Consider the following 48495-nt stretch of genomic DNA (forward strand, 5'->3'; position numbering starts at 1 on the left):
CGGTAGTATCGTTCACTTTGACAAGCCTAAACGATACTACCGAAATGCTTTTTTACTCCCTTCGGTCGGCTTGAATCCTTCACCTCTGACTGCGTCCTACGGTGAAGGATTCAAGCGGAAACGGTATGAAGTGCGGTGCGCGAGCGCGCTCCTGCAAAAATGACCACTTTTTTGACGTTTAGCTTTCGGCGTTCGACATCCAACCTTCCACGCTCGGCAAAACAAAATGCACCCCGCGCTCGGCGAAGATGCGGCTGATGACCTCGAAGCCGGGGACAGACTCTCTGGGGGGTGGCAACAGCGAATCGGTGGCGGCAACCCCGAAGTCTTTGAAGGCTTGCTCGAGGCCCCCCGGCGAGAACCGCACCATCAACCGTACCTGCCGGGTTAGGCATTCAAAATAATGAATCTGACCACGCGGTAGCAGCACGAACTCGCCAGGGTTCAGCACCCCTTCGGTATCTCTGAAGCGGTACTGGAGTTGGCCCTCGAGCAAAAACAGTTCTTCGTCTTCGTAGGTGTGCACATGCGGTGGGGGCTCGGTGCCCCGCAGGATTACGCTGTCAATCAGGGTGTAGCTGCCGCCGGTGTCGCGGGTTTCGGCCACGAACTGCAAAAACAATCCTGCGCACCAGTAGCAGCGCTCGAGGTCTTGGACGGTCGGACTCATGATGATCTTGGATCTTATGGTAAACCCGGCACTCCTTTACGAAAGGGGGGTTCGCACACTCTGTGTCTCGAGACCTCCCTAGCTTGGAGATAGGATGCGGCAAAAGGGTATCCACTTGCCAGTTCAAAAACTGTTCAAGCGAAACCCTCGAAGGTCGAGCGTTGAAGGCCAAAACAAGAACAACTTGGTGGCAACCATCTCGAGACCGGACGGGTTGCTGGGAATCTGTTGCCCTACCCCCACCACCCGCACTCGGAGGAGCCCTCGGTCTCCAAAGCACCCTGTGAACAGTTTTTGGGCTGGAAAATGAACAATGCTTGCTGGCACTCTATGGGCGAACTACCGAGGAGACCCCATATGAAAAAGATTGGTAAGCAGGCCATCGTTATCGGCGGAAGCATGGGCGGGTTGCTGGCGGCAAGGGCGCTGGCGGACTATTACGAGGGAGTGACCGTCCTCGAGCGCGACCACTTCCCGGCGCTGGGCGAACAGCGCAAGGGCGTGCCGCAGGGTCGCCACGCCCACGGTTTGTTGGCCCAAGGCTCGAGGGTGCTCGAGGGCTTTTTCCCCGGCTTGACCCAGGACTTGGTGAAGCTGGGTGTACTCAGCAGCGACATCATCAACACCGCGCAGTGGTATCAAAACGGCGGCTTTCATGCCCAGTTTGAAAGTGGTCTGTTGGGCCTGCTGGTGAGCCGCCCGCTGCTCGAGGGTTACATCCGCCAGCGCCTCTTCGCCTTGCCCAATGTAAAGGTATTGAGCGGCATTAGCGTACACGGGCTGGTCGCCGAGCAGGGCCGGGTTGTCGGGGTTCAGCTCGATGCCGATGGCATCGGGGAGCTTCGGGCGGATTTGGTGGTGGACTCCACCGGGCGTGGCTCGCAGACCCCCAAGTGGCTCGAGGCGCTCGGCTTTGAACGCCCCGCCCAAGAAGAGGTCAAGGTTGACCTGGGCTACGCCACCCGCATCTATAAGCGCCGTCCGCACGACTTGGGTGGCAACAACGCTTTTGTGATGGGTTCCAAGGTGCCTGAAACACGGGGCGGAGTGGTGCTGGCTATCGAGGGCAACCGCTGGATTGTCACCTTGGTAGGTTTTTTGGGTGACTCCCCGCCTACCGACGAACGGGGTTTTCTCGAGTTCGCCAAAAGCCTGAGCGTTCCCGATATTTACAACCTGATTAAAGATGCCGAGCCACTTTCCGAGATCACCCCTTACAAGTTCCCCGGCAGCCAACGCCGCCGCTACGAAAAACTGGCCCGCTTCCCCCAAGGGTTCTTGGTCACGGGCGATGCCATTTGCAGCTTCAACCCAGTCTTCGGGCAGGGCATGACCGTAGCGGCGACCGAGGCCAAGGCGCTGTCGGAGTGCCTCGAGGCAGGCACCGACAACCTGGCCCCGCGCTTCTTCAAACGGGCTGCGGTGTTGGTGGATAGCCCCTGGAGCATCGCAGTGGGGGCTGACCTGCGCTACCCGCAGGTGCAAGGCCCGCGCAACCCGATGGTCAACTTCATCAACTGGTACATCGCCAAGCTGCACATCGCGGCCCGCCACGACCCGGCGGTGGTGATGGCCTTCCAAAAGGTCGCCAACCTGATAGTCCCGCCGCCCAGCCTGATGGCTCCGGGCATCGCGCTGCGGGTGCTGTGGGGCAACCTGTTCCCCCGCAAAACCACGGCTACTGCCAAGCCCTTGGTCTTGCCCCAAGCAGGTGATTAAAGGGTTTGAGGTAGTGAGTGTTCACGAACACCTCGAGCCAGCTCGAGGCCCCCCGGCGAGAACCGCACCATCAACCGTACCTGCCGGGTTAGGCATTCAAAATAATGAATCTGACCACGCGGTAGCAGCACGAACTCGCCAGGGTTCAGCACCCCTTCGGTATCTCTGAAGCGGTACTGGAGTTGGCCCTCGAGCAAAAACAGTTCTTCGTCTTCGTAGGTGTGCACATGCGGTGGGGGCTCGGTGCCCCGCAGGATTACGCTGTCAATCAGGGTGTAGCTGCCGCCGGTGTCGCGGGTTTCGGCCACGAACTGCAAAAACAATCCTGCGCACCAGTAGCAGCGCTCGAGGTCTTGGAATCTGGAGGTTCATAGAAAGATAGCTGGTGCAAGGTAAACCCTGTTGATGCTAGATAGCTGCTCTGGAGGCAGGGGATCTCCTGGCCTGCCTACAGTATGGCGCAACCGGACACCCATTGAACAGTTCAAAAATGATTCACCTCCTACGCTAGCCCGACAATTCGCGCTGCCACAGCAGTTCAACGACGCGCTCAACGGCCCCCACCAGATGCCGCCGGTAGGTAGAAAAGGGCAAGTTGAGCGATTCCGCAGCAAGTTCCTGGGTAGCGGCAGGCTCGAGGTAGGTGCGCTCCAGAGCGCGGTAAAGCTTCTCGTCTTTGGGGCTGGCCTTGAGGGTTTGGGCCGCCTCCCAGAGTGCGCTGCGCAGGGCCTTGGGGGTGGGCTCGGGCAGCAACCTCGAGCGCAGCAGCGGGCTATAGGCCAGGGCATCGGGGCGCACAAAATCGCGTAGGGCGTTTTTGACCGCCTCCTCGAACTCCGGCTGGGAAAGCACCACCAAGGGAGCCGGACGGCTGACCTGAAGCTGGGCCGGGTCGAGTTCGGTGGCCAGCTCGCGCTCGCCTAGCATCTCGAGCCAAGCCGCAACCGGCTGCCTGCGCCAGTCGTGGGCAAAGACCCCAATGCGGTGCTGGCCCACGGTGTAGTCGGCCTCGCTGGCGTGATGCAAGTCCATATAGGTGAAGGCCGGGAGCCAAAACTCGGGCTGGGAGATGGGGAAGAAAGACCAGGCCAAGCGGGGACTCGAGATGTAGTGTTGGGCCGCGTTGAGAAAGGCCACGCTTTGTACCGGGGAAACGCTCTGGTAGGTGTCCTCCGCCATCCAGAAGCGGAACAGGGTGATCTCCTCGCCGGGGCGCACCGGGCCATAACGCCGGGCGTACTCGACCATGCTTTGGGCCACCGGGTCGGTATCCAGGTCGGCGGGACTGGCTTTGTGCAGACCCAGCATCAACATAAAACCCGCGGGCTCCGCGCCCACACCCCGATAGAGGGTCAGGCCCTCGGGCTGAAGCTCGAGCCAACGCGCCGCGATCTTCGCGGCCTCGGCCCCTTCGTGCCGCTCGATCATCTGCAAAACCGCTGGGTAGTCTTCGGGTTTACCCCGTTCGGCAAACACGCTACCGGTCTCGCCCCACTCCAGGAAGGGCTTGACCATGGGGTTGTGGCGGTGCAGGTACACATCATCAAACAGGATGCGCTGTTGCTCGAGTCCACGGGTTTCTTGCAGGCGACGGGTGTAGTAGCCGCGTGCGCGGCGGTGCAACTCGGCATTCCAGTCGGGGTTGCGCCAGCGTAGGTCGGCCTCGAGGGCTTCCCGCGCTAGGTCGTGGGGGACAATTCCAATTGGCCCCGACTGAATAAAAGACAGCTTGCGCAGCCACTCGAAGTATTCATGGGCATTCTCAAGGCCCAGGCATTCCGCCAACAGGCTCTCGGTGGTGACCCGCACCAAGGCGCAGGCTTCGAGGGCCTGACGGTGGGTCAGGCTGGGCACTTCCTGCACAAAGCGGTCGAGCAGGGCCTTGACCACATCCGGCTGGTTGTCAGGGTTAAAGCCCCACTCACCCGAGCGTTGCTCGAGCACATCCGCCACCAGCGAGAGGGCCAGCGGATGACCGTGGGTAAAGTCCAGCACAGCTTGGTGTTTGTCTTCGGGCACACCGCGCCGGCTCAGGTACTCGCGGCTTTCTTCCGGGCGCAGGTTTCGCAGGCTAAGGGTACGGATCAGGTCGCGCCAGCCGGGGTCGGAGCGCCAGGCAGCGCTGGGCGGGTTGCGCCCAGCAAGCACCACCAGGGTGCTCTCGGGCAACTGAGGCAAAAAAGTCTCGCGCAACCAACCGTCCAGTGGAGTCAAATTCTCATAGGTATCCAGAATGAGCAAACTGCGGCTTTGCTGCGACAAGAACTCCAACGGGGAAGTCGTTGTATCCAGAACCAGCCCCTGCCTCAAGGCAAATAGGAACCCATCCGGCGAGGGATCAATATTGCGCGCATCAAGTTGCACCACCCCGACCCCTTCTTCCCCTGCCGTGCGAGCAAACTCCACCAGCAGGGTAGTTTTTCCAACCCCACCCGGCCCATACACATGCAAGAGCGCGAAGGGCAACTCGGCTTCCTTTAGCGCAGCCCTCAACAGTTCTCGCTCGGCCTCCCGCCCCACAAAACGGCGGCGGCGTGCGTCCAGCAAGCGGCTACCCAAAGTCCGTGATTGAGAACCCCCAGGCGCATCCGGCATAAGGCTCTAAGAAGTGGTTTGATTATATCAAAGCTACGGCCTGGAACCCTCCACTCACATCTGGCGCCCAGGCTTTTATTCTGTACCACTCTAGCTTTGAAAACAGGTACACCCCCGTCTTTGCGAGCCCTGCCCTCGAGGGCGCAAGGCTCCGGCGGGTAGAAAACGAGAAGCCAATCCAGCATTTTATAGACTGCTTCAACCCTTCCAGGGCCTTTCGGTGAGGTATTTTTAGTACATACGAGAGAATGTGTTTTCAAAATTATGTTCTTGACATAACAACCTCGATAAGGTATAATATTATGCTAGATATAAAGCGCGTCTCGAGCGCTTTTTTTGTGCTGGAAACAGGAGATATTGAATGTCCCAAGTCCTTCCGATTGAAATCACCGACGAAGTCAAACAAAGCTTTATCAACTATGCCATGTCGGTCATCGTTGACCGGGCCTTGCCCGATGTGCGCGACGGCCTCAAGCCGGTGCAGCGGCGCATCCTCTACGGGGCCTACCAGGACGGTGTGCTGCCCAGCCGCAAACACGTCAAAAGCGCCAAAATCGTGGGCGAGGTAATGGGCAAGTACCACCCCCATGGCGACGCAGCCATCTACGACACCATGGTGCGCATGGCCCAGGACTGGAGCCTGCGCTATCCCCTCATTGACGGACAGGGAAATTTCGGCTCGATTGACAACGATCCCCCTGCTGCCCCGCGCTACACCGAGGCCCGCCTCTCCAACCTGGGTTACGAGATGTTGCAAGACCTGGACAAAGAGACCGTGCCGATGTTACCCAACTACGACGGCACCCAGGAACAACCGGAGGTCTTGCCCTCGGCGCTGCCCAACATGCTCGTCAACGGAGCGGCGGGCATCGCGGTGGGCATGGCAACCAGCCTGCCCCCGCATAACCTCTCCGAGACCATTGATGCGCTGGCTCTGATGATTGATAACCCCAATGTGACCCTGGACGAAATTATGAAAGTGCTGCCAGGGCCCGACTTTCCGACCGGGGCCAAGCTCTCCCGTCGGGGCATCAAGGAAGCCTACGCCACCGGGCGCGGCAGCCTCAAGGTACGGGCCCGGGTGCGCAACGAGGACAAAAATGGGCGGGCCATGCTGGTCTTTACCGAGATTCCTTATCAGGTCAACAAGGCCGACCTGATTACCCAGATTGCCGCCCTGGTACGCAACAAGGTGATTGATGAGATCTCGGCCCTGCGCGATGAGTCCGACCGCCAGGGTATGCGTATCGCCATCGAACTCAAGCGCGGCTCCAATCCCCAGGTGGTGCTCAACAAGCTATACAAGCACTCGCGCCTGCAGACCAGTTTTACCGTTAACCTGCTGGCCATCGTGAACGGCGAGCCCAAAGTGCTTTCGCTGCTGGAGATGATGCGCCACTACCTCGACCACCGAGGCGAGGTGGTACGCAAGCGCACCGAGTATGAACTGCGCAAGGCCAAAGAGCGGGCCCACGTGCTCGAGGGACTCCTGATCGCCCTCGACCACATTGACGAGGTGATTGCCCTGATCCGGGGCTCGCAGGATGCCGCCGAGGCCCGCAGCGGGCTGATGAGCCGCTACAGCCTGACCGAGATTCAGGCCCAGGCCATCCTGGATATGCGCCTACAACGCCTGGTAGGCCTGGAGCGCGACAAACTGCAAGCCGAGTACCGTGAGCTCATGGAAGAGATTGGCCGCCTCGAGGCCATCCTGGGCGACCAGAAGCGGCTTTGGCGGGTGGTCAAGAGCGAGCTGCTGGACATCAAGAAGAAGTATGGTGATCAGCGCCGCACCCAGATCACCGAGTTCGAAGAAGGCTTCAGCATCGAAGATCTCATCGAGGATGAACCAATGGTCATCACCCTCACCAGCCAGGGCTTCATGAAGCGCACCCCGCTCGAGGCCTACCGGGCCCAGGGGCGCGGCGGCTCGGGGGGCAAAGCTAACAAAACCAAGGAAGAGGACGAGGCCATCTCGGTGTTTGTGGCCTCGATGCACGACACCCTGCTGATCTTCACCAACCGGGGCCGGGTCTACGGCGAGAAAGTCCACGAGCTGCCCGAAGCCAGCCGCCAGGCCCGTGGAACCCACGTGGTGAGCTTGCTGCCGCTGGTGGAGGGCGAGGAGGTGGCGGCCCTGCTGAACGTGCGCGACCTGACCCAGGAGGGCTACTTTGTGTTTGCCACCAAGGATGGTCTGATCAAGCGCACCGAGATCAAAGAGTATCAGAACCTCAGCAGCGCAGGTTTGATTGCGATCAACCTGGTTGAAAACGATGCCCTGATCGGGGTAGCTATCGCCCATGAGGGCGACCAAGCCATGCTGGCCACCCTCAGCGGGCAGGCCATCCGTTTTGAACTCTCCGATGTCCGCGCTACCGGACGGGCCAGCCAGGGTGTGACCGGAATTCGCTTCAAAGAAGGCCGCGACGATCGGGTGGTCTCGCTGGTCATTCTGCCCAAAGGTGAAGAAGGCGAGGTGTTGGCAGTCGGTACCTACGGCTACGGCAAGCGCACCTCAGTTTCCGAATATCCCCTGCAAGGCCGGGGCGGTATGGGGGTCATCACCTTCAACACCAACGACAAAGTAGGGCAGTTAGGTGCCTTAATGCGCGTCCAGGGCAATGAAGACCTGCTGGTGCTCTCGCGCCGGGGCATCGCCATCCGTACCAAGGTTTCCAGCATCTCGCAGTACGGACGGGCCACCAGCGGCGTCAAGGTGATGAACCTGAGCGAGAAGGACGAGCTGGCCTCGGCCTTTGTGATTGCACCGCAGGACTAGTTTCCCGCCCACGCAGACCCTGCTTGGCAGCATCTTTTACCAGATTCGCTCATCTCGTCATTCGACGATAACGGACGAATAGCTCTGAGGGGATGTATCGAGGGAGCAAGCTCCATATACCAGCGGGACAATCCCCTATCGGGACGAAGTGCAAGCCGTACACCAGTGGGACGATGCCCAGGGTTCAATTTGCCTTCGTTCCCCCCTTTCCCGAACCGGCGCAGCGTAGAATTGCGAGTATGTCTGAGAGCACCGACAAGCATAAGGAGATTGCCAAGGCCAGGGGCCCGGTCAACATTGCCATCGTGACGGCCTCCGACACCCGCACCCTCGAGACCGACACCAACTACCACTACCTGAAGCCCGAGATCGAGGCACTGGGGCATAAGATCGTAGGCTATCGCATCATCAAGGACGAGCCCGATCAGGTCGCACTGGCCCTCGACGACATGGTGAATGCCGGAGCACAAATTATTTTGTTCAATGGCGGAACCGGCATTGCCCCCCGCGACACCACCTACGACGTGCTGGCCCGCAAAATCGAGAAACCCATGCCGGGATTTGGCGAACTGTTCCGGATGCTCTCCTATAGCGAGGTGGGAGCTGCCGCGATGCTCTCGCGCGCCACTGCCGGAACCTATCGCAAGAAGGTGGTGATCTCCACCCCTGGCTCGCCCAATGCTGTTCAGGTGGCCTGGGAGAAGCTGATCAAGCCCGAGTTGGAGCATCTGGCCTGGGAAGTAGCTCGGTAGTTCTTAGCCAGAACTTGTCCTATACGATACAAGCTGCCATCTTTGAACTCGGATGCTTGGGGGTATCATGTTGAGCATGACCCTCAAGGGCCAGGGCACCGGCCCCCTCCCCCCCCTGCTCGAGCAGTACGTCGAGCTGCGCGATGCGTACCCCGACTATCTCCTGCTGTTTCAGGTAGGCGACTTTTACGAGACTTTCGGCGAGGATGCCGAGCGGTTTTCGCGGGCTTTGAACCTCACTCTTACACACAAAACCGCAAAGGACTTCGTGACGCCCATGGCCGGGGTTCCCGTTCGTTCGGTGGATGTGCACCTAGAACGGCTCTTGAAGCAAGGCTTTCGGGTAGCGGTCGCCGACCAGATGGAACTGGCCGAGGAGTCGGACAAACTGGTACAGCGGGAGGTTACGCAACTGCTCACACCCGGCACGGTCATGCGCGAGAACCTGCTCAGGCCGGAAGCCAACTACCTGGCTGCGCTCAGTACCGGAGACGGCTATGGCCTGGCTTTACTGGACATTTCTACGGGGGAGTTTCGGGGCACTGTACTCTACGGCAAGAGTGCTCTTTACGATGAGCTATTTCGCTTCCGACCTGCGGAGGTGCTGCTGGCTCCGGAGCTTTATCGCAACGCGGAGTTTTTGCAGGAGTTCCAGCGGCGCTTTCCGGTGATGATGTCGGAGGAGGGTTTCGAGGGTGAGGTAGGAAAAGCAGCCTTGGAAGCACAGTTTACCCCGTTGCCCGCAGACCTGGAGCACCCCGCGCTTATGCGTTCAGCAGGAGCGGTGCTGACCTATGCCCTACGGGTGCAGGAGAACGGGCTACCGCAGGTGCGGAGCTTTGTGCGGCACGACCCCAGTGCCTTCATGCAACTCAGCGAGGCCACGCTGCGAACCCTGGAAGTCTACGAACCCAGCTCGGTGGGAGATCGCAGTGAGGAGCGCACCCTGATGGGGGTGCTGGGCCTGACCCGCACCGCACCGGGGCGGCGTCTGCTGCGGGCCTGGCTGCGGCACCCGCTGGTGGAGGAAGCGCCCTTGCAGGCTCGGCTGGACGCGGTGGAAGCGCTGGTACGCGACGGGGTACTGCGAACCGAGGTGCGCAAGGTGCTACACCGGATGCACGATTTGGAACGCCTTGCAGCCCGTCTGCTGGCTGGCAGAGCTACCGCCCGCGATCTCTCAGCCTTGCAGCGCAGCCTCTCATTGCTGCCGGAGTTGGCCGGATTGTTGCGGGGGTTTGGGCCACTCCGGGTCTTATCTGAGCGCTTGCCCAGCCTAGCCGAGGTGACCGAGGGCATCGCGGCTGCACTGGTACAAGACCCCCCACTCAAGATCACCGATGGGGGCCTGATCCGGGAAGGCTTCGACCCTGAACTCGACGCACTGCGCCATCGGGCCGAGGAGGGACGCAGTTGGATTGCCCAGTTGGAAGCCGATGAGCGTGCAAAGACCCGCATCCCCAACCTCAAGGTGGGCTACAACGCAGTATTTGGCTACTACCTCGAGGTCACCCGGCCCCACTACGCCCTGGTGCCCAAGGACTGGCGGGCTCTGCAAACCCTCAAAGACCGCATGCGCTTCAGCACGCCCGAGCTCAAGGAGCAGGAACGCAAAATCCTGCAGGCCGAGACCGAGGCCGTCAAGCGCGAGTACGCGGTCTTCCTCGAGCTGCGCGAACAAGTGGCCCAGGCCGCCGACGAGGTGCGCCAGGCCGCGCAGGTGCTGGCCGAGCTGGACGTGTACGCTGCGCTGGCCGAGGCCGCGGTGGAGTACGGCTACAGCCGCCCCCGCTTCTCCCGGGATGGAACCTTGCAGATTGTGGCCGGGCGTCACCCGGTGGTGGAGCGGAGCAGCCCGTTCATCCCCAACGACCTCTCGATGAGCCCAGCGGCCCGGCTGCTGATCCTGACCGGGCCCAACATGGCCGGCAAGTCCACCTACCTGCGGCAGACCGCCCTGATCGCCCTGCTGGCCCAGGTGGGCTCCTTTGTGCCCGCCGAGTTGGCCACCCTGCCCCTCTTCGACCGCATCTACACCCGGATTGGGGCCTCCGACGATATCGCCGGCGGGCGCAGCACCTTTATGGTGGAGATGGACGAGCTGGCCGGCATCCTGCAGGGAGCCACACCCAAGAGCCTGGTGCTGCTGGACGAGATCGGGCGCGGCACCAGCACCTACGACGGGCTGGCCCTGGCCTGGGCGGCCTGCGAGTACCTGCACGACCAGGTCAGGGCCTATACCCTGTTTGCCACCCACTACTTCGAGCTCACCGCGCTGCCCCTGCGCATGCCGGCGGCCCGCAACGCCCACGTGGCCGCCAAGGAAGAAGCAGGGGGCCTGGTGTTTTATCACCAGGTTTTGCCCGGCCCGGCCAGCCAGAGCTACGGCCTCGAGGTGGCCCGGCTGGCGGGGCTCCCACAGGCCGTCTTGCAGCGGGCCAGAAGCGTGCTAGAAAGCCTGGAAGCCAGCCAGAAAGGGCTGTCCAAAGAAATCCTGGAGGAGCTGCTACGCCTGGATCTGGCCCGCACCAGCCCCCTGGAGGCCCTGCTGTTCCTGCGCCGGCTGCAAGATCAGCTCCGGGGCCTGGCCCCCCTGGAACTGGGGGCCGACCGCGTTTCCCAGCCATGATTCGCAAGCTTCCGCCCGAACTCATCCGCGAGATTGCCGCCGGTGAGGTGGTCTCGAGCCCCGCCGATGTGGTGCGGGAGCTGCTCGAGAACGCCCTGGACGCGGGCGCCACCCGGCTTTATATCGAGCTGTGGGGCGGGGGGCTGGACAAAATTGTGGTGCGCGACAACGGCCTGGGCATCCCCAAGGAGGAGCTGGCCCTGGCCCTCGAGCACCACACCACCAGCAAGCTCACCGACCTACACGATATCCGCACCCTGGGCTTTCGGGGTGAAGGGCTATGGGCCATCCGCCAGGCCGCCCAGGTGCGGCTCACCTCGAGGCCCCCCCACCAGCTTGGCGGGGCCACCCTGACGGCTTTTCAGGACAAAACCGAGCTGCACGAACACCCCGCTCCCAGCGGAACCCAGGTCGAGGTGACGGCGCTTTTTTGTCACCTGCCCGCCCGCCGCAACGCCCTCGAGGCCCCCGCCGCCGAGGCGCGCAAGGTGGTGCACCTGGTCTCGCGCTACCTGCTGCACCGTCCCGAGACAGCTCTGCGGCTGGTGATGGACGGCGAGGAGAAGATCGCCCACGCCGGGGGTGGCTTTGCCGAGGTGGTCAAGCTGCTATGGGGCTCGGTGGTGGCCAACCGGTTGCTGCCGCTCGAGGCCGCCGAAGGGCCTTTTACCCTGCGGGGCCTGCTCTCCAGGCCGGAGCTCTCCCGCCCCCGGCGCGACCGCCTGCTGCTTGCGCTTAACCAGCGCCCGGTGGAGTGGCCCGAGCCTTTGCTGCAAGCCGTGCTGGCTGCCTACAAAGAACTCCTCCCCGCAGGCCAGTTTCCAGTGGGGGTGCTGAACCTGGACATCCCCACCGAGCACCTGCTCGTCAATACTTCGCCTGACAAGTCCAGGATCAGGCTCATCCGGCCCGAGACCATCCTGGGCTTCGTCTCCCAGGCCGTGCAGGGCCTGCTCTCGGCCCACCCCCTGGCCCGCGCCCTGCCCGAACCGGCCCCCCTCACCGGCCCAGCCCCGGTGCAGCGGGCCCGCTTTCCACGCCTGCGCTACCTGGGCAGCTTCCGCGAGCTGTACCTGCTGGCCGAAGCCGGGGACGAGCTGTATGTGGTGGATCAGCACGCCGCCCACGAGCGCATCCTCTACGAGGAGCTGTCGCGCCGCTACCACGAGGAACCCCCCCTCGAGCTGCCCGAGCCCGAGCTGCTCTCCCTGAGCCTGGGAGAGGAATTGAGCCTGGCCGAACGGCTGGAGGAACTCGAGCAGGCCGGACTGCAGATCGAACCCTTTGGCCCCGGCAAGTACCGTGTCCGCACCATTCCGGCCTTCCTGGCCGGCTACCCCTCGCTGGTGAGCGAGGTGGTGAAGGGCAGCCTGGGGGCCTCGAGCTTTGCCACCGCCTGGCGCACGGTGCTGGCCCGGCTGGCCTGCCTGCCTGCCATCAAGGCCGGACACCCGCTCTCCAGCGCCTCGGCCCAGGCCTTGCTGGACACGCTGGCCGGGTGCGAGCTGCCCTGGGTCTGCCCCCATGGGCGGCCCACCGTGCTGGTGCTGGGCGAGGGCGAGCTGGCCCGGCGCTTCGGCCGCAGGGGGGTTCGTGCCGTAGTAGAACCCGCTTCGTCCCGAAGCGAATAGCTGTTGCCGTTATGGCTTTATTTTATATACCCCTCTTGAGTATCTATGGGTAGGTGGTTATAGTTGAAGAAAATAGAAACCAGTTCTAATCAAGCTTTTTCTTTTCGTCAAGTGCCAGGGAGGCTCGTATGAAGGAAAAAAAACTGGAGCTAGAGCAACTCGAGATGGATCGGCGCACCTTCTTGAAAACAACAGCCGCAGTGGGCGCGGCGGGCCTGATGGGGCTGGGCACAGCCCAACAACAAGCCACCGCTGACCAGGTAGTGCGCGGTAAAAATGCGCGGTTGGTGGTGCTTTCCTCGAGGCCCGCCGTGATGGAGTCCACCCTGGAGCTGCTAGGCTCCGAGCGCATTACCAGTAAGGCCAACCTCTTCGTCCGCAACAACATTGACCTACCCGGCCTCAACACCACCGAGCCCAACGTGCAGCCCAGCTGGGTGGTCGAGGTTGGAGGGCTGATTGACCCCCCCTTCCGCATCACGGTGGAAGAGCTTTTACGGCTTCCCCAAACCGAGGTCACCAGCGTACTGCAGTGCTCAGGCAACGGGCGGTCTTTCTTCAACCCCCGCCCTTCGGGCAACCCCTGGACCTACGGCGGGGTGGGCCAGGTCACCTGGCGGGGCGTGCTGCTCAAAACCCTGCTCGAGGCCAAGGGGGCCAAGCTGCGCGACAACGCCCGCTTCATCACCATGAACGCCTCCACCCAGGGCGGGGCCCTACCCTACGAAAAAAGCTTCCCCATCAGCGTTCTGGACTACAACAGCGCCATGCTGGCCCTGGGCATGAACGGTGAGCCCCTGCCCGCCGTACACGGGGGCCCGGTACGACTGGTAGCAGCCGGCACCTTTGGCACCGCCAACGTTAAGTGGCTGAGCAAGCTCGATTTCACTGCTACCGAGAGCACCGGCAACGAACAAGTACCCCGCTACCGGGTGCCGATGCTCCCCGGCTGGAACACGCCCATCCTGCCCACCCAGCCTGGAAGCCGCTTCAACTACACCCTGAACAACTCTCGCTCCAACTGGGGGGCCAACATCAATTCCTTCATCCTCTCGCCGCTGCCAGGGGCCAGCGTAAAGGGCCGGCTGGTAGAGATCCGCGGTGTAGCCTGGAACGATGGCCTCGCGCCCGTCGAAACCATCGAGGTCTCGGTGAATGGCGGAACCAGTTGGCGCAAGGCCCTCATCGAACGCGACCACGGCAAGTTTGGCTGGTATCAATGGGTCTCCCCTCAGCTCCTGGCCCCCGGCGAGTACGAGGTCATGGCCCGCGCCACCGACGCAGTAGGCCGCACCCAGCCCATGAACGGCAATATCTGGTGGAACGAACGCGGCTATGAGTGGAACGGGGTCATGCGGGTCAAGTTCAAGGTAACCTGACCGCCGCGGCCAGCTCTTCCGACCGGTTGCCCAGTGTTCGGGGTGCCGGTCGAATGTTTAGGGTATTTTTAGCTTTGCCAAGAGTGGGTTAAGCGCACAAAAAACCTCTCGGTACACATGCTACCCTTTGAAGCAGGGGAGGAAAACCTTACATGAAAACAAAATATCTGGTATGGGTCGTCGTGTTATCGCTAGCCGTACTCTGGACGGGCCTAGGTCAAAACGCACTGCCCGAAGGCCCTGGACGTGAGCTGGTGCTGCAAAAATGCCAGACCTGCCACGACATCGGATTGGTAACCCGCGAACGGCAGACCCGCGAACGCTGGGATAGCCTGATCACCGAAATGCAGGGCTACGGGCTCCAGCTCACCCCGGAGGAACGTGCAACCATCCTGGAGTACCTGGCTACCCGGTTGGCCCCCGGTGCCAGCAATCCCGCACCCGCACAATCCCAGGCAGCCTTGCCAGCCGATGGTGCAACGCTCTACGACAACTGCATCGGCTGCCATCAAGCCAACGGTGCCGGCATCCCAGGGGTCTTCCCGCCGCTAGCGGGACATGTGCCGGAGATTCTAGCAGCCAGGGGCGGGCGCGAATGGCTGATCCAGGCGATACTCTACGGCCTGCAGGGCCCCATCAGCGTCAAAGGGGTCAACTACAACGGCCTGATGCCCGCTTATCCCCAGCTCAGTAATGCCGAGATTGCCGCCGTGCTCAATCATATCGCCACTCAGTGGGGCAATGCGCTGCCTGCCGGCCAGGGGCCTTTTACCGAGGCCGAGGTACAGGCCCAACGCGGCAAGAATCTGAGCGCCCAGCAGGTGCTGGCAGCTCGCGGGCAGCTCGGCTTGCGATGAACACCGTACTAGCCCTTCACGCGGGACCGGGTAGCACCCTACCCAAACCCGCAGTGGCCCAGGCCCATCTGGTCGAAGGTAAGGGCGTGGAGGGCGACCGGCATTTTGGCCGGCACCCCGACCGCGCGGTGCTCATTGCTGGGCAGGCCAGCTATGCCAAAGCACGCCAGGCTGGCATCGAGCTGCCCTGGGGCGCTTTGGGCGAGAACCTACTGGTGGACTTCGACCCCCATGCGCTGAGTCCGCAAAGCCGGTTGAAGATTGGAGGGGCAGCGCTCGAGCTCACCCAGGTTTGTACGGTCTGCGATACCCTATCAGCCTTCGATCTACGCCTGCCCAAGCTGCTCTACAACGCCCGTGGTGTCTACGCCAAGGTCTTGCAGAGCGGGCTGGTGCGGGTGGGCGACCCGGTGGAGGTGCTCACCCCCGACTCCCTGCTGCGCATGGGGTAGGCTGGGGTCATGCGCCTTCTCACCGCCGAAGAAACCGCCCAGGCCCTCCCCTACCCAGCCTTAGCCCAGGCCATTGCCGGGGTGCTCGAGGCCCGCGCCCAGGGAGCGGTTCAGGCCCCCGAGCGCCTGGTGGTGCCGCTGGCCGGCGGGGCCACCTTACTGCTGATGCCGGCCACCGACCCCCAGATCACCGTGACCAAACTGGTGACGGTACACCCCCAGCAGCGCCCCAGCGTGCGGGCCGAGGTCTGGGTGATGCGCACCGATACCGGCGAACGCCTGGCCCTGCTGGACGGCGCGGTGGTCACGGCCCGGCGCACCGCGGCCGTATCGCTGCTGGCGGCCCAGACCCTGGCCCCCCATCCCACCGGCACCCTGCTCGTCATCGGGGCGGGGGTGCAGGCCAGGAGCCACCTGGAGGCCTTCCAGGAGGGGCTGGGCACCGACAAGGTGTACGTCTACTCGCGCCACTTTGAGCACGCCGAAGCCCTGGCCTCCTATGCCCGTGCGCGCGGCCTGCTGGCCCAGGCCGTGCGCAGCCTCGAGCCTGTCCTGGACGAAGTAAGCCTGATCGTCTGCGCCACCACCAGCCAGACCCCCCTGCTGTTCAAGGCCAATCAGGGCGTTTTTATTGCTGCCGTGGGGGCCTACCGCCCCGACATGGCCGAGATCGCGCCAGAGGTTGTACGACAAGCACAGCTATACGTGGATACGCTGGAAGGGGCCAAAGCCGAGGCAGGAGACTTGTTGCAAGCAGGCGTAGATTGGAACCAGGTTTGTCCCCTTCACCTGGCCCTACACCAGCCCAGGCCCGCGGCTGGCATCGTGCTTTTCAAGAGTGTGGGCCATGCGCTATGGGATTTAGCAGCCGCCCGTTTGGCGGCACAATCTTTGTCCTAGCGGCCACGGCGCGGACGCGCTACCCGCAGCACCCAGACCAGCCCCAGGGCCAACAAGCCCATCTGAATGGCAATTCCCAAAGGTGTGCGAACATCAATTGCCAACATATTGAGCAACAGGGTACCGAAGATCAATACCAGCAGGCCCATCAACGCTGCCCACAACACCATCCAGGGATTCATGGCACTACAGTAGTGGATGGGTGGACTCGCTGGCAATTGCAGACTCTGTAAAGACTGGCCACCCATCTACAATTTGCCCCTCTTGCACCACCATCAAGTCACCTCGTTGCAGCAAGACACTTTCACCCTCATACGGGCGAATGTAGTCGTCTACGTGCAAAGCGGTGCGCCTCGAGCCGTTCAGGATGGCCTGGTTAAGGCTCTTGCCGTAGAACGGGTTCTCTCGTAGCCCAGTAGGCCAGACAGCCTTGGCAGGACAGCGCCCCCCGTAAATAAAGTAGGTGCACTGCCAGTTGGCATTGAGCTTTTGCAACAAGCCCGTTCCCGCCATCAAGCTGAACGCCCTGAGGCTTAATTTACCCAGTATCACAAAAACCGTTGTACTGGGTATTCTTGGGAACCGCTCTCCCTGGCCGCGCAGGTTAGGTTTTCAGGGATTGCAGGTCTGGGCTTCACCTTCTGCCAGCAGTCCAATAACTTGGTCAATACGTAAGCAGGGAAACCAATGCCTATTCAATCTGCGGTATTGTCATTGGCATGGAGTCGGCATGATTGGCCTGGGGCGCATGGGCGGCAACATAGCCCGGCGGCTGATGCAACAAGGTAGAGCGACTAATCTTCAGCTTTCACGGAGCAAACATGATTGACCTGGTCATTTTTGGGGCCACCGGCGACCTAGCGGCACGCAAGCTGTTCCCGGCGCTGTATCAGCTCGAGTTCTGTCGCTACATGCCCGGCGATTTACGCGTCGTGGGGGTAGGACGCAAAACCTGGAGTGAAGCCGAGTTTGCGGAACACGTCCGTAAGAGCCTCGAGGAATTTGAGGGTGACCTCGAGCCTGAACCCCTCGAGCATCTGCTGGCACGTCTGACCTATAGGGCCATTGACTTCTCGCCGGAGAGCTTTCAAGCCTTGGCTAAAGACAGTGCAGAGTCCAGCCTGTTCTATCTTTCGCTGCCGCCCGACGCTTTCCCGATGGTGGCCACTGGACTGGGACATGCCGGACTTGCCAAGGAGAGCGGAGGCTTTCGCCGCTTGGTGATCGAAAAACCTTTTGGCCACAACCTCCAGAGTGCGCTGCAGTTGCAACACAGCCTTACCCGGCACTGGGACGAGAGCCAGATTTTGCGAATTGACCACTTTCTGGGCAAGGCCACCGTGCAAAACATCTTGGTCTTTCGCTTTGCCAACAGTTGGCTCGAGCCGCTCTGGAACGCCCAGCACATTGCCCAGGTACAGATCACTGCTGCCGAGTCCATCGGCATCGAAGGACGTGGGGCCTTCTATGACAAGGTGGGGGCGACCCGCGACATGGTGCAAAACCACCTGATGCAGCTTCTCACGTTTTCGGCCTTAGAGCCACCGCCCCGCCTCGAGGCCGACCTGCTGCGCAACGAGAAAAACAAAGTGCTGCGCTCGGCACGGCCTATGAGTCCAGGTGATATTGTCCGTGGGCAGTACCAGGGCTACCTCCAAGAAGCCGGAATACCCTCTAGCAACACCGAAACCTTTGCAGCCCTCCGGCTCTACCTGGACAACTGGCGCTGGAAAGGGGTACCGTTCTATTTGCGCACCGGCAAGGCCCTCTCCAAGAAACTCACCACCATCGCGGTGCAGTTTCGCGATCCCCCCACCCAGCTTTTTACCGACACTACCTTTACTCCCGGTTCGGGCTGGGTGGTGTTGGAACTACAACCCAACGAATCCATGCATCTAGAAGTCCAGGTCAAGACCCCCGGTTTGCAATTTGCTTCTCGCCCAGTGGTGCTATCCACCCCTAGAAATGGCAACAGCACCCCTCACGAGCTCTCGGCCTATGCCACTCTTATTCTGGATGCCCTCAAAGGAGATCGCAGTTTGTTTATTCGGTTCGACGAGGTAGAGTGGGCCTGGCGGCTCTTGGAGCCTGCGCTCAACAACCAGCAGCCCACCGAACTCTACTCGGTGGGGTCGGAGGGCCCCTCGGGGCAACACTATCTGATGGAAGATCAGCAGCGTTGGCGCAGTTTGTAGGAACCCGCTACAGCCCGGCCTAACCCACCTAACCTTACCGTTATACCTGACTTATGCCACACTCGGCCCCGGCGCGCACCCATAGCGCTTTCCACATTTACCCTGCCAGAGGAGCTTTGTGGAGTGCCTCGAGTTCAAACGTACCGCAACCCAAAAGCACAAGTTTGTGCATGGATAGTTGTTTGTGGAGGATGGCTGGTTCCGCTAACAATTTACTCAAGGCTGAAGGTACGCCAAAAATACCCTGTGTGGGCCTAATAAAGTTGGTTTACTCGAGCATCTAACACCATGAACTACGTCATACGCTCTTTCTCCGACTCCGAAACCGTCGCCCAAGCCCTGGCCCAACTTCTGACCGAACGGCTCTCGGCAGGTGGGCGCGCGGTGCTGGCGGGCGGAACCAGCGCGCTGCGGGCCTACGAGCTGTTTGGCTGGGCCGATATTTTGTGGAGCCGTGTGCAGTTAATCGTTTCCGACGAGCGCTGCGTGGAACCCAGTTCGCCCGATCGCAACGAGAAGGCGATCCTACAAGCCCTTGGGCATAGCAAATTTACCTTCCATCGCTTTACCGCCGAACTGGGGCCGGAAGCGGCTGCGGCACAGATGGAAGCAGTGGTGCAGGAGCTGGTACCTTTTGATGTGGTGGTACTGGGTCTGGGGGAGGATGCCCACACCGCCAGCCTTTTCCCAGATCGAGACCTGAACTTCGAGACCCTGGTAGCCCCCGTTTTCGATGCTCCCAAACCCCCACCCAAGCGGGTCACGCTCACGCCAAAAGCTCTTTCACAAACCCAACTGCTGGTGTACATAGCTACCAGTGCAGGCAAACGCCAAGCCCTGCAAAAAGTCATGCGTGGCGAAGATGTGCCCCCCAACCACATCCCAGCCTCCGAGGTTTGGATCCTCTGCGACGAGGCCGCCTGCGGAGAACCGGCCTAGCCCTCTTCTGCAAAGGAATTGATTCCTTGTAATTTAATAACATGTATCTGACCATCCTTTGCACGGTGCCTAACACCGAGGTCGGCAGGAAAATCGCCCAAGTTCTTGTCCACGATGGCTTGGCAGCTTGCGTCAACCTGCTGCCGAATATCACCTCGGTCTATCGCTGGCAGGACGAGGTTCAGGAAAATACAGAGCTACTGCTGTTAATTAAAACCCGCCAGGAGCATTATCCGGCCCTGGAAGACCGCATCAAAGCGTTACACCCCTACGAGGTTCCCGAGATCATTGCCCATAAAATCGAAGTGGGTTCAAGGAATTACCTTGATTGGATCACAAAAAGTACCCTCTAGCCCTGTCCGACCACACATCACCCTGCTATCTAGATTGGAAGCACGAATTGAAAAAATCAGCCGTAGACCATAATGGTCATGCCGATAACCTGGACTGCCCCACATTTTTGGAGCTATCGGCTATCAGCGATAAGCTATAAGCTAATGATTCGGGCCAAACAACTCGCCGATGGTATGAGCTGCGGCCCCATGCAGGCTCAGGTCTGGGTGGATGTCGAAACCCCTACCCCCGAGGAAATAGCGCTGATTCAGCAACAATACCCCCTCAACCCCCTGGCCTTAGCCGATGCCCAAGAGATTGGCCACTGGAGCCGCTTCGAGGAGTATCCCAAGCACCTCTTCCTGATCTTTCGCACCCTCGAGACCCCCCACAATGCCCACAGCCGCACCGAGCGGGTCTCCTACTTCTACTTTCCCGAGACCCAGGTGCTGCTCACCTACCGCAACGAGCCGGTAGACTACCTCGAGCAAATCTGGAACAGTTTCCGCGGGGGCGCGTGCCTGCGGCTGTGGCAACGCTTGCTCGATCAGGGGGTACAAACCTTTTTCGAGTACACCGATGCCCTCACCGACCGGGTCGAAGACCTGGAAGAGCTGGCCCTGGACGGTGACAACACCCCCGAAACCCCCCGCCGGGTGTTTTCCGCCCGCCGCGAGGTGCTGCGCACACGCCGCCTGGTCTCGCAGGCCCGCGAGGCTTTGCTGCACTTGGAGCGCCTCCCCCTCCTGGGCAACGAGGCCTACCTCTTCCGCGACCTCACCGACCGCATGGGCCGGGTCTACGAGGGGCTGGATGCGGCCCGAGACGAACTATCCAACGTGCTGGAGGTGCACCTCTCGGCCCAGAACAACCGGCTTAACCGGGTGGTGCAGGCCCTTACGGTCATCTCGGTGCTATTCTTGCCCATGACCCTTTGGGCTGGCATCTATGGAACCAATTTCGAAGCCTTCACCGAGTACCAATGGGGGGCCGGACGGGTGTATTTCTGGGGTGGGCTGGCGCTAATTGGGGGTGGGTTGGCCCTGTGGATGAAGCGCCGGGGCTGGTGGTGAAGACAGCCCACATCCACCCTGCTTTTCCCTTACGTATAGCTAGGTGTAAAGCCCAAGCCACACATCTTTCCAAATGTGTCCTCACTCACTTCAAATAAATCAACACGAATGTTTACAAAATAAGGCAGGCCTGCTATAGTCGGATTAGAGGAGTGATGAACAAATGCAAACCAGCATCCTAGACACCCTAACCTTCGATCCTGGCGAGATCATTCTCTACCCCGGAGAGCCCAGCTCCAAGGATCAACTCTACCGGGTACGGGAGGGTCTGGTACGACTGCAGAGCGTAGACGACGAGGGCAATGCTCTAACCCTGCGTTTTGTACGTCCTGGCGAGTATTTTGGCGAAGAAGCAATTTCGGGCGCCGAGCGCACTTACTTTGCCGAGGCCGTTACCGAAACCAAGGTGGATGCCCTGGCTCCCACCCAGCTTTCCGCCCAAGAAATGGCCAGCCTTGTGCAGGGATTGGTCAAAGCCCTGACCCAGACCTACCAGACCATTCAGCGCATCTCCGGTCAGCGCCTGAAGAACCGCATCGCCGCCACCCTGCTCGATCTTTCCCGCACCCCCGTGGCCTACACCGAGAAAAACGGACGGGTAGGGGTCAAGGCCACCCACGACGAGATTGCTTCGGCAGTGGGTTCCGTGCGCGAAACCGTGACCAAAGTGATCGGTGAGCTGACCCGCGAGGGGTACATCCGCTCGGGCTACGGCAAACTGGTGCTGGAAAACCCCGGTGGTCTGGAACGTCTCTCGAAGGAAGCAGCCTAAAGCAGCTCTAGACAAAAACCCCCGCTTGTTGCGGGGGTTTTTTAGTGTTTTCCGGTTTTATCGGGTGTGGGTGTCGGTTATTTTAGTCAAAAAACGGCTCTGGGCCTATACACCCACCCGCAAGAAGCGGTCCGAGTAGAAGGGCCCTTCCCAACGCTGGCCCCTGGGCTCGTTGAGGATAGTGATGCGGTTCTCCAGGCGCGGTTCCCAGGAAGGCTGCGTACGCAGGTACTCAATCAGAACCTCGGCATGGCTAAAGCCGGTGTCGGTGCGGAAGCCCTTGGCATCGCGGAAGGCGGCAAAGCCGTCGCCGCCCCCGGCGGTAAAGCTGTTGGTCACGATGCGGTAAGTGGCATTGGGGTCGAGGGGTTGGAAGCCTGTCTGGGTCTGAACTTGGGCCTGGGTCACCCGGCTGCCTGCGGGGCGGCTCATATCGAAGGTGTAGCGGATACCCGCCACGCCCGACAAGAAGCGGCCCGCAATCTGCTCCCACTGGGATACGCCGTTTTCCAGCGCGGCGAGAACCTCGCTGCCCCTGAGCTCGAGCACCGTCAGGGTATTGCCGAAGGGCAATACTTCATTGACCTGCCCCACCGTGATGTTCCCTGCGGGGATGCTGGCGCGAATGCCCCCACCGTTTTGCAACGCGATGGTAGCCCCGGCCTGGCGGGTTTTCCACAGCATCGCATCGGCGATCAGGTTGGCCAGGTTGGTCTCGCGGCGGCGTACGTCGTTGCGCTCGCCGTTGAGGGCCACTGCAGCCCTGGAAATCACCTGAGCCCGCAGTGTAGCAATGGGCAGGCCGTAAGCGGTGATCGCGTCCACAGCAAAGCGATCTTCGGGCAGGTTGACAGCCATCGGGATGACTTGGCCCTGGTGGGCTACCAGTTCGCCTTGGGGATTGAAGGTGACCTGCAAACGGCCTACCACCTTGGCCCATTCCCAGGCCTGTACCACCAAAACGTCCTTGTTCTCGGGGTTCTTGACGATGGTGGGATAGGCCCCTCCCGGACGCAGCTCGGGGAAGGGGGTCTGGCCCAGCAGGGTGTGGCTGTGCCCCCCTACGATTACCTGAACGCCCGTGACTTTACGGGCCAGTTCCTGATCCTGCAAATAGCCCAAGTGCGAGAGTACCACGATGTTCCTAACGCCCCTGGCCAGTAGTTCCACCACAGCTTGCTGGGTAGCCGGAACCGGGTCGGTGAAACGCACGTTGGGGCCGGGGCTCGAGAGGATCGAGGTCTCGGGGGTGGTGAGGCCAATGATGCCCACCCGCTGTCCCCCCACGCTCACCACCACATAGGGCTTGATGCGGCCCGCCAGCTTGGGTTCCCTCGAGACATCGGTATTGGCCGAGACCACCGGAAAGCGCACCCCATTGAGAAAGTTGGCCAGTCCATCGGGTCCCAGGTTGTACTCGTGGTTGCCAGGGGTCATGGCGCGGATGCCCATGCGGTGCAAGAAGTAGCGGTCGGCCAGCCCCTGGTACTGGTTGAAGTACAGGGTTCCCTGGAACACGTCTCCGGCGTGTAAGAACAAGGGGTTGGTAACGGTGCCGCGCATCCGGTCAAAAAACGAAATCACCCGGGCAAAGCCTCCCAACCGTTGGTTTTGCTGCCCTCCCAGGGTCAGACCGCCGGTGGGCTCGAGCCGGGCGTGGGTGTCGTTGATGTGGACGATGGTCATGGTGAAATTGCCACCATTCTGGGCCTGGGTCCAACCGGCCAGCGTTGCTCCACCAACCAAACCTGCTTTGAGTACATCTCTGCGGTGCATGATTCCTCCTCTACTCAACTTCTATGTCATTCTATAACTGCCCTAGGTCAGCCATCTATCAGGCCACTCTGGTTCTAACTCGTTGAACGCCATTTCAGCAAGCACTCAGAAGTTCGGCTTAGGTTTAAGCTCAAGTATGCTCAATAGCTCACAACCCACCCCAACCCAGGAGAACCCATGAGACCCATTTCAATAGTTGCACTGTTCGCCCTTGGCCTAGTCAGCTGCCAGAACAACGACACGCCCTCTGGTCCCATCAGCTTTCGGGTTGAGGAAGTCAAAAGCGGGCTAGGCGGGGTACCCTGGAGCATCCACTTCGCTCCCGATGGCCGCCTGCTCTTTACCAACCGCGATTTGAGCCAGATTCGCGTGAGCGCGTTGAACCTGAGCACCGGAACCATAACCCACTACAACGGTACCTCGGCGGTACGGGACGATGGCGAGGGCGGCATTTTGGGCATGGAACTCGACCCCAACTTCGCTAGTAACAGTCGGGTCTATGTTTGCTACTCCATCTCCAGCAGCGGCTCGCGCAACCGGCTTTCGCGCTTCGAGATTTCCGGCAATTCCCTGACCAATGAACTGGTCTTGTTGGACAACATGCGCGGCGCCTCTACCCACAACGGCTGCCGGGTGGTTTGGGGGCCCGATGGAAAACTCTACTTTTCGATGGGGGATGCCCAGGATCAGCCCGCCGCGCAAGACCTATCTGCACTGGCTGGCAAAATCTTCCGCATCAACCCCGACGGCTCGATTCCCACGGACAATCCATTCCCCAACAGCCCCGTCTGGACGCTAGGCCATCGCAACCCTCAGGGACTGGCTTTCCAGCCTGGCACCGGCTTGCTCTGGTCCACCGAGCATGGGCCTGATGTGAAGGATGAACTCAACATCATCAAAAAAGGCAAAAACTATGGCTGGCCCACCTGCATGGGTACCGACCCTTGCCCCAGCATCAACAACTATGAGCCGGCCATCAAGCATTACACCGCCACCGACACCATCGCCCCCAGTGACATGATGTTCTACACGGGTAACGTTTTCACTGCCTGGCGCAACAACCTTTTCTTTGTCACCCTCCGGACAGGGCGGCTGTACCGGCTGGTTTTGAGTGGGGAGTCGGTCGCCCAGGAGGAAATCTTGATTGATACCAACAGCGGCCCCCATCCTGGCTTTGGGCGCTTACGCGATATCGCCACCGGGCCGGATGGTCTGATCTACCTTTCTACCGACTCGGGGCGGATTTTGCGCTTGGTTCCACAAAACTGATCTGGCCTGGATGGGTTCAGTTTTCACAGTGAACTGCCGCGTTACTGGGTGAATATCACGAAGTGTTAGCTGGGTTTAGGCATGGCCTTTCCTGGTCGCATCACCCCTAGAACTGGGTCATTCAGAACAATCGGGTTCCTAAGCAAGAAAAATCTCTACACGCGTTGAAGGCTTTTTCAGAAAGCCCTCAGGTGGGCTGCATAGCCTTGAAGACGTGGATCTCGAGCACCAATAAATTTCCGCTCGGTTTTCGTCAAGGAGGTTTTTTATGCGGTATCTCGTGGCCAGTTTGTTGTTGGCACTGGCAAGTTGCCAGGATTCCAACCTCAATCCCCCCAACCCACCCTCCCCTAACCAAGCCCCGCCCAATCCCGCTCAGTTCAGTGCCACCGCCACCTCACCTACCAGCGTCAACCTGAGTTGGTCGGCCTCGGATGGGGCTACCCGCTACAGCCTCGAGCGTCGCACCGGCAGCGGCAGTTTCACGGCCATAGGCGGCAATAATCTCACCGCTACTTCGTATAGCGACACTGGCCTCACCGCCAATACGGCCTACACCTACCGTGTCAGGGCCGTCAACAACTCCGGCAGCAGCAGCGGGGTCGAGCGTAGCGTTACGACTCCCTCTACCAACCCACCCCCCAGCGGCACGGAACCTCGAGTCCGCCTGGTTTCCGTGGTCTCCTCCGGCCTGACCCAGCCCCTCTACCTGACCCACGCTGGCGATGGAAGCGGGGATTTGTACGTGGTAGAAAAGGCCGGTCGCATCCGGGTCATCGAGGGTGGCACCCTGAGTGCGCAAGCCTTCCTCGATATCACCAGCAAGACCTCCAAAGGGGGCGAACAAGGTTTGTTGGGCCTGGCTTTTCACCCCGACTACCGCAACAACAGTTTCTTTTACGTCAACTACACCAACAGCGCCGGCGACACCGTAATTGCCCGCTATTCTGCCAACCGCAGCACCAAACTGGCCGACCCCAACTCTGAGCAGATTGTCCTTACTGTGGACCAGCCCTACGACAACCACAATGCCGGCTGGCTGGGCTTTGGCCCCGACGGGATGCTCTATATTCCCCTGGGGGATGGGGGCTCGGGCGGCGACCCCCAGAACTACGCCCAGCGCCTCGATATCCAGAGTGGGAACCGGCATATGCTGGGTAAGGTGCTGCGAATTGATGTAAATGGCACCGAACAGGGCCGCAACTACCGCATTCCTGCAGATAACCCCAGCCTGGGCGGGGGGGTTTCAGAACTCTGGGCGTTGGGGTTGCGCAACCCCTGGCGGACCAGCTTTGACCGGCAGACCGGCGACCTGTGGATTGGTGATGTAGGCCAGGGTAGCCAAGAGGAAATTAGTCTGGGCACGGGTGGCGGCAAGGGCCTCAACTACGGCTGGAAGATCCTAGAGGGCACCGCCTGCTACGACAACAGCATCACGCCAGGTTGCAGCAGCAACAGCCTGACCCGGCCCGTACATGCCTACGGGCGCGGCGATGGCTACTCGGTGACGGGCGGCTACATGTACCGAGGCACGCGCTTCCCTCGCATGCAGGGCCGCTACTTCTTCACCGACTTTGGCACCGGCAGCCTCTGGAGCCTGCGCCTGGTAAACGGCACCTGGACCCGCAAGACCGAGGTTTCCTCGGCAGGGAACGGCCTAGCTTCCTTTGGGGAGGACGAGCAGGGAGAGCTGTACGTCATTAGCCTGTCGGGGGGACAAATCTGGCGCCTGGAAGACCAGCCCTAATACCGCGTGTGGCCGACATCGGGACTCATGCACACCCTGCTGTCTTTCACCCTCGGCCTTGAACTTTTGGCGATTCAGCTGTGAAGCCACCCGACCATGGGCGTTCGCAAAGCCCTGCGTTAACTCAAGCCTGTGTCCGCTGGACACAGGCTTTTTCCATACGCCGTTCATGGGTAGCATCTACACTAGAGCCATGCCTTGGCTTGCCCTGTTGCTATTCTTCGGCTTTGCCTTATCACAACCCGCCCCCAGCTTCCAGCTCGAGGAGGTAGCCCGCAACCTGGGCGTACCCTGGAGCCTAAAGTTCGCCCCCGATGGACGTCTGTTCTTTACCCAACGAGACAGGGCCCGCATCGGGGTGAGTGCGCTGGACTTAAGCAGCGGCAGAATCAGCACCTACGAGGGTGAGGCCGCTGTGCGAGACGAAGGCGAAGGCGGGGTGATGGGCCTCGAGCTCGACCCCGGCTTTGCCCGAAACAACAGACTGTACATCTGCTACTCCTATTGGAAGGAGGGCGTTCAGAACGAAAACAACCGCCGCAACCGGCTCTCGAGTTTCATTCTGTCTGGCAGCCGCCTTACCGACGAGAAAATTCTGCTCGACGATATGCTGGGCTGGTGGAACCACAACGGCTGCCGGGTGGTGTGGGGGCCCGATAACAAACTGTATGTTTCGATGGGAGATGCAGGCGATGCACCCTCCAATGTCCCCGGTGAGTTCGGCTATGCAGCCAAAGCCCAGAGCTCGAGGCTCTTGGCGGGGAAAATTTTCCGCCTCAACCCAGATGGCAGCATCCCCTCCGACAATCCTTTTTTCTACCAGGCCACTGGAGCTGCCCGGGCCATCTGGACCCTGGGCCACCGCAATCCCCAGGGACTGGCTTTTCAGCCCGGAACTGGACTTCTCTGGTCTACCGAACACGGCCCCAACACCCGCGACGAACTGAACATCATCCGTAAAGGCAAAAACTACGGCTGGCCCCGCTGTACCGGAATCCAGCCTTTTGGCACAGTGCTGACGGTCAGCGCCGACAACATCACCTTCAACTGCACCGGAGGCGATCTGCGCGAGAGTTATCAGCCCGCTGTGCGCGAGTACGCCGGGGGCAACGAGCCCACCATCGCCCCCAGCAACCTGCTTTTCTATACCGGCAACGCCTTCCCACAGTGGAAAGGCAGCTTGTTCTTTGTGACCCTCAAGACCGGACGGCTCTATCGGTTGGAACTCAAGGGCGAGCAAATAGTCAAAGAAGACCTCCTGATCAACAACCAGTATGGGCGCTTGCGCGACCTTGCAGTAGGGCCGGATGGCTTTATCTACCTTTCCACCGACCAAGGACAAATCCTGCGATTGCGGCCAGGCAACCTGTAGCCCACACACATCGGACTCAGATTGGGCTTGGCTACACTTAGACCATGCGAACGATTGTCTGTTTTGCCCTTTTGTTGCTTGGCCTGGCATCCGCCCAAACCATCAACCTGGTTCCGGTAGCCAACAATCTGAGCCGTCCGTTGTTTCTCACCCCTTCGCCCGACGACACCGGGCGCCTGTTCATCGTTGAACAAGGGGGCACCATTCGCATCCTGCAAGAAGGGCGGCTCCTGCCCGAACCTTTCCTGGATGTCACCAGTCTGGTTTCTTGTTGTGGCGAACGAGGTTTGTTAGGGCTGGCCTTCCACCCCAACTTCCGCCAGAATAACCTGTTCTTCATCAACTACACCAACCGTCAGGGCAGTACGGTGGTGGCCCGCTACCGGGCTAATGGAAACCGCGCCGATGCGGCTTCAGCCCAGATTCTACTCACCATCGAACAACCCTATGCCAACCACAACGGCGGCATGATTGCCTTCGGCCCAGACAACATGCTCTACATCGGCATGGGTGACGGGGGTTCGGGCGGCGATCCCATCAACGCGGGGCAGCGGCTCGACACCTTGCTGGGAAAGATACTGCGTATAGACGTCAACCGCAGCGAAGGCAACCGGGCCTATGCGATTCCCGCCGATAACCCCACCCTGGCAGGGCGCCGTAGCGAGATCTGGTCGTATGGCTGGCGCAACCCCTGGCGCTTCAGCTTCGACCGCCAGACCGGTGATATGTGGATTGCCGATGTGGGCCAGAACGCTGTCGAGGAAGTTCACTTCCAGCCTGCCGCTAGCAAGGGGGGCGAGAACTACGGCTGGCGCATCATGGAGGGCGACCGGTGTTTCAACCCCCGTGAGAACTGCAACCGTGAAAACCTGGTGTTGCCAGTACTAACTTATACCCACGATCTGGGACGTTCCATCACCGGGGGCTACCGCTATCGGGGCAGCGCCATGCCGGCCTTTCGCGGCACCTACTTCTACGCCGATTATGTAAGCGGCCGCATCTGGGCTGCCACCCTCCAGAGCGACCGCTGGCAGAGCCGGGAAATCCTCCGAACCGATATGAACATCAGTTCCTTTGGCGAGGATGCTGCCGGTGAGCTGTACGTGATTGACCACCGAGGTACCGTCTACCGCGTGGCGCAGCGCTAGGGCGCTTCTTATACCCGTTTCCGCTTGAATCCTTGACCGCCATGCGTAGTCAAAGGTGAAGGATTCAAGCCGACCGAAGGGAGTAGAAAAGCATTTCGGCAGTATCGTTTAGACTTTCAAAAGTGAACGATATTGCCGGAATGCGTATCAAAGATTGCTTGGACATGGACCGTTCCGTCGCCTCAAGGCTTGGGTAGCCAACACCCTATGCACCCTGCCAGAGGCCGGGGGTTTGATCGGGAACTTCCACCCAGGCCGTTTCGATTTTGTAGAGTTGCATGCCTCTGGCTTGGTAGTTGACGAGAGCTGCCGGGCTATCCAGCGAGCAGGTATGTACCCAGACTCTTTGCGCCCCCAGCCGCCAGGCTTCCTCGAGGGCACAGGTGAGCAAGTGGCCCCCCAGCCCCATCCCGCTAAACTGCTCCAGCAGGCCAAAATAGGCAATTTCTATGTTGCCCTCCGGCTGAACCTCGAGCTGAAAGTAACCCGCCGGAGTGCCCTTCAGGTAGGCCACCCAGGTGTGCAGGTGGGGGTTTTGGGCGTACTCGAGCCACTGCCGGTAGGTCCAGTCGGCCTTTTCATACCAGTACCAGTTGCCGCCCACACTGCGATAAAGAAAATGCTGCAACTCAGCGCTGGGAATTTCGGCCTTCATCAGCAGTAAACCCTCCAGCGCCACGTGCTTGGGGCGTAGCTCATGGGTGGAGCGCATCTCGAGATAGTAGGTGGTCACCTCAGCGCGCATGGGCCGATTGTATCGGCTTTGTAAGCGTAGCGGTTCAGGGGGTGACCACGGTAATGGAGCCTTTCATGCCCTGAGCACTATGGGCGGTACACTCGTATTCATAGGTTCCAGCGGTGCTAAAAGTATAGCTCTGGGTTGTGGTGGCAGGGGTGGTTGGGATGGGGTTGCCTGCCCCCAGACCGCGCAAGGGGTGGGTAGGGCTGGCCGAGATGGATACGCTTTGTCCCACGCTGATTTTGCAACTGGAAGGGTTATAGGCAAGGCCTTCGATTTGAATAGTGGAAGGGCAGTTTGGTAAAACCGGGCTTGGGCCGGGGTTATTCCGGCAAGCCGCGAAGAGTCCTAGCAACCCCAAAAACCCAAAGCCCACCCGCATGAATCTGTGCATGGCTACACCTCCGATCAAATACCCTAGGATGTAGTTTATCTACCCAATCCCCCAGCAAAATGACATCATCCCAGCGGGGTCTTAACCCTTACTTGAGCTTATCCAGCAAATCTTGGCGCACCGGGTGAAAGGCGTCAAAAACCACGCTGTCCTCGAGGAAGACCACCTCGTGCTCCACGTTGGAGGGGACGTGCACCAGGTCGCCCGCGCCGAGCTCGAGCCACTCCTCCCCAACCCGCATCCGCAGCCGCCCCGAGACCACCAGCGTGATCTGCTCGTGGGGGTGGGCGTGGGCCGCCAGGGGCGCGCCGGCCTTGCCTTCGGCCCGCATGATCATCAGTTGTTCGCCGGCGAATGGCCGTAGCACCGCGCCGGGCACCTCGAGGCCCTTCAGGCTGGCGGACTGGGCATACTTGGTTTTCATACTCCGCTCCAAAAGACTAGTGCCCGCCCAGATAGGCTTCCTGGATTTCAGGTCGGGCCGCCAACTCTTTAGCCGGGCCGCTCATGGTCAGGTGGCCGGTCTGCAAGACGTAGCCTCGGTGGGCAATCTGCAAGGCTAGGCGGGCGTTTTGTTCTACCAGCAGAATGGTTTTGCCCTGCTGGTTGAGTTTCTGGATGATCTCGAAGATAAAATCTACCAGCACCGGGGCCAGGCCCATCGAGGGCTCGTCCATCAGCAGCAGCTTGGGGTCTTGCATCAGGGCGCGGCCAATGGCCAGCATTTGCTGCTCGCCGCCCGAAAGCGTGCCGCCTTTCTGATGGCGGCGCTCGGCCAGGCGGGGGAAGAGGGTAAAGGCCTGCTCCTTGCGCTCTTGCACGACTTTGGCGTCGTTGATGAGAAAGCCGCCCATCTCGAGGTTCTCCTCCACCGTCATGCGCGGGAAGATACGCCGCCCTTCGGGCACATGCCCAATGCCCAGCCCCACGATCTTGTCGGCAGGGATTTTGTGGATGGAGCTACCCTGGTACACCACCTCGCCTTTGCGGGGTTTGTTCATGCCGCTGATGGTACGCAAGGTGGTGCTCTTGCCCGCACCGTTGGCCCCGATCAGGGTGACGATCTCGCCCTCCTCGACCGTAAGCGACACGCCCTTGAGCGCATGGATATGACCGTAGTAGGTGTGGATGTCCTTGACTTCAAGCAGAGGCATGGGTACTCCCTCCGGCCTGTCCTGCGGCGCCCTTGCCTAGATAGGCTTCGATCACCTTGGGGTTGTTGCGGATTTCGGCAGGCAATCCTTCCGCGATCTTGGAGCCATACTCGAGCACCGCAATCCGATCCGAGATGCTCATCACCATGGCCATGTCGTGCTCGATCAGCACGATGGTCAGGCCCAGGTCGTCGCGCAACTTACGCACCCGCACCTTGAGGTCTTCGGTCTCCTGCTCGTTCATGCCTGCTGCCGGCTCGTCCAAAAACAGCAGTTTGGGTTCCAGGGCCATAGCGCGGGCGATCTCGAGTCTGCGTTGTTCGCCATATGAAAGCCCCGAGGCCAGCTCTTCGGCCCGCTTGTCTAGGTTCATATAGACCAGCAGTTCCATGGCCCGATCCTTGGCTTTCTTTTCCGAAGCATGAAAACGGGGGGTGTAAAACAGCGCATCGAAGTAGGTCTGGCGGGTCAGACTATGGTGTCCCACCAGTACGTTTTCCAACACCGTCATGGCCTTGAACAGGCGGATATTCTGGAAGGTGCGACCAATGCCAGTGCGGGCCACTTTGTCCGGCGAGTAGCCAGTAATGTCCTTGCCAAAAAACACCACCCGGCCGGTATCGGGTTTGTAGATGCCGGTCAACAGGTTGAAGAAAGTGGTTTTGCCAGCCCCGTTGGGGCCGATCACCGAAAAAATTTCCTTGGGTCGTACCTGCAAACTAACGTCATTTACTGCCACCAACCCGCCAAACTTCTTGGTGGCAGTTTGTACATCCAGGGCCAGTTCGCTCATTTGCCACCGCCTTCCTTGGCTTCCTGACGGGCTTCTTGTAGCTCTGCACGATGCCTCTGTTCGGGTATCAGACCCTCAGGCCTAAAAATCATCATCAAGATCAAGATCAGACCAAACACCAGGCGCTCGTACTTGGCGGGATTGAGCTGGGGTGGCAGATTGGCCATGTTATAGCCTAGAATGCTCACCCCGGTCTGCCGCCAGGTATTGAGCAAGTCGGAGAAGTCCTTGAGAATACCCAGGTTGAGCACGGTCACGGCCGCCGCCCCCACCACCGCTCCACCAATCGAGCCCATCCCGCCCAAAATCACAAAGGCCAGGATGTTAATCGAGGCTTGCAAGGTGAAGGATTCTGGGCTCACAAAGGTCTGTTTGGCAGCAAACACTGCGCCCATGATGCCGGAGAAAGCCGCACCAGTAGCAAAAGCAATTAGTTTAGTGGGCAGCAGCGGAATCCCCATGGCCTTGGCGGCAATTTCGTCTTCGCGGATGGCCACCCAGGCCCGTCCAAAGCGGGAGTTGGCCAGCCGGGCATTAACCAGTACCACGATGCCGATCACCACCAGCACCAGCAAATAGAAGAAGAAGGAATAGGCAATCGCGTCATCAATGGGCCTGCCATAGATGCGCTCAGCCCCGATGAACCGGAGAAAGTCAGCCAGAATGCCCACATCCGGGCGGTTGACTGGGGTGATGCCCTGAGGCCCGTTGGTAATGTTGAGGGGTTTGTCGAGGTTGTTGGCAAAGACCCGCACCACCTCGCCCAAACCCAGGGTCACGATAGCCAGGTAATCCCCCCGCAGCCTTAGGGCGGGTAGCCCGATTAACACCCCGGTGATGGCTGCAGTAATGATAGCTAAAGCCATGAATAAAAATAGGTAGTTGCCAGACAACCCCTGGGCAGGAAAGCCACCAATGAACTGAGCGGCCTGGGGTGAACCGAAAATACCCCAGGTATAAGCTCCAATAGCAAAGAAGGCGGCAAAGCCCAAGTCCAGCAGGCCCGCCTGACCTACGACCACGTTCAGGCCCAGGGCCAGGGCTGCAAAAATGCCAATCTGGATGCCCAGCTCAAACAAGAACGAATTTGAAAGACCGGCAATCGGCACTGCAATCAGTAGGATTGCTGCACCCAGGGCCACTCGAACCAAGCGGGTCAGATCGGGCAGCAAGAAGCAGCCGATCAAGACAGCAAGCAGCAAGTAGAACGCAATCTTGTCGTCGGTGTTGGCTCGGAGCAAGACGGTCAGGGCCAAGGCTAACCCTGCCAGCAGACCCGAGCGCCAGCCATTGGGCAGGCGTAGCGTCATCACTGAGGCGGCTGCCAGCAGCAGTAGGATGTTGAGCAATCCCCCAGTAAGAACAGATTGCCCCAGCAGGGTTAGCAATACCCCCAACCCCGAAATGGCGGTCAGGCCGATAGAGAGGGGAAGTGCAAAACGATTGAGGGCACTCATACTTTCTCACTCACATTCTGCCCAAACAAGCCTTGGGGCCGGAACAAAAGCAGCAGAACCAAGGTTAGGAACGCGAACACATCCTTGTACTCGGTGCCAAAGTTACCGTTGGTCAGGAAAGGCAGGTACGTGCCAGACAGGGTCTCGAGCTGCCCCAACACCAGTCCCCCCACCATCGCCCCAGGGATGTTGCCAATGCCCCCCAAAACCGCAGAAGTAAAGGCCTTCAACCCTGGCAGCACACCCGAATAAGGGGTCACATTGGTGTAGAGCAGGCCAAACAAGACCCCCGCCACCCCGCCCAACGAACCCCCGATCAAAAAGGTGCGCGAGATGATGACATCGGGATTGATGCCCATCAGAGAGGCGGTTTGCATATCTTGTGACACGGCCCGAATGGCCTTGCCGAGCTTGGTTCGGTTAACTAGATAGGTCAGCCCAATCAGCATTAGGAGTGAAACCACAATGATGATGATGCCCTTGACCTGGATGGTGGTCTCGAGTGGCAGCATGAGGGTGGTGTTCAACACATCGTAGGTGCGATACTGCATGTTGAACTCGTTGTGCCGGAGCGCAGCATAGATGCGGGTCAGGTCTTGCAGCAAGAAAGAGACCCCAATAGCGGTGATCATCGGCACCAGGATGCTTTTGCTACCGCGCTTTCGCAGGGGACGGTAAGCAAAGCGTTCCACCAGTATGGCCATGGTGCCCGAGCCCGCTGCGGCAAAAATCAGAGCCACCAGCAGCAGCAGGAAAGGGTTGGAGATCACCGGTGCTTCGGGGTTCCCCCAGAAGCGGAAGACCTCGAGACCTATCACCGCCCCGATCATGAAGACCTCGGAGTGTGCAAAGTTAATCAGCCCCAAGACCCCATAGACCATGGTGTAGCCCAGCGCCACCATTGCGTAGACAAAGCCAAGCAACAGACCCTCGAGGATGGTCTGGGGCAGAATTGATAGGAGATCAGCAACCGTCAAGTAAAACCTCCTGGCCTATGATTATACGGATACACGCATAAATTATCACTTGCAGCGCATCCTTGTGAACTTCAGCCTGCCAGAGTATATCGGTTGTGGGTTGGGCTGACAACGGGGGAATCGGCTGTAAAGAAAGCCAAAACCCTGACCTTGGAATCAATCGTGGATTGGGTCATATCTTTGCGTACAGAGCCAAAAAAGACCCCCGCCGCAGCGGGAGTCTGGTTTATGAAGCTTTTGCCTATTGGCGAGCAGCCGGGGGTGCGAACTGAATCACACGCAGCACTTCGCCGGGGTAGCGGGCTTCGCGCATAGAGACGATGTAGTAGTCGGAGAGCTTGCGGTCACCCTTGCTGTCAAATTCGATACGGCCGGTTAGACCATCCAGCTTGACCTCGCGCACGGCACGGGCCACCTGCTCGCGGGTGGGCTTGCGGCCATTGTTAGCCCGGATGGAGGCTTCAAGAGCGTTGAGAATCACGTTAGCAGCGTCGAAGGCATACACGGCGTAGGCTTCGGCGTCCCGCCCGAATTTGGCCTTGTAGCGCTGGGCAAAAGCAGCGGCCTTGGGTAAGGTGCTGATGGGACCGGCTGTGGTGGTGAACAGCACACCCTTGGAGGCGCTACCGGCAATCTTCACCAGATCAGAGGCATCAAGACCATCGCCGCCCATGAAAGAGGCAGTGATGCCACGCTCGCGCATTTGCTTGACCAGCACCCCGCCCTTATCGTAGATGCCGCCGTAGTAGACCAGATCGGGGCGCTGGGCGCGCATTTGGAGGATTAGCGGTTGGAAGTTGGAGGCTTCCTCGGTGCCCACGATCGACAAAACGTTGGCACCCAGTTCACGCGCACGGGCTGCAAAAGCCTCTGCCAAGCCCTGCCCGTAGGGGGTTTTGTCGTGGATTACAAACAAGCGGCTACGACGCAGTACGCGCACAGCATACTCGGCACCTACCGGACCTTGGATATCGTCACGACCACAGATGCGATTGACGTTCAAGAGACCACGGTCGGTAACGCGGGGGTTGGTGTTGGCTGGGGAGACCATGACCAGGTTGGTGTCTTTGTACACTTCCGAGGCCGCAATGGCTACGCCCGAGTTGAGGTGTCCTACAATGCCCAGCAGATCTGGATCGTTGACGATACGCCGAGCTACCGCTACACCCACGTCCGGGGTTGCCTGGTCATCTTGGGGGGCAAACTGAAGCTGGAAGCCAAGCTGCTGGAAGCGAGCCTGTGCATCTTCAATGGCGATTTGCGCTCCTTGCTGGATGGCTGTACCCAGACCCGATTGCGGCCCCGACAGCGGCGAAACCGAAGCGATCTTGATGACGTTGGACTGAGCCGAGGCCACACCCAAGGCCAACGCCCCCAACACTAGAATTGCGAGTTTTCTCATGCCGACTCCTCCTGAACTACATTAATCTTAGCCAAAAACGGCTGACCTATTCTACCCAACCCACGCCAATGTGTGTCAATGTGGGTCATCGTTTTTGTGTTCCAGCCAATATGAGGGTACACAATTTAACTCAGACTGCAACCTTTAACTAAAGATATGGTTGGGTTTTTACTGCCCAGAATGATACCGGTAAGCAAGGCTTAAGTAAGTGCCAAAGGATACCTCCACCTTTTGGTGGATTGGGGTCAGTAGAAAGTAGGGTATTGAGCGTAGGAGGTAGTACATGAAGAACTATCAATGTTCAGCCAGGTATTGATCCAGTTCCCATTGGTGAACGGCGATACGATACGAGTCCCATTCGACGCGCTTGGCGTTAAGAAAATCCTTGTAAACCTGTTCTCCCAAGGCATTGCGCACAACCCGGTTTTTTTGCAGCGCTTCCAGGGCTTCACGCAAGGTTCCGGGCATCTCACTGACCCGGTATTTGCGTTTATCTCGAACCGAAAGTTCGTGCACATCGCGTTCGATGGGCGGAGGGGGGGTTAGATTGCTCTCGATACCTTCCAACCCTGCGCCCAAAATGACCGCCAGGGCAAGATAGGGGTTGCAGGAGGGATCGGGAAAGCGAAACTCTGCACGTGTGCCTGCCCCACGTCGTTTGGGAATCCGAATCATGGCGCTGCGATGGGAGACCGACCAAGCCACACTGGTGGGGGCTTCGTAGCCAGGGGTTAAGCGCTTATACGAGTTGACCAGTGGGTTGGTGATGGCGGCCATGCCCTCGGCGTGCTCGAAGAGGCCGGCGATAAATTGCAGCGCAGTTTTGGAAAGCTGGTGGGGCCAGACCTCGAGTCTTCCTTTGGGTTCGAAAAAAGCATTTTGCCCATTCTTGAATAGCGATAGGTGAAAGTGCATCCCAGAACCATTGATTCCAGCAATAGGTTTGGGCATGAAAGTGGCGTGGAGCCCGTGATTGATGGCGATACGCTTGGCGACAAACTTGAAGGTGGTGAGATCGTCGGCGGTCTTGAGGGCATCGGTGTATTTAAAATCAATCTCGTGTTGGCCGGGGGCCCCTTCGTGGTGAGCCGCCTCTATCTGTAGACCCATGGCGACCAACATATCCACCATGTCACGGCGGGCTTCTTCGCCCTTGTCGGTAGGAGCCAGATCGAAGTAGCCAGCACGGTCGTTGGTATGGGTGCCAGGGCCGCCGTCAGGGCTGCGGTTGAACAGAAAAAACTCGGCCTCGGTACCCACAAAAAAGTTGTCGAAGCCTTTTTTCTGAGCGCGTTCGATTTGCCGCTTGAGCACTTGCCTAGGGTCGCCCTCAAAGGGCTTGCCATCGGGGTAGGCAATGTCACAGATCAAGCGGGCCACGGTTCCTTTGGTAGTGGGTTCCAAATCACTGGGATAAACCACAAAGCTGTTGTAGTCCGGCTTCAGCAGCATATCCGACTCTTCAGCATCGGTACGGCCAAAGCCCTCGATGGAAGAACCATCAAACATGATTTCGCCGTCCAGTGCTTTCTCGAATTGAGTAACGGGCAGTTCAACCACCTTGTTGATGCCCAAAATATCGGTGAACTGCAAGCGCATGAAGCGCACCTGGTTGTCTTTAAGCTCTTGCAAAATGTCTTGCTTGGTTCGTGCCATACTTACAGCATACTGGTAGCGTCAAGGCTTGTGGCAGGCGATTGCTTCTAGACAAATTACCTACTGGATTGGACTGTCTAACCAAAGAGATTATTGTGGGTTTTGCTCGAGCAAGCAGAAGCGCTATGTAAACCCGTATGTGCGTTGGAGCAATGTGTATTTGATCCAGATTAAGGAAATTTGTGGTCTATCTCAGTCTAGCGCACGACCAAGGCACTATCATTGGGCCGTTTGTGGCGTTGCCAGCAACAAATATTAAGGAGGAAGCATGAAAAAGACTTTGTTTGCAGTGTTGACTACCCTGGGAATTGGTAGTGCGGCTCTTGCGGATGGTTTTTCCATCACTGGAAACTTGCAGTTTTTGCCCGAGTTGGGTCTGGTAGGCGGGCAATTCATTACACCCTACCGCAGCTACCGTGGCACTGCAGTCAACTACACCTTCAGTCTAACCGACAACATCGTAGCCGGAGCCAGTCTGCGCCCAGGTTTTTTTGCTGGACAATTGGTGCTGGCGAGTCGTGTAGGGGTGGTAGGAGTTGCCAAGCTGAATGAATCCAATGCGGGTTATGTGGAAGGGGCCATCCGTTTTGGCTCGAATCAGGTGATTTTGCCAGGCCCGTTTGGCTTCGATTTCGATGCGGGAGGGGAAATTTTCATCACCCAGCGCATTGCCGATGCGGCGGTGCTGTATGGGGGTGCAGGCCTGGACGCAACCCTACTGCTAACCCCAGCGGTTTCGCTGAATGCTGCGGCCAATGCCTATGCGGGCCTGAAGCTGGAACTAACCCGCGAACTGAATGCCTATCTGGAAGGCGGACTGCGCTATCCTTTTGGCCTGAGCCTGGGCTATGACGTAACGGCTTCGCTCTACTACACCATCCTGCGAGGATTGCGCCTAGGCTTGTATGGGGGCTATGTGAGCCAGAGCGGCGCGGCTGGGGCCTGGAAACTGGGCATCGCAGGTGAATGGACAGAAAAACCCGAAACCTTGGGAACACCGGGCAACTACCTGCCCTGAAGCAGTCTTCACAGTAATTGTCTTCTACCAGCCTCCCGCATGGGAGGCATTTTTCTGCCCTGTTTTGGGTTGAACCAGAGGGTTTTTCGATGCTAATACGCATTTCGGTAGTATCGTTCACTTTGACAAGCCTAAACGATACTACCGAAATGCTTTTCTACTCCCTTCGGTCGGCTTGAATCCTTCACCTCTGACTGCGTCCTACGGTGAAGGATTCAAGCGGAAACGGTATAAAAGGTGCACCACCTGCTGAGGTCGGGAGGCAACGGAGCGGCGGTTTTTCCAGCCACCTGCTATGTGGCTCATTTGAATAATGCTTAATCGTGCCCCACGCCAATATTCCAAATGGTGGCCATAATAAAGCATTCCTCTGAGAAAAACCAGGCATGTGACCTCCGTGTTGCCGACTGAGCTTAACCAAAAATACCCCCCAGCAAACTGGGCACAAAAATCTGAATCCCTCAAGCGATTTTGACCCAAGAAGCATCTACTCCCTTGGTAGGCTGGATTGGGAGCTTATATGCGAACAACCTTGCTATGGACAGCCCTTTTGGCAATTGGTGGCGGGGCCATGCTGGCCTACGCCCAGAGCCCTCGCACCATCAATGTGGCCCGCAACGCCAACTTGGCCCAGGTGGTGGCCAGTGCGCCTGCTGGCTCCACGCTGCGGCTGGCTGTGGGCGAGTATCGTCTGAGCGCAGGCCTGAACATTGGCAAGAGCCTAAACTTGGTGGGGGCCGGACGTGACCGAACCCGCATCTTCTCAGAAGCTGGCGGTTTTGTGCTCAAATTTGCTCCACAAAACGCCGCCAAACTCAGCATCAATGGTCTATCGGTCGAACACCGGGGCAACCGGGTGGCCGATGTTATGCAGATTGAAGGGGGCGAGGTAGTGATTGAAAACGCCCGCTTTACCGGTGCTGTTTTTAGTGAAGACGACAGCGAAGGTGGCGACGGGCTCTATGTGATTGACAAGGCACGCGACCTCACAATTCGCAAGAGCGAGTTTGTCCGCAATCAACTCAACGGTCTCAACCACACTGCTGGCAAACTGACCGTTCAGGACAGCGTTTTTAGCAACAATCAGAACCACGGTCTGGTGGCGAGCGAAGATATTCAGGCCCTGCTTGAACGCAATACTGCTCGAGGCAACCGCCAAAGTGGAATCGTGATTGGCGGTGGAAACGCAACCTTGCGTAACAACGTCAGCGAGAATAACCAGCGCAACGGCATTGTGATTTCGGAGGAAGCCAGCGCCGTACTCGAGCGCAACACAGCTCGAGGCAACCTGGGCTGGGGCATTTTTGTGGAGGACGGCGCTAAGGCCCGCCTAGGGCAAAATAGTGTATTGGGCAACCGCGAAGGGCAAATCCGCACCGAACCACCCTTCAACCCCAATCTAAAGCCCGGCGATAACCTGAACCAAGCCCTCCGCCGCGCACCGGCGGGTGCAACCGTCAATCTGGCCGCAGGCACCTATGTACTTGAAGGAAGTATCAGCCTCGAAAAACCCCTTACCCTCATCGGAGCCGGACGTGACCAGACCCGCCTGGTTTCCAACGCGGGCGGTGTGCTGAGCTTCGAGAACCAGGGCAAGCTGGTCATTCGCGGGATAAGCCTGGAAGCTGCAGGCAACGACCCTGAAGTGGACATTTTGACCATCTCCAAGGGAGAGTTTGAATTGAGCGACTGCCGAATTCGCGGGTTGGGGGGACAAAGCAATTCCGAATCTGGCGATGGGATCTACATCACCGAGGCCCGCGGTAGCATTCAGAACTGTGATATCTCCGAACATAGCCGCCACGGCATCTACCTCAGCAAAGGCCAGTTGCGTCTGAGCGACTCGAGCGTGAGCAGCAATGGGCGCATCGGCATCCTGGCCGAAGGCAACCTGACCGCTCGCAACATCCAGGTCAGCAGCAATCAGGAAGACGGTCTAGTGGTCTTGGGCGAGTTGCAGGTCGAACTGAGTAGCCTCACCCTCAAGGGCAACGGCGGACTAGGGATGCGGCTTTCAGGGCCGCTACAGGGCAGCGTAGTAAGCAGCAACCTCGAGGATAACCTGTTGGGCGGCCTGCAAGTAGAAGGTCTGGTACAGGCCAACCTTGAAAATAACACCGTACAGAACAACCAGGGCAACGGGGTTATTCTACGCGGCGGTAGTCGTCCCACGTTACGCAACAACACCATCCAGAACAATGCCCTGCACGGTATCGCTCTGCTGGGCAATGGGCAGGCACGGCTCGAGAACAACACCATTGCCAACAACCAGGGCTATGGCATCTTGCGCCTCGCCAGCAGCCAAGCTCTCCTGGGAACCAACACCCTACAAAACAACCGCCTGGGCGATACCTTTCAGCGCTAGAACAGTTGGCATAATCAAGCGGCCCCCAAACATGGGGCCGTTTGATTTGGAGCCGATCGCGCACTTCACAGACGTTGCCGCCCCTCCGGGCGGCAACGGTCTTGTCTGGAAAGAGAATTCTTGACTCTGCATGGCTCAGTCTTTGTGAAGTGCGCTCTATCCAAGCCAATCTAGGGGACATATCCATCCGAAAGTGTTTTTAGGAAGGCTACAATGGCATTTTCCTCCGCATCGGTCAAGCCCAGGTTGCCCAGTTCGGTGTCGTTTACATTGGCCTGAACTTCGGCTACCGGCCAGCATCCCTGGGCCAGCGCATCGGCTTCACGGGTGAAGGGGTTGGCGCACACAGGCTTGATATCGCGGGTGTTATAGAAATGCACAATGCCTTTCAGGCTTTTGAAATAGCCATTGTGCCCAAAGGCTTTGACAAAGCCTGGGTAGGGCCGTTTATCCACATTGCGCAAGGTGGGCACCTTTTACTTACCCATGTTCTCGAGGGCCAGCGCTTGGTAGTCGGGCCTCGAGGCCAGGAAACCACCCTGGCGTTGGTCAACCCAGTTGAGTCCAAGGGGATTGAAAGTTGAGTTATAGAAGGGGTTGTCTGGGTTGCGCGGGATCCCCAGGTTATCGTAGGTGAAGTCGGTGAACAGTGGAGCGCTGCCCCCCTTGCCTGGGTTGAGGGTAGGGCAGCTTGCACATTTAGCTTTGGTTCTAAATAGTATCAGGCCCTGTCTCTCCTCCTTAGTTAAATCCTCTGCTATACAGATCGAATTTGGAGGTGTAGGCATTCGATTCGCTCGAAGCCTCATAGGCTGCAATCGAGAACGCAATGGCATCGAAAGATCAGCTTGCCCAACTGCTCTTGGGGGCTCAAGGCCACTGCTTGTACATTCAGACCTTAACTTGTCGAAGCTGGATGGGGTGTGGAGTTACACTCTACCAACAAAACCAAAATCAGGACATAGCCAAAGAATACATATGGTCGCATACAGTCCTCCTCGAGGAAAAAGGCTTTAGGCACAGCCAAAGACCACACGCAAATCATCCAAGAGGATCACCTCCTCTAGTGGGAATTTTCTTCTGATAGCAAGTTACCATTCCAACCGCAGGGCAGGTGTCCTTCTTATCCGATACTAGGTTACGAAAACCAGTTTTAGGGATCAGATGGCCACAATTACAACCCTCTTTGCAGCTTTTGCTTTGGAGAGGGTTGATCTAGTGGTTTGGTAAGTTAAAGATTGATGTGCAGTGAAGTTCCCAAAATGAAGCGCTCAAAGCAACTTCCAGATATTAAAGGAGCCAGATTCATCCCAGGAATTAAGTTACCGGAGCACTAGGATTCTTGGTAACAATTATCGCGGTTTTGCCATGACTCCACCGGAGGAGGGGTCACTCAAGCGGCCTGGATTACTTTTTTCAAGACAAGCTTGTTCGTGAAAATGGCGCTAATCTACACCGGTGAAGTAAAGGGTTCTACCTCGCCAAACCATTCGTTGGCCTTCAGACGCGCTTGCTCCTTAACGGTAGGGGTAATATAGGCCGCCACCGTGCTTACCGCGACCAGCAAAACGCTCAGATCATCGGTAAAACCCACCAGGGGCGCGAGATCGGCCACCAGATCGAAGGGCAGTAAAAAGTAAACCAGGGCCCCGATGATCGTGCGCTTGGCCCAGGCGGGGGTTTCCGGACGCTGCATGGCATAGTAGAGCCACAGCGCTTTTTCTACAACTTCGCGGCCCGCCTTGCGAGCGAACCGGCTTAGCTTGCGCCAGAAATCAGCATCGCTGTAGCGCTCGGTCGCTTTTATTTCAATCACTTCTACTTTTTGAATTTCGTTGGCCACAGTTGGCCCTCCCGATTCGCCAACGCCTGGCTGGGCGAACAAAAGAGCATGGGTTCCACCCCAAACCAATGGGTGTAAGGTCTATGGTAGCAGATTGCTTTCGCCAAACATGAATCGGCATTTCCCCACCCTCTTCACGACCCCGTAGAGAGGTGTATACTTCGCTTTGTAGTCTATGCTACCGAGTCCCATCCACTTCAGCCAACGCTGAAAACGTCTCTTTATCAACTATTTTTTGACGCTGTGGGTGGGCCACTCGAGGTTAGGAGGAACCATATGAAACATCGGCTGTTAGGTATCTTGGCGTTGGGGTTATTGGGCAGCCTGGGATTGGCCCAAAAAATCCTGGTATTTGGCTCCAACGGGGAGCCCGCAAGCCTCGAGTCGGGCAATATCACCGATGGAATTTCCATCTACGCCCAGCGACAAATCTACGACACCCTGGTAGATTTCAAGCCCGGCTCCACCGATCCTCAAGCCGGTCTGGCAGTCAGTTGGTTTGCCTCTCCCGACGGCAAAACCTGGACGTTCCGTCTGCGCCAGGGGGTTAAGTTCCACGATGGCACCGATTTCGATGCCAGTGCAGTGGTGTTTAATGTCAACCGCTGGTGGGATGCCAAAGACCCCAGCCGCATCAGCGGCGGCTCCAACTATGAAATTTGGGGTGAACTTTTCGGTGGTTACAAGGGTGAAAAGGGCAGCTTCCTGGCCAGCGTAAGCGCGGTAGACAAATACACTGTACGCTTCACCTTCAATAGCCCCGTGCCTTACTTTCCAGTGGCCATCGGTTCGGGCTATTTTGGCATTGCCAGCCCCGCAGCTATCAAAGCAGCGGGAGCCCGATATGGCACGGCTGCCGGAGGCGCGGTGGGCACGGGCCCCTTCAAGGTCAAAGAGTGGCGTCCGGGCGATCGCTTGATCCTGGACAAGAACACCAGCTTCTGGAAAAAAGGCTTCCCCAAAAGTGATGGCGTGGTGTTCCGCTTCATCAAAGACCCCGCTGCACGTCTGGCCGAACTTAAGGCTGGCTCGATTGACTTCACCACCGATATTCCCCCAGCCAACATCAAAGACCTACAAAACGACCGCAACCTCCGCGCGGTCTTCCGCCCCAGCTTCAACGTGGGCTATCTGGCTTTGAACCCTAGCTACAAGCCGCTTTCTGATGTGCGGGTACGCCAGGCCATCGCTATGGCCATCAATAAAAAGGAAATCGTCAGTGCTTTCTGGGGTGACCTAGGCGTAACCAACGGCCACTTCATGCCCAGCAGCTTCAAAACCTACTACTCGCCCAAAGTTACCGATTACGAATACAACCCCACTAAGGCCAAACAAATGCTGGCCGAGGCTGGCTATCCCAATGGCTTCGACCTCGAGTTCTGGTACATGCCGGTTTCGCGCCCCTACTTCCCCACCCCCAAAGAAATTGCTGAGGCCATGGGGGCCGACCTCTCGGCTATTGGCATACGGGTGAAATTCCAGACCAAGGACTGGGCCACCTACCTCAACGACCGCCGCAACCCGCCCGGCTTCCAGGCTTATATGCTGGGCTGGACCGGTGACTATGGCGACCCCTCCAACTTCTTCGACCCCCACTTCGCCTCTCCCATCACCGACCTCTTTGATAGCGCTGGCAATAAGCTAGATATCAAGGAACTCAACGATGTGCTGGCTAAAGGTGCTGCCAGCTCTAACCAGGCCGAGCGCGTCAAGCTCTACCAGCAAGCCGACGAAATCACCTTCAACCTAGCCCTACGCATCCCCATCGTGCACAGCCAACCCCTCATCGCCCAGCGCACCACCATTAGCGGTTGGGTTCCTAGCCCGCTGGGCAGCGAGTCCTTCGAAGACATCGTCAAGCGCTAAACCCACAGACTTTTTGGGGGCGTAGTTCACTACGCCCCTTTTTCTTTGACTTTTGATACACTACTCGAGCTCCTGATACGCACTCCTACTCCCTTCGGTCGGCTTGAACCTTCACCTTTGATTACACCCAAAGGTGAAGGGTTCAAGCGGAACCGGTATGACATCATATAGAAATAGTTGGCTAAGCTTGTCGAAGCCAACCCGGCTCAGTGATGCCATCACCCTGGCGTTCCCTTCAATGGTAAGCAGCGCCGCGCCGGCTCAGGGAACGCCTTATCCGGGATACTTTTGGAGCGCTGTAGGTGCCATCAATTACCAGTTTTACATAGATCATCGGATGGCCAAAGGGAACAAAAGCGAATTGATACAAAACCCACCCGACTTCACAACTGTAGTCCAGGCATATATCATTTGGGGGTTAGGTATCTACCGCATGTGGGCTTATACAGGAAGACGTTTATTAAGCATCATCCCTGTGCTGTTTGGGATCTCGCTGCTAGTTTTTTTATTCCTGCATCTGATCCCCGGCGATCCGGCGGTGGTGCTACTCGGCGAGCGGGCTCGCCCCGAACAGATCGAGGCTCTACGCGAGAAGCTGGGGCTCAACCAGCCACTCTATACGCAGTATTTCCTTTTCCTGCGTGATTTGGTACAAGGCAACCTGGGCAACAGCATCTTCAACCTGCTGCCGGTGCGCGACCAGCTCGCTGGCCGCTGGCCCGCCACCTTCGAGCTGGCCCTAGCGGCCATGCTTGTGGCGGTGGCGCTGGGAATTCCACTGGGTATTCTTGCAGCGGTGCGCAAAAACAGCCTAGTGGATAACAGTTCCACCATCTTCTCGCTGATAGGGGTCTCGATGCCGGTATTCTGGCTGGGGCTAATCCTCATCTACCTTTTTGCCGTCAACCTACAATGGCTACCCCCCAGCGGGCGCATCGGCATTGATGCAGGCAACAATTTCAAAACCATCTCGGGCTTTTTCATACTCGACTCGATCCTCCAGGGCCGCAGTTTTGGCGAGGTAGTTGCACACCTGATTCTCCCGGCCCTCACACTGGGCACCATCCCACTGGCTATCCTGACCCGCATCACCCGCAGCGCCATGCTGGAAGTGCTCTCGCAGGACTACGTGCGTACCGCACGGGCCAAGGGACTGAACGAACGGGTGGTGATCTGGCGGCACGCTCTCAAAAACGCCCTGCTCCCGGTGGTGACCATCATCGGCTTGCAGTTTGGGACGCTGTTGGGCGGGGCCATCCTGACCGAGACCATCTTTAGCTGGCCCGGCATCGGCTCATGGATTTATGAGGGCATCCTCAACCGCGACTACCCGGTGGTGCAGGGCGGGGTGATCTTTGTGGCACTGGTGTTCGTGCTGGTCAATCTGATCGTAGATCTCTCATACGCCCTACTTGATCCCAGGATTCAGTATCGATGAGCCGGGCTGAAGGCACAACACCAAAAACTGAACGCCTCCCTTCTGGCTTTGCGTCCAGCCTTCAGTACTCAGCGTTTAGTGAGGAACTATGGCAAGCGTAGCAACCACCACCCCCCAGCATCGCTCCAACGAGACCCCGACCCGTCTGGCGATTCGGCGGTTTAGTAAGTCCACTTCAGGCAAGATTGGGCTAACCTTGGCGATTTTGCTCATCCTGGTGGCGCTGCTGGCCCCAGTATTCAGACCCTACAACCCCGCCACCGATCGCAGCCTAACCAGCCGCCTCAAACCGCCCTCTACCGAGTACGTCTTCGGCACCGACAACCTGGGGCGCGATGTGTTCACCCGGGTGATCCACGGAAGCCGCATCAGCTTACAGGTGGGGCTTTTGGCAGTCGCAATCAGCCTACTGGTGGGAACCACACTGGGGCTGGTGGCAGGCTACTTTCGGGGCAACCTCGAGGTCGTGATCGGCTGGATGACGGATATCCTGCTGGCCTTCCCCAGCACTTTGCTTGCGATTGCAATTGTGGCAGTGGTGGGGCCGAGCCTGACCAACGCCATGATTGCCGTGAGCGTCACCCAGATTCCCGTCTATATCCGGCTGGCCCGCAGCGTAGTACTTTCGGCCCGCGAACTCGACTATGTACAGGCCGCCAATGCACTGGGTGCATCCAATCAGCGAATTCTGTTGCGCCACCTGTTGCCCAACGCCTTACCCCCCATCATCGTACAGGCCACCCTCTCCATCGGCACCGCTACCCTCGAGACCGCCGCGCTGGGCTTCCTGGGTTTGGGGGCACAGCCACCGGCGCCCGAGTGGGGCACGATGTTATCCGATGCCTTCCGGGGTGGCTATGCCCTCAACTCCCCCTGGACCATGATCTTCCCCGGCCTATTCATCATGTTTACCGTGCTGGCCTTCAATCTTCTCGGGGACGGCCTGCGCGATGCCCTCGACCCCAGGGCTTTGCGATAAGCCATCTTTATGAGCTTCTCATAGCCACCCAACCCAGCCTCTACCCTTTTGAGCAAAGATTCACCCAAGGCTATCTGTTCACCAAGAGCCGCTAATATGAAGGCATGAAACCATGGTTGGGTTTGACGACGCTGATCCTGGTCAGTTGTGTACCACAGCCAGGACAACAACCTTATCAGCTCAGTGAGATTCAGGTGCTGTTCGCCGAGAACACCGAGCGCTGGACTTACTTTTATGGTGAACCCCAAGTCATCCGGCTGGGTGAGCGCAGCCTAGCCCTCACCAAAGGCCCTACTGCCAGCCCGCTGGCCGTGCCAGAGGCCCTGCTGGTCGAGGGCGAGGCGCTATACCGTGAGATGAGCCCCGCCCTACCCCGCATAGCCCAAACCACCCGTACCTTCCCCGGTTTGCAGTTTGTGGTACGCACCAGCCGCAACGTACAAAGTGCCTGGCTGTTCGACGGAGGCTGGTCGCGGCTGGGCAATGTCTTTGCCAGCAATGCCGCGCAAGTGGTGGAAAACAGCCCCGGCTCACCCCGGCTAGCCTCCCTCTCGCAGGCCGAGAACGAAGCGGTACTACGGGAGATCCTGGGTCGCCGGGGGGGTCGCCCAGTCGTGCTGTACGAGCTCGAGCCCCCTCTGGTACCCAACCGCTATGAGCCTAGCCCCAGCCAGAGCCGGGTGGCGGCCTTGGCCGTGCAGTACGGCCTCGAGACGGAGGTTGCTTTGACCCAGCCCAACCCCCAACCCCAGAACCCCCGTGTGATGCAGCAAGGCAGCCAGTCAGCTCACACGTCCTCGAGCCCCGCCGCTTACCTGGCCAGCAGTTCCGACCAGCTCCTCACCATCTGGCGCTTGGCTACCGGCAACCAAATTCCCCAGCCCGCGACCCCCTCGGTAGATTTCAACCTTAACCGGGTCGTGGCTTTCTTCTGGGGCCAGAAGCCCACCGGCGGTTACGGCGTACAGTACGTTGGCAGCCAGCTTTCGGGCAGTACCCTGCGGGTCACCCTGCGCCTGGTGAGCCCCGCACCGGGCGCGATCCTGACCCAGGCCCTAACCAGCCCCTTTGTGATGCTCGAGGTGCCCGGACGGTTCACCAGGGTTGAGTTCGTAGACGCGGGCGGACGGCTCCTGGCCAGCGCGGGGAACTGAGCGCCACCCCTGCCTGCTCTTTTGACCCCCCTTCAACAAGCTCTGGGGACGCCTCTAGGTGGGAATTGCTGCACGGCCCTTGCCCACATAATTTGGCTGAGCGATCCTCCACAAACGTACGGGGCTTCACGTTATACGCATTTCGGCAGTATCGTTCACTTCGGCAAGCCTAAACGATACTACCGAAATGCTTTTCTACTCCCTTCGGTCGGCTTGAATCCTTCACCTCTGACTGCGGCGGGCGGTGAAGGATTCAAGCGGAAACGGTAT

General features: G+C 58.9%; 41 protein-coding genes. 24 read left to right on the forward strand and 17 right to left on the reverse strand.

Features of this window, described 5'->3' with window-relative positions; translation table 11 throughout:
• Nucleotides 1-178: 178 nt before the first annotated feature.
• Nucleotides 179-670 carry a cupin domain-containing protein gene (locus WKI89_RS13860; RefSeq protein ID WP_337870585.1) on the reverse strand — a complete coding sequence of 164 codons (492 nt, stop codon included), beginning with the start codon at nt 668-670 and terminating at the stop codon, nt 179-181.
• A gap of 357 nt (nt 671-1027) precedes the next feature.
• On the opposite strand from WKI89_RS13860, the gene WKI89_RS13865 reads away from it, so the two are divergent.
• Complete coding sequence (locus WKI89_RS13865; protein WP_337870587.1) at nt 1028-2389, forward strand: hypothetical protein; 1362 nt, start codon at nt 1028-1030, stop codon at nt 2387-2389.
• Here WKI89_RS13865 and WKI89_RS13870 read toward each other — a convergent pair.
• A complete protein-coding gene (locus WKI89_RS13870; RefSeq protein WP_337870653.1) occupies nt 2386-2697 on the reverse strand; it encodes a cupin domain-containing protein in 312 nt (103 codons plus the stop codon). The two genes, WKI89_RS13865 and WKI89_RS13870, sit on opposite strands and share 4 nt — an antisense overlap.
• A 199-nt stretch (nt 2698-2896) precedes the next feature.
• Complete coding sequence (locus tag WKI89_RS13875; RefSeq protein ID WP_337870588.1) at nt 2897-4948, reverse strand: AAA family ATPase; 2052 nt, start codon at nt 4946-4948, stop codon at nt 2897-2899.
• Between the two features lie 397 nt (nt 4949-5345).
• Between WKI89_RS13875 and gyrA the strand changes: the two genes are divergently transcribed.
• The 8 genes from gyrA (at nt 5346) to WKI89_RS13915 (ending at nt 16366) form a co-directional block, all read left to right on the forward strand.
• Complete coding sequence (gene gyrA / locus WKI89_RS13880) at nt 5346-7766, forward strand: DNA gyrase subunit A (protein ID WP_337870590.1); 2421 nt, start codon at nt 5346-5348, stop codon at nt 7764-7766.
• 239 nt (nt 7767-8005) lie between these two features.
• Nucleotides 8006-8518 (forward strand): molybdenum cofactor biosynthesis protein B, encoded by a 513-nt coding sequence (locus tag WKI89_RS13885; RefSeq protein WP_337870592.1) that lies wholly within the window; start codon nt 8006-8008, stop codon nt 8516-8518.
• Nucleotides 8519-8594: 76 nt separating this feature from the next.
• The gene (gene mutS / locus WKI89_RS13890; RefSeq protein ID WP_337870655.1) at nt 8595-11147 is read left to right on the forward strand and encodes a DNA mismatch repair protein MutS; all 2553 of its coding nucleotides are present in this window, start codon (nt 8595-8597) and stop codon (nt 11145-11147) included.
• Nucleotides 11144-12778 carry a DNA mismatch repair endonuclease MutL gene (mutL, locus tag WKI89_RS13895; RefSeq protein ID WP_337870594.1) on the forward strand — a complete coding sequence of 545 codons (1635 nt, stop codon included), beginning with the start codon at nt 11144-11146 and terminating at the stop codon, nt 12776-12778. Before mutS ends, mutL begins: the two co-directional genes overlap by 4 nt.
• A gap of 128 nt (nt 12779-12906) precedes the next feature.
• A complete protein-coding gene (locus WKI89_RS13900; RefSeq protein WP_337870596.1) occupies nt 12907-14157 on the forward strand; it encodes a molybdopterin-dependent oxidoreductase in 1251 nt (416 codons plus the stop codon).
• A gap of 152 nt (nt 14158-14309) precedes the next feature.
• On the forward strand, nt 14310-15014 hold the full coding sequence (locus WKI89_RS13905) for a c-type cytochrome (protein WP_337870598.1): 705 nt from the start codon (nt 14310-14312) through the stop codon (nt 15012-15014).
• Nucleotides 15011-15466: an MOSC domain-containing protein gene (locus WKI89_RS13910; protein ID WP_337870600.1), complete on the forward strand. Its 456-nt coding sequence runs from the start codon at nt 15011-15013 to the stop codon at nt 15464-15466. Before WKI89_RS13905 ends, WKI89_RS13910 begins: the two co-directional genes overlap by 4 nt.
• A gap of 9 nt (nt 15467-15475) precedes the next feature.
• On the forward strand, nt 15476-16366 hold the full coding sequence (locus tag WKI89_RS13915) for a delta(1)-pyrroline-2-carboxylate reductase family protein (protein WP_337870602.1): 891 nt from the start codon (nt 15476-15478) through the stop codon (nt 16364-16366).
• Here WKI89_RS13915 and WKI89_RS13920 read toward each other — a convergent pair.
• Together WKI89_RS13920 and WKI89_RS13925 are read right to left on the reverse strand one after the other, a co-directional pair.
• Nucleotides 16363-16548 carry a hypothetical protein gene (locus WKI89_RS13920; RefSeq protein WP_337870604.1) on the reverse strand — a complete coding sequence of 62 codons (186 nt, stop codon included), beginning with the start codon at nt 16546-16548 and terminating at the stop codon, nt 16363-16365. The genes WKI89_RS13915 and WKI89_RS13920 overlap by 4 nt on opposite strands.
• 4 nt (nt 16549-16552) lie before the next feature.
• Nucleotides 16553-16918 (reverse strand): hypothetical protein, encoded by a 366-nt coding sequence (locus tag WKI89_RS13925; RefSeq protein ID WP_337870606.1) that lies wholly within the window; start codon nt 16916-16918, stop codon nt 16553-16555.
• Nucleotides 16919-17187: 269 nt separating this feature from the next.
• Between WKI89_RS13925 and zwf the strand changes: the two genes are divergently transcribed.
• The 5 genes from zwf (at nt 17188) to WKI89_RS13950 (ending at nt 21678) form a co-directional block, all read left to right on the forward strand.
• On the forward strand, nt 17188-18561 hold the full coding sequence (gene zwf, locus WKI89_RS13930; RefSeq protein WP_337870607.1) for a glucose-6-phosphate dehydrogenase: 1374 nt from the start codon (nt 17188-17190) through the stop codon (nt 18559-18561).
• A gap of 288 nt (nt 18562-18849) precedes the next feature.
• Nucleotides 18850-19500 carry a 6-phosphogluconolactonase gene (locus WKI89_RS13935; RefSeq protein ID WP_337870609.1) on the forward strand — a complete coding sequence of 217 codons (651 nt, stop codon included), beginning with the start codon at nt 18850-18852 and terminating at the stop codon, nt 19498-19500.
• A 41-nt stretch (nt 19501-19541) separates the two neighbouring features.
• On the forward strand, nt 19542-19853 hold the full coding sequence (gene cutA / locus WKI89_RS13940; protein ID WP_337870611.1) for a divalent-cation tolerance protein CutA: 312 nt from the start codon (nt 19542-19544) through the stop codon (nt 19851-19853).
• Nucleotides 19854-19997: 144 nt separating this feature from the next.
• Entirely contained in the window at nt 19998-20906 is a 909-nt protein-coding gene (locus WKI89_RS13945) for a magnesium transporter CorA family protein (protein WP_337870612.1), read from the forward strand.
• A 163-nt stretch (nt 20907-21069) separates the two neighbouring features.
• Nucleotides 21070-21678: a helix-turn-helix domain-containing protein gene (locus WKI89_RS13950; RefSeq protein ID WP_337870613.1), complete on the forward strand. Its 609-nt coding sequence runs from the start codon at nt 21070-21072 to the stop codon at nt 21676-21678.
• 105 nt (nt 21679-21783) lie between these two features.
• On the opposite strand, the gene WKI89_RS13955 is transcribed toward WKI89_RS13950, so the two are convergent.
• Nucleotides 21784-23454: a 5'-nucleotidase C-terminal domain-containing protein gene (locus tag WKI89_RS13955; RefSeq protein WP_337870615.1), complete on the reverse strand. Its 1671-nt coding sequence runs from the start codon at nt 23452-23454 to the stop codon at nt 21784-21786.
• 177 nt (nt 23455-23631) lie between these two features.
• On the opposite strand from WKI89_RS13955, the gene WKI89_RS13960 reads away from it, so the two are divergent.
• From WKI89_RS13960 to WKI89_RS13975, 4 genes are all read left to right on the forward strand, one after another.
• Nucleotides 23632-24723 (forward strand): PQQ-dependent sugar dehydrogenase, encoded by a 1092-nt coding sequence (locus WKI89_RS13960; RefSeq protein ID WP_337870617.1) that lies wholly within the window; start codon nt 23632-23634, stop codon nt 24721-24723.
• A 268-nt stretch (nt 24724-24991) separates the two neighbouring features.
• Complete coding sequence (locus WKI89_RS13965; RefSeq protein WP_337870618.1) at nt 24992-26470, forward strand: PQQ-dependent sugar dehydrogenase; 1479 nt, start codon at nt 24992-24994, stop codon at nt 26468-26470.
• A 193-nt stretch (nt 26471-26663) separates the two neighbouring features.
• Nucleotides 26664-27842: a PQQ-dependent sugar dehydrogenase gene (locus WKI89_RS13970; protein WP_337870620.1), complete on the forward strand. Its 1179-nt coding sequence runs from the start codon at nt 26664-26666 to the stop codon at nt 27840-27842.
• Nucleotides 27843-27886: 44 nt separating this feature from the next.
• Entirely contained in the window at nt 27887-28990 is a 1104-nt protein-coding gene (locus WKI89_RS13975; protein ID WP_337870621.1) for a PQQ-dependent sugar dehydrogenase, read from the forward strand.
• 205 nt (nt 28991-29195) lie between these two features.
• Here the strand turns inward: WKI89_RS13975 and WKI89_RS13980 are convergent, their stop codons facing one another.
• The 9 genes from WKI89_RS13980 to glnA all read right to left on the reverse strand — a co-directional run bounded on the left by WKI89_RS13980 (nt 29196) and on the right by glnA (nt 37562).
• A complete protein-coding gene (locus WKI89_RS13980) occupies nt 29196-29735 on the reverse strand; it encodes a GNAT family N-acetyltransferase (RefSeq protein WP_337870623.1) in 540 nt (179 codons plus the stop codon).
• 34 nt (nt 29736-29769) lie between these two features.
• Entirely contained in the window at nt 29770-30123 is a 354-nt protein-coding gene (locus tag WKI89_RS13985) for a plastocyanin/azurin family copper-binding protein (protein ID WP_337870625.1), read from the reverse strand.
• Between the two features lie 88 nt (nt 30124-30211).
• On the reverse strand, nt 30212-30547 hold the full coding sequence (locus tag WKI89_RS13990; RefSeq protein WP_337870626.1) for a cupin domain-containing protein: 336 nt from the start codon (nt 30545-30547) through the stop codon (nt 30212-30214).
• Between the two features lie 16 nt (nt 30548-30563).
• Nucleotides 30564-31277 carry an ABC transporter ATP-binding protein gene (locus WKI89_RS13995; protein WP_337870627.1) on the reverse strand — a complete coding sequence of 238 codons (714 nt, stop codon included), beginning with the start codon at nt 31275-31277 and terminating at the stop codon, nt 30564-30566.
• Nucleotides 31264-32070, reverse strand: a complete 807-nt coding sequence (locus tag WKI89_RS14000; protein ID WP_337870629.1) for an ABC transporter ATP-binding protein — start codon at nt 32068-32070, stop codon at nt 31264-31266. Before WKI89_RS14000 ends, WKI89_RS13995 begins: the two co-directional genes overlap by 14 nt.
• A complete protein-coding gene (locus WKI89_RS14005; RefSeq protein WP_337870630.1) occupies nt 32067-33527 on the reverse strand; it encodes a branched-chain amino acid ABC transporter permease in 1461 nt (486 codons plus the stop codon). The genes WKI89_RS14000 and WKI89_RS14005 overlap by 4 nt, the downstream gene beginning before the upstream one ends.
• A complete protein-coding gene (locus WKI89_RS14010; protein WP_337870632.1) occupies nt 33524-34504 on the reverse strand; it encodes a branched-chain amino acid ABC transporter permease in 981 nt (326 codons plus the stop codon). Before WKI89_RS14010 ends, WKI89_RS14005 begins: the two co-directional genes overlap by 4 nt.
• A gap of 241 nt (nt 34505-34745) precedes the next feature.
• Nucleotides 34746-35906 carry a branched-chain amino acid ABC transporter substrate-binding protein gene (locus tag WKI89_RS14015; RefSeq protein WP_337870634.1) on the reverse strand — a complete coding sequence of 387 codons (1161 nt, stop codon included), beginning with the start codon at nt 35904-35906 and terminating at the stop codon, nt 34746-34748.
• A gap of 294 nt (nt 35907-36200) precedes the next feature.
• A complete protein-coding gene (glnA, locus tag WKI89_RS14020) occupies nt 36201-37562 on the reverse strand; it encodes a type I glutamate--ammonia ligase (RefSeq protein WP_337870635.1) in 1362 nt (453 codons plus the stop codon).
• Between the two features lie 268 nt (nt 37563-37830).
• Between glnA and WKI89_RS14025 the strand changes: the two genes are divergently transcribed.
• Both WKI89_RS14025 and WKI89_RS14030 read left to right on the forward strand, forming a co-directional pair.
• Complete coding sequence (locus tag WKI89_RS14025) at nt 37831-38580, forward strand: hypothetical protein (RefSeq protein WP_337870637.1); 750 nt, start codon at nt 37831-37833, stop codon at nt 38578-38580.
• 520 nt (nt 38581-39100) lie between these two features.
• Nucleotides 39101-40945 carry a right-handed parallel beta-helix repeat-containing protein gene (locus tag WKI89_RS14030; RefSeq protein WP_337870639.1) on the forward strand — a complete coding sequence of 615 codons (1845 nt, stop codon included), beginning with the start codon at nt 39101-39103 and terminating at the stop codon, nt 40943-40945.
• 170 nt (nt 40946-41115) lie between these two features.
• On the opposite strand, the gene WKI89_RS14035 is transcribed toward WKI89_RS14030, so the two are convergent.
• Together WKI89_RS14035 and WKI89_RS14040 are read right to left on the reverse strand one after the other, a co-directional pair.
• Nucleotides 41116-41418, reverse strand: coding sequence for a hypothetical protein (locus WKI89_RS14035; RefSeq protein WP_337870641.1), 303 nt, complete (start codon nt 41416-41418; stop codon nt 41116-41118).
• Nucleotides 41419-42395: 977 nt separating this feature from the next.
• A complete protein-coding gene (locus tag WKI89_RS14040) occupies nt 42396-42788 on the reverse strand; it encodes a YkvA family protein (protein WP_337870643.1) in 393 nt (130 codons plus the stop codon).
• Between the two features lie 276 nt (nt 42789-43064).
• Here WKI89_RS14040 and WKI89_RS14045 point away from each other — a divergent pair, with 276 nt between their 5' ends.
• From WKI89_RS14045 to WKI89_RS14060, 4 genes are all read left to right on the forward strand, one after another.
• Entirely contained in the window at nt 43065-44654 is a 1590-nt protein-coding gene (locus WKI89_RS14045; RefSeq protein ID WP_337870645.1) for an ABC transporter substrate-binding protein, read from the forward strand.
• A gap of 433 nt (nt 44655-45087) precedes the next feature.
• Nucleotides 45088-46092 carry a nickel ABC transporter permease gene (gene nikB, locus WKI89_RS14050; protein WP_337870647.1) on the forward strand — a complete coding sequence of 335 codons (1005 nt, stop codon included), beginning with the start codon at nt 45088-45090 and terminating at the stop codon, nt 46090-46092.
• An 88-nt stretch (nt 46093-46180) separates the two neighbouring features.
• Nucleotides 46181-47071, forward strand: a complete 891-nt coding sequence (locus WKI89_RS14055; RefSeq protein WP_337870648.1) for an ABC transporter permease — start codon at nt 46181-46183, stop codon at nt 47069-47071.
• 104 nt (nt 47072-47175) lie between these two features.
• Nucleotides 47176-48225 (forward strand): protease complex subunit PrcB family protein, encoded by a 1050-nt coding sequence (locus WKI89_RS14060; protein ID WP_337870650.1) that lies wholly within the window; start codon nt 47176-47178, stop codon nt 48223-48225.
• The last annotated feature ends 270 nt before the right edge of the window (nt 48226-48495 follow it).

It is taken from the genome of Meiothermus sp., from assembly GCF_037443965.1.
GTDB lineage: Bacteria > Deinococcota > Deinococci > Deinococcales > Thermaceae > Meiothermus.

Excerpts from the sequence above, each read along its gene's own strand:
- WKI89_RS13860 (WP_337870585.1), bottom strand. The coding sequence starts at position 670 with ATGAGTCCGACCGTCCAAGACCTCGAGCGCTGCTACTGGTGCGCAGGA.
- WKI89_RS13865 (WP_337870587.1), top strand. The coding sequence starts at position 1,028 with ATGAAAAAGATTGGTAAGCAGGCCATCGTTATCGGCGGAAGCATGGGC.
- gyrA (WP_337870590.1), top strand. The coding sequence starts at position 5,346 with ATGTCCCAAGTCCTTCCGATTGAAATCACCGACGAAGTCAAACAAAGC.
- WKI89_RS13885 (WP_337870592.1), top strand. The coding sequence starts at position 8,006 with ATGTCTGAGAGCACCGACAAGCATAAGGAGATTGCCAAGGCCAGGGGC.
- mutS (WP_337870655.1), top strand. The coding sequence starts at position 8,595 with ATGACCCTCAAGGGCCAGGGCACCGGCCCCCTCCCCCCCCTGCTCGAG.
- mutL (WP_337870594.1), top strand. The coding sequence starts at position 11,144 with ATGATTCGCAAGCTTCCGCCCGAACTCATCCGCGAGATTGCCGCCGGT.
- WKI89_RS13900 (WP_337870596.1), top strand. The coding sequence starts at position 12,907 with ATGAAGGAAAAAAAACTGGAGCTAGAGCAACTCGAGATGGATCGGCGC.
- WKI89_RS13905 (WP_337870598.1), top strand. The coding sequence starts at position 14,310 with ATGAAAACAAAATATCTGGTATGGGTCGTCGTGTTATCGCTAGCCGTA.
- WKI89_RS13910 (WP_337870600.1), top strand. The coding sequence starts at position 15,011 with ATGAACACCGTACTAGCCCTTCACGCGGGACCGGGTAGCACCCTACCC.
- WKI89_RS13915 (WP_337870602.1), top strand. The coding sequence starts at position 15,476 with ATGCGCCTTCTCACCGCCGAAGAAACCGCCCAGGCCCTCCCCTACCCA.
- WKI89_RS13920 (WP_337870604.1), bottom strand. The coding sequence starts at position 16,548 with ATGAATCCCTGGATGGTGTTGTGGGCAGCGTTGATGGGCCTGCTGGTA.
- zwf (WP_337870607.1), top strand. The coding sequence starts at position 17,188 with ATGATTGACCTGGTCATTTTTGGGGCCACCGGCGACCTAGCGGCACGC.
- WKI89_RS13935 (WP_337870609.1), top strand. The coding sequence starts at position 18,850 with ATGAACTACGTCATACGCTCTTTCTCCGACTCCGAAACCGTCGCCCAA.
- cutA (WP_337870611.1), top strand. The coding sequence starts at position 19,542 with ATGTATCTGACCATCCTTTGCACGGTGCCTAACACCGAGGTCGGCAGG.
- WKI89_RS13945 (WP_337870612.1), top strand. The coding sequence starts at position 19,998 with ATGATTCGGGCCAAACAACTCGCCGATGGTATGAGCTGCGGCCCCATG.
- WKI89_RS13950 (WP_337870613.1), top strand. The coding sequence starts at position 21,070 with ATGCAAACCAGCATCCTAGACACCCTAACCTTCGATCCTGGCGAGATC.
- WKI89_RS13955 (WP_337870615.1), bottom strand. The coding sequence starts at position 23,454 with ATGCACCGCAGAGATGTACTCAAAGCAGGTTTGGTTGGTGGAGCAACG.
- WKI89_RS13960 (WP_337870617.1), top strand. The coding sequence starts at position 23,632 with ATGAGACCCATTTCAATAGTTGCACTGTTCGCCCTTGGCCTAGTCAGC.
- WKI89_RS13965 (WP_337870618.1), top strand. The coding sequence starts at position 24,992 with ATGCGGTATCTCGTGGCCAGTTTGTTGTTGGCACTGGCAAGTTGCCAG.
- WKI89_RS13970 (WP_337870620.1), top strand. The coding sequence starts at position 26,664 with ATGCCTTGGCTTGCCCTGTTGCTATTCTTCGGCTTTGCCTTATCACAA.
- WKI89_RS13975 (WP_337870621.1), top strand. The coding sequence starts at position 27,887 with ATGCGAACGATTGTCTGTTTTGCCCTTTTGTTGCTTGGCCTGGCATCC.
- WKI89_RS13980 (WP_337870623.1), bottom strand. The coding sequence starts at position 29,735 with ATGCGCGCTGAGGTGACCACCTACTATCTCGAGATGCGCTCCACCCAT.
- WKI89_RS13985 (WP_337870625.1), bottom strand. The coding sequence starts at position 30,123 with ATGCACAGATTCATGCGGGTGGGCTTTGGGTTTTTGGGGTTGCTAGGA.
- WKI89_RS13990 (WP_337870626.1), bottom strand. The coding sequence starts at position 30,547 with ATGAAAACCAAGTATGCCCAGTCCGCCAGCCTGAAGGGCCTCGAGGTG.
- WKI89_RS13995 (WP_337870627.1), bottom strand. The coding sequence starts at position 31,277 with ATGCCTCTGCTTGAAGTCAAGGACATCCACACCTACTACGGTCATATC.
- WKI89_RS14000 (WP_337870629.1), bottom strand. The coding sequence starts at position 32,070 with ATGAGCGAACTGGCCCTGGATGTACAAACTGCCACCAAGAAGTTTGGC.
- WKI89_RS14005 (WP_337870630.1), bottom strand. The coding sequence starts at position 33,527 with ATGAGTGCCCTCAATCGTTTTGCACTTCCCCTCTCTATCGGCCTGACC.
- WKI89_RS14015 (WP_337870634.1), bottom strand. The coding sequence starts at position 35,906 with ATGAGAAAACTCGCAATTCTAGTGTTGGGGGCGTTGGCCTTGGGTGTG.
- glnA (WP_337870635.1), bottom strand. The coding sequence starts at position 37,562 with ATGGCACGAACCAAGCAAGACATTTTGCAAGAGCTTAAAGACAACCAG.
- WKI89_RS14025 (WP_337870637.1), top strand. The coding sequence starts at position 37,831 with ATGAAAAAGACTTTGTTTGCAGTGTTGACTACCCTGGGAATTGGTAGT.
- WKI89_RS14030 (WP_337870639.1), top strand. The coding sequence starts at position 39,101 with ATGCGAACAACCTTGCTATGGACAGCCCTTTTGGCAATTGGTGGCGGG.
- WKI89_RS14045 (WP_337870645.1), top strand. The coding sequence starts at position 43,065 with ATGAAACATCGGCTGTTAGGTATCTTGGCGTTGGGGTTATTGGGCAGC.
- nikB (WP_337870647.1), top strand. The coding sequence starts at position 45,088 with ATGTGGGCTTATACAGGAAGACGTTTATTAAGCATCATCCCTGTGCTG.
- WKI89_RS14055 (WP_337870648.1), top strand. The coding sequence starts at position 46,181 with ATGGCAAGCGTAGCAACCACCACCCCCCAGCATCGCTCCAACGAGACC.
- WKI89_RS14060 (WP_337870650.1), top strand. The coding sequence starts at position 47,176 with ATGAAACCATGGTTGGGTTTGACGACGCTGATCCTGGTCAGTTGTGTA.